48 protein-coding genes and 2 tRNA genes (2 of these 50 running past the window's edge) are annotated in these 57,671 nt (G+C 56.6%); 38 read left to right on the top strand and 12 right to left on the bottom strand.

Translation table 11 applies throughout. From position 1 onward, the window contains the following. The 5 genes from WA411_RS15935 to WA411_RS15915 all read left to right on the top strand — a co-directional run. A protein-coding gene (locus WA411_RS15935; protein ID WP_209398339.1) for a solute carrier family 23 protein crosses the window boundary here: on the top strand, positions 1–1,049 show its 3' portion. 328 nt of this gene lie to the left of the window's left edge; the window shows 1,049 of its 1,377 coding nt (coding positions 329–1,377); its start codon lies off the left edge, out of view; the stop codon is at positions 1,047–1,049. Between the two features lie 257 nt (positions 1,050–1,306). After that, positions 1,307–2,140: a metal-dependent hydrolase gene (locus WA411_RS15930; RefSeq protein WP_069183877.1), complete on the top strand. Its 834-nt coding sequence runs from the start codon at positions 1,307–1,309 to the stop codon at positions 2,138–2,140. Positions 2,141–2,250: 110 nt separating this feature from the next. Then, the gene (locus tag WA411_RS15925; protein WP_069183876.1) at positions 2,251–3,201 is read left to right on the top strand and encodes a DegV family protein; all 951 of its coding nucleotides are present in this window, start codon (positions 2,251–2,253) and stop codon (positions 3,199–3,201) included. A 139-nt stretch (positions 3,202–3,340) separates the two neighbouring features. After that, positions 3,341–4,375: a hypothetical protein gene (locus tag WA411_RS15920; protein ID WP_291908145.1), complete on the top strand. Its 1,035-nt coding sequence runs from the start codon at positions 3,341–3,343 to the stop codon at positions 4,373–4,375. A gap of 64 nt (positions 4,376–4,439) precedes the next feature. After that, the gene (locus WA411_RS15915; protein WP_174805050.1) at positions 4,440–5,069 is read left to right on the top strand and encodes a LysE family translocator; all 630 of its coding nucleotides are present in this window, start codon (positions 4,440–4,442) and stop codon (positions 5,067–5,069) included. A 74-nt stretch (positions 5,070–5,143) separates the two neighbouring features. Here WA411_RS15915 and fdxA read toward each other — a convergent pair whose 3' ends face one another. Together fdxA and mutS are read right to left on the bottom strand one after the other, a co-directional pair. Beyond that, positions 5,144–5,467 (bottom strand): ferredoxin FdxA, encoded by a 324-nt coding sequence (gene fdxA, locus WA411_RS15910; RefSeq protein WP_008170541.1) that lies wholly within the window; start codon positions 5,465–5,467, stop codon positions 5,144–5,146. A 150-nt stretch (positions 5,468–5,617) separates the two neighbouring features. Next, on the bottom strand, positions 5,618–8,248 hold the full coding sequence (gene mutS, locus WA411_RS15905) for a DNA mismatch repair protein MutS (protein WP_291908143.1): 2,631 nt from the start codon (positions 8,246–8,248) through the stop codon (positions 5,618–5,620). Between the two features lie 81 nt (positions 8,249–8,329). Here mutS and pncC point away from each other — a divergent pair, with 81 nt between their 5' ends. The 3 genes from pncC to WA411_RS15890 all read left to right on the top strand — a co-directional run bounded on the left by pncC (position 8,330) and on the right by WA411_RS15890 (position 11,001). Next, the gene (pncC, locus tag WA411_RS15900; RefSeq protein ID WP_069183872.1) at positions 8,330–8,830 is read left to right on the top strand and encodes a nicotinamide-nucleotide amidase; all 501 of its coding nucleotides are present in this window, start codon (positions 8,330–8,332) and stop codon (positions 8,828–8,830) included. A 166-nt stretch (positions 8,831–8,996) separates the two neighbouring features. After that, positions 8,997–10,043, top strand: a complete 1,047-nt coding sequence (gene recA / locus WA411_RS15895) for a recombinase RecA (protein ID WP_069183871.1) — start codon at positions 8,997–8,999, stop codon at positions 10,041–10,043. 487 nt (positions 10,044–10,530) lie between these two features. After that, complete coding sequence (locus tag WA411_RS15890; protein WP_136631663.1) at positions 10,531–11,001, top strand: flavodoxin family protein; 471 nt, start codon at positions 10,531–10,533, stop codon at positions 10,999–11,001. A gap of 13 nt (positions 11,002–11,014) precedes the next feature. Here the strand turns inward: WA411_RS15890 and WA411_RS15885 are convergent, their stop codons facing one another. Further along, positions 11,015–11,392 carry a PilZ domain-containing protein gene (locus tag WA411_RS15885; protein ID WP_069183868.1) on the bottom strand — a complete coding sequence of 126 codons (378 nt, stop codon included), beginning with the start codon at positions 11,390–11,392 and terminating at the stop codon, positions 11,015–11,017. A gap of 217 nt (positions 11,393–11,609) precedes the next feature. Between WA411_RS15885 and WA411_RS15880 the strand changes: the two genes are divergently transcribed. Genes WA411_RS15880 through WA411_RS15870 form a run of 3 tightly spaced genes read left to right on the top strand, consistent with a single transcriptional unit; the run spans position 11,610 to position 16,313 of the window. Further along, positions 11,610–14,018: an ATP-binding protein gene (locus WA411_RS15880; protein WP_291908138.1), complete on the top strand. Its 2,409-nt coding sequence runs from the start codon at positions 11,610–11,612 to the stop codon at positions 14,016–14,018. Positions 14,019–14,057: 39 nt separating this feature from the next. Then, a complete protein-coding gene (gene fixJ / locus WA411_RS15875; RefSeq protein WP_069183866.1) occupies positions 14,058–14,684 on the top strand; it encodes a response regulator FixJ in 627 nt (208 codons plus the stop codon). Between the two features lie 45 nt (positions 14,685–14,729). Beyond that, positions 14,730–16,313, top strand: a complete 1,584-nt coding sequence (locus tag WA411_RS15870; RefSeq protein WP_222466422.1) for an ATP-binding response regulator — start codon at positions 14,730–14,732, stop codon at positions 16,311–16,313. Here WA411_RS15870 and WA411_RS15865 read toward each other — a convergent pair. After that, positions 16,310–17,185 (bottom strand): MaoC family dehydratase, encoded by an 876-nt coding sequence (locus WA411_RS15865; protein WP_291908134.1) that lies wholly within the window; start codon positions 17,183–17,185, stop codon positions 16,310–16,312. The two genes, WA411_RS15870 and WA411_RS15865, sit on opposite strands and share 4 nt — an antisense overlap. Before the next feature lie 300 nt (positions 17,186–17,485). Here WA411_RS15865 and WA411_RS15860 point away from each other — a divergent pair, with 300 nt between their 5' ends. Continuing rightward, entirely contained in the window at positions 17,486–18,517 is a 1,032-nt protein-coding gene (locus WA411_RS15860; RefSeq protein ID WP_069183863.1) for an AraC family transcriptional regulator, read from the top strand. Positions 18,518–18,655: 138 nt separating this feature from the next. Further along, positions 18,656–18,732 (top strand) — tRNA-Asp (locus WA411_RS15855). A 228-nt stretch (positions 18,733–18,960) separates the two neighbouring features. On the opposite strand, the gene WA411_RS15850 is transcribed toward WA411_RS15855, so the two are convergent. Then, positions 18,961–20,010: an AraC family transcriptional regulator gene (locus tag WA411_RS15850; protein WP_291908132.1), complete on the bottom strand. Its 1,050-nt coding sequence runs from the start codon at positions 20,008–20,010 to the stop codon at positions 18,961–18,963. Positions 20,011–20,163: 153 nt separating this feature from the next. Here WA411_RS15850 and WA411_RS15845 point away from each other — a divergent pair, with 153 nt between their 5' ends. The 21 genes from WA411_RS15845 to WA411_RS15745 all read left to right on the top strand — a co-directional run bounded on the left by WA411_RS15845 (position 20,164) and on the right by WA411_RS15745 (position 47,272). Continuing rightward, entirely contained in the window at positions 20,164–22,233 is a 2,070-nt protein-coding gene (locus WA411_RS15845; protein WP_291908130.1) for an NADPH-dependent 2,4-dienoyl-CoA reductase, read from the top strand. Positions 22,234–22,438: 205 nt separating this feature from the next. Beyond that, positions 22,439–23,686: a DNA repair protein gene (locus WA411_RS15840; RefSeq protein ID WP_069183860.1), complete on the top strand. Its 1,248-nt coding sequence runs from the start codon at positions 22,439–22,441 to the stop codon at positions 23,684–23,686. Between the two features lie 111 nt (positions 23,687–23,797). Then, on the top strand, positions 23,798–24,682 hold the full coding sequence (locus WA411_RS15835) for an NAD(+) kinase (RefSeq protein WP_008170512.1): 885 nt from the start codon (positions 23,798–23,800) through the stop codon (positions 24,680–24,682). Between the two features lie 2 nt (positions 24,683–24,684). Beyond that, the gene (locus tag WA411_RS15830; protein WP_069183859.1) at positions 24,685–25,698 is read left to right on the top strand and encodes a metallophosphoesterase; all 1,014 of its coding nucleotides are present in this window, start codon (positions 24,685–24,687) and stop codon (positions 25,696–25,698) included. 43 nt (positions 25,699–25,741) lie between these two features. Continuing rightward, positions 25,742–26,605, top strand: coding sequence for a rhomboid family intramembrane serine protease (locus WA411_RS15825; RefSeq protein ID WP_291908125.1), 864 nt, complete (start codon positions 25,742–25,744; stop codon positions 26,603–26,605). Between the two features lie 165 nt (positions 26,606–26,770). After that, on the top strand, positions 26,771–27,061 hold the full coding sequence (locus WA411_RS15820; protein ID WP_069183857.1) for a YeaC family protein: 291 nt from the start codon (positions 26,771–26,773) through the stop codon (positions 27,059–27,061). Further along, the gene (locus tag WA411_RS15815; RefSeq protein WP_291908122.1) at positions 27,058–27,897 is read left to right on the top strand and encodes a DUF2797 domain-containing protein; all 840 of its coding nucleotides are present in this window, start codon (positions 27,058–27,060) and stop codon (positions 27,895–27,897) included. Before WA411_RS15820 ends, WA411_RS15815 begins: the two co-directional genes overlap by 4 nt. 81 nt (positions 27,898–27,978) lie before the next feature. Further along, on the top strand, positions 27,979–30,621 hold the full coding sequence (pepN, locus tag WA411_RS15810) for an aminopeptidase N (RefSeq protein ID WP_291908121.1): 2,643 nt from the start codon (positions 27,979–27,981) through the stop codon (positions 30,619–30,621). Positions 30,622–30,757: 136 nt separating this feature from the next. Beyond that, positions 30,758–32,146 (top strand): DUF1329 domain-containing protein, encoded by a 1,389-nt coding sequence (locus WA411_RS15805; RefSeq protein WP_153634473.1) that lies wholly within the window; start codon positions 30,758–30,760, stop codon positions 32,144–32,146. Between the two features lie 146 nt (positions 32,147–32,292). Beyond that, on the top strand, positions 32,293–33,441 hold the full coding sequence (locus tag WA411_RS15800; RefSeq protein ID WP_291908118.1) for a WD40/YVTN/BNR-like repeat-containing protein: 1,149 nt from the start codon (positions 32,293–32,295) through the stop codon (positions 33,439–33,441). A gap of 46 nt (positions 33,442–33,487) precedes the next feature. Then, positions 33,488–35,872, top strand: a complete 2,385-nt coding sequence (locus tag WA411_RS15795; RefSeq protein ID WP_136631671.1) for an efflux RND transporter permease subunit — start codon at positions 33,488–33,490, stop codon at positions 35,870–35,872. A 185-nt stretch (positions 35,873–36,057) separates the two neighbouring features. Continuing rightward, positions 36,058–37,041 (top strand): TAXI family TRAP transporter solute-binding subunit, encoded by a 984-nt coding sequence (locus WA411_RS15790; RefSeq protein ID WP_069183852.1) that lies wholly within the window; start codon positions 36,058–36,060, stop codon positions 37,039–37,041. Between the two features lie 82 nt (positions 37,042–37,123). Further along, the gene (locus tag WA411_RS15785) at positions 37,124–39,724 is read left to right on the top strand and encodes a TRAP transporter permease (protein ID WP_291908114.1); all 2,601 of its coding nucleotides are present in this window, start codon (positions 37,124–37,126) and stop codon (positions 39,722–39,724) included. Positions 39,725–39,876: 152 nt separating this feature from the next. Next, complete coding sequence (thrS, locus tag WA411_RS15780) at positions 39,877–41,802, top strand: threonine--tRNA ligase (protein WP_291908112.1); 1,926 nt, start codon at positions 39,877–39,879, stop codon at positions 41,800–41,802. Next, a complete protein-coding gene (gene infC / locus WA411_RS15775) occupies positions 41,799–42,344 on the top strand; it encodes a translation initiation factor IF-3 (RefSeq protein ID WP_083231826.1) in 546 nt (181 codons plus the stop codon). The genes thrS and infC overlap by 4 nt, the downstream gene beginning before the upstream one ends. A gap of 95 nt (positions 42,345–42,439) precedes the next feature. Then, positions 42,440–42,631, top strand: coding sequence for a 50S ribosomal protein L35 (rpmI, locus tag WA411_RS15770; RefSeq protein WP_007151842.1), 192 nt, complete (start codon positions 42,440–42,442; stop codon positions 42,629–42,631). A 50-nt stretch (positions 42,632–42,681) separates the two neighbouring features. Next, positions 42,682–43,035 (top strand): 50S ribosomal protein L20, encoded by a 354-nt coding sequence (gene rplT, locus WA411_RS15765; protein ID WP_008170485.1) that lies wholly within the window; start codon positions 42,682–42,684, stop codon positions 43,033–43,035. Positions 43,036–43,187: 152 nt separating this feature from the next. After that, positions 43,188–44,186, top strand: coding sequence for a phenylalanine--tRNA ligase subunit alpha (gene pheS / locus WA411_RS15760; RefSeq protein WP_069183848.1), 999 nt, complete (start codon positions 43,188–43,190; stop codon positions 44,184–44,186). A gap of 61 nt (positions 44,187–44,247) precedes the next feature. Next, on the top strand, positions 44,248–46,620 hold the full coding sequence (pheT, locus tag WA411_RS15755; RefSeq protein WP_291908109.1) for a phenylalanine--tRNA ligase subunit beta: 2,373 nt from the start codon (positions 44,248–44,250) through the stop codon (positions 46,618–46,620). 3 nt (positions 46,621–46,623) lie between these two features. Then, positions 46,624–46,926 (top strand): integration host factor subunit alpha, encoded by a 303-nt coding sequence (ihfA, locus tag WA411_RS15750; protein WP_007151838.1) that lies wholly within the window; start codon positions 46,624–46,626, stop codon positions 46,924–46,926. Then, the gene (locus tag WA411_RS15745; protein ID WP_008170477.1) at positions 46,907–47,272 is read left to right on the top strand and encodes a MerR family transcriptional regulator; all 366 of its coding nucleotides are present in this window, start codon (positions 46,907–46,909) and stop codon (positions 47,270–47,272) included. The genes ihfA and WA411_RS15745 overlap by 20 nt, the downstream gene beginning before the upstream one ends. Positions 47,273–47,338: 66 nt before the next feature. Here WA411_RS15745 and WA411_RS15740 read toward each other — a convergent pair whose 3' ends face one another. Beyond that, positions 47,339–47,527 (bottom strand): YgaP family membrane protein, encoded by a 189-nt coding sequence (locus WA411_RS15740; RefSeq protein WP_008170476.1) that lies wholly within the window; start codon positions 47,525–47,527, stop codon positions 47,339–47,341. A 129-nt stretch (positions 47,528–47,656) separates the two neighbouring features. Here WA411_RS15740 and WA411_RS15735 point away from each other — a divergent pair, with 129 nt between their 5' ends. After that, a complete protein-coding gene (locus WA411_RS15735) occupies positions 47,657–48,286 on the top strand; it encodes a Crp/Fnr family transcriptional regulator (RefSeq protein ID WP_291908101.1) in 630 nt (209 codons plus the stop codon). Positions 48,287–48,330: 44 nt separating this feature from the next. Here the strand turns inward: WA411_RS15735 and WA411_RS15730 are convergent. Then, positions 48,331–48,407 (bottom strand) — tRNA-Pro (locus WA411_RS15730). A 117-nt stretch (positions 48,408–48,524) separates the two neighbouring features. Beyond that, entirely contained in the window at positions 48,525–50,168 is a 1,644-nt protein-coding gene (locus WA411_RS15725) for an FMN-binding glutamate synthase family protein (RefSeq protein ID WP_291908099.1), read from the bottom strand. Positions 50,169–50,428: 260 nt separating this feature from the next. Between WA411_RS15725 and WA411_RS15720 the strand changes: the two genes are divergently transcribed. Beyond that, positions 50,429–52,021 (top strand): BCCT family transporter, encoded by a 1,593-nt coding sequence (locus WA411_RS15720; protein WP_291908097.1) that lies wholly within the window; start codon positions 50,429–50,431, stop codon positions 52,019–52,021. A gap of 60 nt (positions 52,022–52,081) precedes the next feature. On the opposite strand, the gene WA411_RS15715 is transcribed toward WA411_RS15720, so the two are convergent. The 4 genes from WA411_RS15715 to WA411_RS15700 all read right to left on the bottom strand — a co-directional run bounded on the left by WA411_RS15715 (position 52,082) and on the right by WA411_RS15700 (position 55,877). Next, on the bottom strand, positions 52,082–53,029 hold the full coding sequence (locus tag WA411_RS15715) for an alpha-L-glutamate ligase-like protein (RefSeq protein ID WP_039881821.1): 948 nt from the start codon (positions 53,027–53,029) through the stop codon (positions 52,082–52,084). 1 nt (position 53,030) lies between these two features. Continuing rightward, positions 53,031–54,548, bottom strand: coding sequence for an inactive transglutaminase family protein (locus WA411_RS15710; protein WP_136631730.1), 1,518 nt, complete (start codon positions 54,546–54,548; stop codon positions 53,031–53,033). Further along, complete coding sequence (locus tag WA411_RS15705) at positions 54,545–55,342, bottom strand: ATP-dependent zinc protease family protein (protein ID WP_069184932.1); 798 nt, start codon at positions 55,340–55,342, stop codon at positions 54,545–54,547. The genes WA411_RS15710 and WA411_RS15705 overlap by 4 nt, the downstream gene beginning before the upstream one ends. A 145-nt stretch (positions 55,343–55,487) precedes the next feature. After that, entirely contained in the window at positions 55,488–55,877 is a 390-nt protein-coding gene (locus tag WA411_RS15700) for a hypothetical protein (RefSeq protein ID WP_153634469.1), read from the bottom strand. A 287-nt stretch (positions 55,878–56,164) separates the two neighbouring features. On the opposite strand from WA411_RS15700, the gene rmuC reads away from it, so the two are divergent. Then, entirely contained in the window at positions 56,165–57,640 is a 1,476-nt protein-coding gene (gene rmuC, locus WA411_RS15695; protein WP_291908091.1) for a DNA recombination protein RmuC, read from the top strand. 5 nt (positions 57,641–57,645) lie between these two features. Next, positions 57,646–57,671, top strand: the 5' end (the start) of a protein-coding gene (locus WA411_RS15690) for a hypothetical protein (RefSeq protein WP_069184929.1). Its footprint extends 829 nt past the window's final position; the window shows 26 of its 855 coding nt (coding positions 1–26); the start codon lies at positions 57,646–57,648; its stop codon lies beyond the right edge, outside the window.

Below are 57,671 nucleotides of genomic sequence, written 5' to 3'. Positions count from 1 at the left end.
CCATCCAGGCTCTGTTCGCCCTGCAGTTCCTGGTGTTCATTATTTTCCTGGTTCTGGGTATTACCCGCCTGGGCAGCAAGCTGGTGGAGCTGATTCCCCGTTCCATGAAAGGCGGAATTATCATTGGCGCCGGCATCGCGGCCCTGATGGGGGAAATCGAAGCGGGCGGCCGCCTGGCCAATACGCCGATTTCCCTGATCATCGGTGGCCTGGTGTGCCTGTACCTGATGTTCTCCGTATCGTTCAAAGGCTTTGTGGAAAGCAGCTCCATCGCCCGCAAGATTGCCAACTACGGCATGGTGCCGGGTATGGTCGTCGCGATTCTGGTCGGCTTTGCCACTGGCGAATACGAAGTGCCCAATGTCGAGTGGGGCATTACCAAGCCAGCGTTCGACGAGCTCTGGAACTACCTGCCGTTCGCTGTCGGTTTCCCGGACGCTAACGTCTTCCTGTATGCCATTCCCACGGCGGTGATCGCCTACGTGATTGCCTTCGGCGACATCGTGGTGGGCCAGTCTCTGATGAACCGGGTTGACCACCTGCGTAAAGATGAAGACATCGACAACAGCATCGACCGGGTGCACCTGGTAACCGCGATCCGCAATGGTGGCCACGCTTTCTTTGCGCCATACCCGGGCCTGGCCGGGCCGATCTGGACGGCCGTCACAGCCACCATGGCCGAGCGTTACAAGTATGGCCGTAATGCCATGGACTCCATCTACAGTGGTGGCGGTACGTTCTGGATTACCGGCTTTATTGCCCTGTTCGTGCTGCCCCTGGTCAGTTTCTTCCAGCCAGTGCTGCCGATTGCCCTGTCACTGACCCTGCTTCTGACCGGCTATATCTGCCTGATGGTAGGGCTGGAGCAGCTGGAGAATAACACCGAGCGTGGCATCGCCGGCACCATGGGTGTGGTCCTGGCTGTCTACGGAGCGGGCTGGGGCCTGGCAACCGGCGCCATCCTCTATTTCCTGATTGAACGTACCAAATTGCTTGGCTTTACCGCCGACCCGGAAGCGCCGGGCGTGAGAGCCGCAGAAGAGCACTAAACCTGCGCTTTCCGGCTCTGCACCGGAAAGTGCTGACCCCCTGTGTGTCCTTGGGAGGCTTCGTGCCTCCCTTTTTTTGTGTCTGCCTTTTCTCTTGATACTCGATCGTTGACAGAATGTCATTTCGTGACAATTTGTCCAAATTTCCCTCTTGAAGTATTCCTTCCGTGTGGTTTTCGGGTTTAAACTGCTTTGACTGATGAATTTTTGTCCGCTGTTCATTACTGATAACAACACTACAAAAACAGGAGGCAGTCATGACCATCAGCTCCACGCCCGAGGGCGTGTCCGTTGAGCCGAGGCATCTACGGTTCGATGTCAGCGAAGACCTCAAAACGCTCTGGCACGGTAACGACGCTTTCCGGACGGCATTCTTTAACGCGCTTTCCCTGCAATTCCCTGATGGAGAACAGCAGTTCATAAATGCTGTTCGACTCTATCGGGACAAAATTGAGGATCCCAAGCTGAAAGCAGAGATTCGCGGCTTTATTGGTCAGGAAGCCCTGCACAGCCGTGAGCACAAGGACTACAACGAAGCCTTGAAGGCCAGGGGTTATGACATTGATGCCCTGGACCGGCGGTTCCAGAAACACATGGCATGGGTGGGCAAGTTACCGCCAAGCCGCCAACTGGCAGGCACCTGTGGCGCCGAGCATTACACCGCGGTTCTGGCCAATGCCATTTTGAGCCACCCGGAATGGATGGAGGGCGCTACGCCGGCCATGGCGAAACTCTGGCGCTGGCATGCAATCGAGGAAACCGAACACAAATCCGTGGCCTTTGATGTCTACCGGGAATGTGTCGGCAACGAGCGGCTCCGCCGGATTGTCTTCCTGTTCGTGACCTGGAATTTCTTCAAGTACACCTTTCTCAATACCTGCAGCCTGCTGAAGGCCGATGGCAAGCTCTGGAGCCTTCGTACCTGGCTTGGTGGCGTGAATTTCCTGTGGGGAAAGCCCGGCGTGCTTCGCAAGTGCCTGCCGGAATTCCTGGCCTATTTCCGCAAGGGATTTCATCCCTGGCAGCAGGATAACCGGGAACTGCTCGAACGGAATCTTCGGGAGCTGGACATGACATCCAGTGCGGGTTAGACCTGGGTTGCTGAAATTCTGATCGGGGTGTGTAAAACTGTGCGGCATAAAAAATAACGACAAAAAAGGGGGCTTCCGGTCAAGAAGCTTCCCGGAGCTGGAGGCTCACCATGCGAGTTGGTTTGATCGTCGATTCTGCGTGCGACTTACCTTATGAATTCAGCCGCAAGCACGACCTGTTCATCCTTCCGGTAACCGCTGTAATTGACGGCCAGACCTACATAGACGAGCACGATCCTGTGCGGACCCAGGAGTTCTATCAGAGTGGTCTGCTACAGAAGGGTCATCAGGCGGAAACCCGCGCCTTCACCGCCGAACAGATCCACGATCTGTTCATGGAAAAGATCGTTACCCAGTTTGATGTCGCTATCTGCGAGACGGTGACCAAAACCCGTAGCCTGATTTTCCAGAACGCCACCGAAGCCATGAACAGTGTTCTGGCCAATTATGAAGGGGCGCGGCAGGCAGCCGGTCGCGATGGCCGCTTCTTTATGCGGGTGATCGACAGCAAGCAGATCTTCGCCGGTCAGGGCCTGCTGGCGGCACATACCCTCAAGCTGATCGACCAGAAGGTTTCCAAGAATGCCCTGCGGCATGAGGTTGAATCCTTCAGCGACAAGATCTACACCTGTGTGATTCCCCGGGACCTGCATTACATCCGTGAGCGGGCAAGGCGTCGTGGTGACAAGAGTGTGTCGGCGTTGGTGGCCTTTCTTGGTAAGGCACTGAACATTACTCCGGTTATCTTCGGGCAGGGGGCCGAAGGCCAGCCGGTGGCCAAAACCCGCAGTTTCGATGTGGCGGTGGAGAAGGTGATGAACTATGCCGCAGCACGGGTGGAAGCCGGTCTCCTGACCCCGTACGTGAGTCTTTCCTGTGGCCTGACCTGGACTGAAATCGAGGATTTGCCCGGGCTGAACCGCCTGCGGGATGCCTGTGAGCGTAACGGTGTGGAACTTCTACTATCCCAGATGGGCATCACCAGCAGTATCTATGTCGGCCCCGGCAGTCTTTGCCTGGCTCTGGCGGCAGAGCCCCACACGTTCAACGATTTTCAGTGAATCGGCCACGCAGTCCGCGGGTGTGCGGGACTGGCCGGGCCGCACCCTCCCACCTGTAGTTTTGGCAAACCTGCCAACCTGAACTTCATGTTAGCCTCTGGTCAGTGTCTTTCATTTTAACGACAGGAAGAATTGCGCCATGACCAAAGGCAAAACGGATCTCGCCAACCAGTTGCTGGAACAGCACGTAAAGCATGAACTGGCCTCGCTCAAGGGCACGAAGCTGCGTAAATTTCTGAAGCAGGAGCTGGATGAGCTTTGGGGCTATGCCAATGAGATAACCCTGAACCGGATTACGTCGGAAGACCAGGTGATGGGCGTCATTCAGCGTATTGTTATGGATATGGAGCTGGATGCAGGTATCCCCGAGTTGGCCGCCGAAATGGCAACCGAAGTGCTCAATGCCGACGTGCAATCGCAAACCACATTGGGCGAGATCATCACCAGCGAACAGGCTACCGGTTTTCTTGAGGAGGCTCTGGAATTGCGGCAGCAGCGGGAGCGGGTGATCAGTGAAATCATGGCTCACCCGGTCTATCAAGAGTTGGTCTCCAACGTGGTTTACCACGGTCTGGTGAACTACCTCTACGAGGACAATCTGATCACCAAGTCCGTGCCGGGCGTCGGTTCAATGATGAAGTTTGGCAAGCGCATGGCCAACAGGGCGGTGCCTGGGCTGGATGAAACCTTTGAGCGGCGCCTCAAGGCCTGGCTGTCTGACAGCCTGCCCGGTCTGATTAGCCGGAGCGAGCAGTTTCTGCACAGGGCTCTGTCTGACGACGAACTGCGGGACAGCGTGATGGCGGCCTGGGTGTCACTGGAGGATCGCACCATTGCCGAGCTGCACGAGGGCTTGGGAGACGTCGAACTGCAAGAGTTTGTCGTGCTGGGCTATGAGTTCTGGCTGCAGTTTCGCAAGACCGGCTACTTTGAGAACTGTGCCCGTGCGGTGGTTTCTCACCTGTTCGTAAAATATGGCGAAAGACCGCTCACAGAACTGCTGGGCGATTTGGGTGTCAGCCGTGAGGTGGTCATGGCAGAGATCGATGCCTACGCAATTCCGGTTATAGACGTATTGCGTGAAGAGGGCTATGTTGAGGCCCTGGTTCGCCGGCGGCTTGCACCGTTTTATAAGTCCGCCACGGCGCGTAAGATTCTCCACCAGGAGGCCTGACTTACCGGTTGCGGGTCCGGCCCCTGAAGCGTTCTGTACAAGAGTTTGATAGGGGACGGTTTTGATATCGGATTTGTTCTGGGCCTATCTCGTTGCCATTACCCTGCTCACCATCACACCGGGTGTTGATACCCTGCTGGTGATGAGGAACACCGGCCGGGGTGGTTTGCGGGATGGCTGTGTCACCAGTGTTGGCATTTGCAGCGGACTGTTCATTCACGCCACGCTCTCGGCTTTGGGTATTTCACTTCTGTTGGTGGAAACCGCCTGGGCGTTTTCCGCCCTGAAGTGGGCGGGTGCCTGCTACCTGGTATGGCTGGGCATCGGTTCGTTGCGCCAGGCCCTTCGCCGGGGAGACGCGCCCGAGGTAAAAAAAGAAGAGGTCGTTCGCCGGAAGGTTGCCATGGTGGCCTCATTCCGCGAAGGACTCCTGTCTAATGTTCTGAATCCGAAAACCGCGCTCTTCTACATGGCCCTGCTGCCACAGTTTGTGGACCCCGCCGGTAACGCTTTCCAGCAGTCTCTGATGTTGGCGGGCGTGCATTTTCTGCTGGCCATGCTCTGGCAGTGTGGTCTGGCCTGGGTGGTGGTCACCTTCCGCAGCCTTGGCGTGAATGTGAAGATGAAACGGATGCTGAACGGTCTGACGGGCGGCTTTTTCGTGGCCATGGGCGCCAAGCTGGCCAGTACCTGAGGCCACCCGATTACCTTCAGACAAAGAAAAAGGGAAGCCGCGGCTTCCCTTTTTTGATCCCCAGCTCTGGAGGCTTACTTTTCCAGATACTGCAGCTTGTTCGGCTTGCCATCCCACTCTTCGGCGTCCGGCAGCGGATCTTTCTTTTCGGTGATGTTTGGCCATTTCGCGGCCAGGTCGGCGTTCAGCTCCACAAACTGGACCTGATCGGCCGGCAGTTCGTCTTCAGAAAAGATGGCTTCGGCCGGGCACTCGGGCTCGCACAGGGCGCAGTCGATACATTCGTCCGGGTCGATTACCAGGAAGTTCGGTCCCTCGTAGAAGCAGTCTACCGGGCAGACTTCCACGCAGTCTGTGTATTTGCACTTGATGCAGTTATCAGTAACGATAAACGCCATAGTCAGATCCCTGGTCCAGTGGTCGGTCAGTCTCATCAGGAGCGCCTTCGGGCGCCGCCGTTATATTTTAGTGCGCGATATTGTAGGGAGCGACCCGCACAGCCGCAAGCGTTCGACTGCTATAACCTTATTACACAGATCAATTTTCCGCTATTTCTTCATCAGCGCTTTCAGTTCATAAAGCTGATTCATGGCATCCCGTGGGGAGAGTCCATCCAGGTCCATCTCTTTAAGGGCCTCTTCCACCGCGCTGGGTTCCAGGCTCGCGAACATGTCACCCTGGTAGACGGATTCATTAACCTGGGGCGCAGGTTTGGTCCGGACCGTGTCTTCCTTCTGCTCACCAGCCGAAGCCGCCGGCGCGGCCGGTGAGGCACTGCCTTCCAGATGGGAAAGCTGGGTCTTGGCGTTGCGGATCACATCCTGGGGTACGCCTGCCAGCTTGGCCACCTGAAGCCCGTAGCTCTGGCTCGCCGGGCCATCGTGGACATTGTGCAGGAACACAATGCTGTCGTCGTGCTCGGTGGCGGTCAGATGCACGTTAACGGCATGCTGCAGCTCATCGGCCAGTTGGGTGAGCTCAAAATAGTGGGTGGCAAACAGGGTGTAGCAGCGGATCTCACGGGCCAGGTGCTCGGCGGTGGCCCAGGCCAGTGACAGGCCATCAAAGGTGCTGGTGCCGCGACCGACCTCATCCATCAATACCAGGCTGTGTTCGGTGGCGTTGTGCAGGATGTTGGCGGTTTCGGTCATTTCCACCATGAAGGTGGATCGGCCGCCGGCGATGTCGTCCGAGGAGCCCATGCGGGTGAAAATGCGGTCGACGGGGCCGATGACTGCCCGGTTGGCGGGCACAAAGCTGCCGGTGTAGGCCAGCAGGGCAATCAGCGCTGCCTGGCGCATGTAAGTGGATTTACCGCCCATGTTCGGGCCGGTGATCACCAGCATGCGGCGTTGGGTATCCATCAACAGATCATTGGGTACGAAAGGCTCATCCAGCAACTGTTCAACCACCGGATGGCGGCCTTCCTCAATGTCGAACCCGGGAGATTCGCTGAATTCCGGCGCGGAAAAGCGTAGAGAAGTGGCCCGCTCTGCAAAGTTGCTGAGCACGTCCAGCTCGGCCAGTGCCTGGGCGGCATCTTGCAGGGGCGCCAACTGTCCGGCCACGGTTTCCAGCACTTCGTCATACAGGCCTTTTTCCCGGGCCAGAGCCCGGCTCTTGGCACTGAGGGCCTTATCCTCGAATTCCTTGAGTTCTGGGGTGATAAAGCGCTCGGCGTTTTTCAGGGTCTGGCGGCGAATGTAGTCCACCGGCGCCTGGTCGGACTGGGCGCGGCTGATTTCTATGTAGTAACCGTGCACCCGGTTGTAGCCGACCTTGAGGGTGCTGATGCCGGTGCGGTCCCGTTCACGTGTTTCCACATCCAGCAGGTACTGGCCGGCGTTCTCGCTGATGTTGCGCAACTCGTCCAGCTCTTCGTCAAAGCCTTCCCGGATGACCCCACCATCGCGAATCACTACCGGAGGGTTGTCGATGATGGAGCGTTCCAGAAGGTCCGCCAGTTCCGGGTATTCACCAATGGTGGTCGCCAGCTTGACGACATGGTGGGAATTCACCGGTTTCAGTGTTTCCTGCAGGTCCGGCAGGGCCTGGAAGGCATCACGGAGTCGTGCGAGGTCCCGAGGTCGCGCTGAGCGCAGGGCAACTCGCGCCAATACCCGCTCAATGTCGCCCACCGCCTTCAGCAGGTCGTGTACCGGTTCGTAATGAAACCCGTCCAGCAGTGCCGAAACCGCCTGTTGGCGCTGACGGACAGTCTCCGCGTCCCGCAACGGGCGGTTCAGCCAGCGGCGAAGCTCCCGGCCACCCATGGCCGTGGCTGTGCGGTCCATCACCCAGGCCAGGGTGTATTGATGGCCGCCCATCAGGTTAGTGTCGATTTCCAGGTTGCGACGGCTGGCGGCATCCAGAATCACCGCTTCATCCCTGCGTTCGCGGGTCAGCTTGCGGATATGGGGCAGGGCGGTTCGCTGGGTCTCCCTGGCATACTGCAGAAGACAACCGGCGGCACAGACGGCCAGATTGAGTTCTTCACAGCCAAAACCGGTCAGATCTCTCACCTGCAGTTGCTGGGTAATCACCCGGCGGGCCGTGTCGGATTCGAACAGCCAGGGGCCCTGACGGCGGATACCGGTGAAGCCCTCCAGTATTTCCTCGTAGGGAAAATCCTCGCTGATCAGAATTTCCGCCGGACGCAGGCGCTGGAGTTCGCCCTGCAGGGCTTCCAGGTTCTCCAGCTCTGATACCGCAAAGCGGCCGCTGGAGATGTCGAGCGAGGCAAAACCGAACTGTTCCCGGTGGTTATATATGGCGACCAGAAGGTTGTCACGGCGATCCTCAAGATAGGCGTCGTCACTCAGGGTCCCCGGTGTGACGATCCGAACCACCTGGCGCTCAACCGGTCCCTTGCTGGTGGCAGGGTCACCGATCTGCTCGCAGATGGCGATGGATTGACCTGCCCGAACCAGGCGGGCAATGTAACCCTCAGAAGAGTGATAGGGGATGCCGGCCATGGGGATCGGGTTGCCCCCGGACTGGCCCCGGGCCGTGAGGGTGATGTCCATTAGCTCGGCCGCTTTCTTGGCGTCTTCGTAAAACAGCTCGTAGAAATCCCCCATGCGGTAGAACACCAGTTCATTGGGGTGTTGGCCCTTGATCTTCAGGTATTGCTGCATCATCGGGGTGTGCTTGGAAAGATCGGTCTGAGCTGCTGACATGAACGGGTCCGGTAGCCTTGCTTTGGATGAAGGCGTGAATTGTAAGAAAATAACCGCCGCGATGAAATGAAGGAGGTCATTATGCTGGCCAGCGATCAGGAATTGGAAGACGCAGGCAATCGCCTCGGTGAGCGGTTGCTGCGCACCGGCCGTACAGTGGCTACGGCAGAAAGTTGTACCGGCGGCTGGGTTGCCAAAGTGCTGACCGACCGGGCGGGGTCTTCGGCCTATGTGCTCGGCGGTCTGGTAACCTACAGCAATGAGGCCAAGCAGGGGCTCCTGGGCGTGACCCGGAAGTCGCTGGATGAGCATGGTGCGGTCAGCGAGCCGGTAGTGCGGGAAATGGTGGCCGGCGCCCTGGTGGCAACAGATGCCGACGTTGCCGTGGCCATCAGTGGCGTTGCCGGGCCTGGCGGTGGCAGCGAGGATAAGCCTGTCGGTACCGTCTGGTTCGCCTGGGGCAGCAGTCCGGCCACCACCGTGGCGCTGGTAAAGCACTTCGAGGGCGACCGTGATCAGGTCCGCCGCCAGGCCGTTCTGTTTGCTCTTCAAGGGGTTAGCGATTTTGTGGGCGAACTCTGACGGCTTTCACATCCGGAGGGGTTGGTCTCCTCTCCGGGTTATGTTTTAATACTGTTCAAATATACAGGGAATTGACTGGTCAAGCTGTAGAGATTCCCGATCCACTATTTCGCCGCCGGCCTTAACTATGGGACCCGGCGGCCCAGGCGACAGAGGGTTTGCACTGATGGAAGACAACCGCAAGAAAGCATTGAGCGCAGCACTTGGGCAGATCGAGCGCCAGTTCGGCAAGGGCGCCGTGATGAAAATGGGTGACCAGCCCCGCGAAGCCATTCCTGCGGTCTCCACCGGTTCTCTGGGCCTGGACGTTGCCCTGGGTATTGGTGGCCTTCCTTATGGTCGAATCTGTGAGATCTACGGTCCGGAGAGTTCCGGTAAAACCACGCTCACCCTGCAGGTGATTGCCGAGGCACAGAAGGCGGGTAAAACCTGTGCGTTTGTCGACGCCGAACACGCCCTCGACCCGGTCTACGCCGAGAAGCTGGGCGTGAATGTGGACGATCTTCTGGTGTCCCAGCCGGATACCGGTGAACAGGCCTTGGAAATCGCCGACATGCTGGTGCGTTCCAATGCGGTTGACGTGATCATCGTTGACTCCGTGGCGGCCCTGACACCGAAAGCGGAAATTGAGGGTGAAATGGGCGACAGCCACGTTGGCCTGCAGGCGCGACTGATGTCCCAGGCGCTGCGGAAACTGACGGGTAACGTCAAGCATGCCAACTGCCTGATGATCTTCATCAACCAGATCCGTATGAAAATCGGCGTCATGTTCGGCAGCCCGGAAACCACCACCGGTGGTAACGCCCTGAAATTCTATTCCTCTGTGCGCCTGGATATCCGCCGTATCGGTTCCGTTAAAGACGGCGACGAGGTGGTGGGTAACGAGACCCGCGTGAAAGTGGTCAAGAACAAGGTGTCCCCGCCGTTCAAACAGGCCGAGTTCCAGATCATGTACGGCAAGGGCATTTACCACATGGCGGAAGTCCTGGATATGGGGGTCAAGGAAGGCTTTGTGGATAAATCCGGCGCCTGGTACGCCTACAACGGCGACAAGATCGGCCAGGGCAAGGCGAATGCCTGCAAGTTCCTGGAGGAAAACATGGACATTGCTAACGAGATTGAAGCCAAGGTTCGTGACAAGCTGATGCCCAAGCCGGTCTCGAAGAAAGACGCTGAAGAGGCGCCCGCAGAAGCGAACGGCGAGCTTCTCTAAACCTTCCTCAGCGATGTCAGGGGCGGCAGGTGTAGATCCAGACCTGCCGCACCACCGTTACCTTCGGCTTTCCTTTCAGGTATCAGTCTTCTTTCCAGCTCTCTCCTGAAGTGACCCGGTTCAGCACCGATGTCGACTTCCAGGCGCCTGAGGTAATCTGCCCCTCCAGCCTGTTGCAGCTGGATTCTGATCCACCTTCTGTATTTCATTTGACGATAGAGAGTCTGCAGTTTTTTGCTGTTGGGAAAATGCATTGATTTTTCCTCCTTTGACTGTTCAGTCCATAGTAAGCAGGAGTCTTTGCAGGGTATCCGTTCAGATGGTTTAAATGTTCTCGTAACAGATCTCTTAATTTCGTCTCTGTGCTGCTCAAATAATGATCATCTGTGCTTGCTGTCCGTTCCTCTGGTTTGAGCTGGTATCACAATGAATTCATACTCGGTGAGTATTGGGTTTCTTTGCTCTTCAGATACAGATCAGAGTCGGTATGGAAGCAAAAAAGAGATTATTGATCATCGCTCATGCGCCTTCCCCGAATACTCTCAAGCTCAGGGAGGCGGCTGAGCAGGGCGCACGCCATGAAGACATCGAAAGCGTCGAAGTCAAGGTAATGGCACCTCTGGATGCGGGGCCTGAAGACATTCTGGCCTGCGACGCTATCATTCTGGGCACCACTGAGAATCTGGGGTATATGAGTGGGGCCCTGAAGGACTTCTTCGACCGCAGCTACTATCCCTGCCTCGAGAAAACCCAGGGGTTGCCCTTTGCCTATTACATTCGGGCCGGCCATGACGGAACGGGCACCAATCGGGCAATCGAAAGCATTACGACGGGTCTGCGCTGGAAGCTGATACAGGAGCCTCTGATCTGCAGGGGTGAGTACCGCGATGGGTTTGAAGATCAGTGTCGCGAGTTAGGGATGTACGTCGCTGCCAGCCTTGACGCGGGGCTGGTGTGAGCCCGGAACCGGATCAGCTGGCAAACCGGTTGTAGAAGCCTTCGATGCGGGAGAGAGCATTGTCGACGGTGCGCGAATAGCCTTTTTTGTCCAGGCAATAGCTGAACTGGACGCTGACGCGATAACCCGCCTGGTAAGGTTGACACTCCACCACCCGGGCGCAAACCCGCGATTCGCTGATGTATTTGCCGTCGAAATCCATGAACAGGCGGGCCCCGGGTTCCACCGGCCTGGGGCAGAGAACGGCCATACCGTAGCGGTTCAGGTCCAGGCAGGTAACCGGCGTTGGTTGCTTGCCCCGACCAAAGAAGCCACGCTCCCGGAGCTGAACCTTCAGGCAGGAGGCGGGGTAACGATCCTTGATTCTGCGTTCGGCGGAATCACTGGTCATACGCTGGCGTCCGTTGCGTGCATTGTATTTATGGTTGGGAGATGAAGTGTAGTTCCGGAACGGCTGGTTGAAAAATGAACGGCTACGGATTTGTGAACTGCCTAACAAATTCCTGCGCGCTGTGCGCAACTCCAGAAATCTTCGTGCCGAACGCGACAGAGCCGACCGCAGAATCTACAATGACCGGCCAATGTGTTAACCGTTACAGGACCAAACCTTGAAGTCACTGTCTCTGCACCAGCTTTACAAAGCCTGTGTTCTGAAAGATCTGCCGTTCAAAACCACCAAGCAACTTGAGCCTCTGGCTGAAATCGTCGGCCAGAACCGCGCCCAGGAAGCTGTGCGTTTTGCCCTGGCGATGCCTCATGGCGGCTACAACGTCTATGCCGTTGGCCGAAATGGCCTGGGTAAGCGCACCATGATGTTGCGTTACCTTGAGCACCATGTGGATACGGATCAGCAGAGCCATGACTGGTGCTATGTGGCCAACTTCGAGGAGCCGCGTATTCCGAAGCTGTTGCAGTTACCTGCAGGAAAAGGCACCCAGCTCAAGCAGGACATGGAAAAGCTGATGAGTCGCCTGGTGAAGGTGATTCCCCAGACGTTTGACAGTGACAGTTTTCTGGAACGCTCGGAGCAGCTAAAGAACGAATACGGCAAAAAGCAGGAAGACGAGCTGGAGAAAGTGGCGGCCCAGGCGCGACGCAAAAAGGTCAGCCTGACGGTCACCACGCCAGGTGGTTACCGGCTGGTGGCCATGAACGGTGACGAACCCCATACCGCAGAATCGTTCCAGGCTCTTACCGAGGAGCAACGGGACAAGTTTGAAGATGCCATTAACAAGCTTGAGAAAAAGCTTCGCCAGGCCCTGCGCAAACTGGCGGACTGGGAGCAGGAGTACGCCGATAAGCAACAGGCGCTGAACCAGGAAACTCTGGAAAGTATCTCGGGCCACCAGATTGATGAGTTGATCGAAAAGTACAAGGATCTGCCGGATGTGGTCGCCTACTTTGAGGCGGTTCGCGCCGACCTGGTGGAGAACCTGGAGATATTCCTCGACGACAATGAAGAACAGGCTGCCATTGCTTACGCCTCACTCGACAAGAAAATGCCGCGCCGTTATCTGGTTAACGTACTGGTGCACCAGAAGACGAACGAGGTGCCCGTGGTGGTGGAAGATAACCCCACCTACCACAACCTGTTCGGCTACGTCGAAAATGTTACCTACAAGGGCACGGTGTTCACGGATTTCTCCCTGATTCGCCCCGGCAGCCTGCACCGGGCCAACGGCGGCTATTTGCTGATGGATGCCATCAAGGTTCTGGAACAGTCCTTCGTGTGGGACGGCCTCAAGCGCGCCCTGCGTTCGAAGTCCATACAGATAAATTCCCTGGAGCGGGAACTGACTTTATCCGGAACCATCTCTATTGAACCGGAATCGGTCCCCCTGGACGTGAAGATCGTTCTGTTTGGTGATCGTGAAACCTGGATGTTGCTGCAGGAATACGATTCCGAGTTTGCCGAACTGTTCAGGGTCACGGCGGATTTCGAGAACGAGATGTACCGCACCGATGACAGCCAGTTGCTCTATGCCAAGTTCATCGCCAGTCTGGTGAGTGAGAAAAAGCTTCTGCATTGTTCTAACAAGGCCGTTGCGCGGGTAATCGAGCATAGTGCCCGGATGGCAGAACATCAGGATCGACTCTCCCTGCACGCCGCGGATATTGCCAACCTGCTGCGGGAATCGGATTTCTGGGCCAGGCAGGCCGGTGCGAAGCTGATCCAGGATCTTCATGTTGAGCGCGCGCTGGAAAGTGCGAAATATCGCAGCAGCCGTATCCGGGATCAGTTCTACGATTCCATCCGTGATGGCACGACGCTCGTAACTACCAGTGGCAAGTGTGTTGGCCAGGTCAATGCGCTGTCGGTGCTGTCCACGGGCGGATTTGAATTCGGCCTTTCCAACCGTGTCACGGCTACCTGCTATTATGGAGATGGCGCGGTGATGGATATAGAGCGTGATGTAAAGCTCGGTGGCAATCTTCATTCCAAGGGCGTGATGATCCTGAGTTCCTGGCTTGCCTCCCATTTTGCGGTCAACGACCCGATGCACCTTTCGGCAAGTCTGACCTTTGAGCAGAATTACGGTGAAGTGGATGGTGACAGTGCATCGTTGGCGGAGCTGTGCGCGCTGATCTCCTCCCTCTCCGGTATTCCGGTGCGACAGGATCTGGCAATCACCGGGTCGGTCAACCAGTTTGGCGAGGTACAGCCAATCGGTGGCGTAAATGAGAAAGTTGAAGGCTTTTTCACAACCTGCCAGCTTAAGGGCGGGCTGTCTGGCACCCAGGGTGTCATTGTACCAACCACCAATGTGCAGAATCTGATGCTGGACAGCGAGGTGGTAAAGGCAGTGCGCGGAGGCCAGTTTGCTGTATACGCGGTTGCCCGTGTCGAGGAAGCGATAACCCTGCTGCTCGGCAAGCCTGCCGGCAAGGCCGATGAAAAAGGCAGGTACCCGAAGCAGAGCGTTTTTGGCATTATCCAGCAACGACTTGAGAAAATGCGGGAACACGAGCGCCAGGAACATGCTCGTGACGACCATAAAGACCCGTCAATTCACTGACCGGCGATGATAAGAAAACGGACAGGAGAGAACACACCCATGACTGATATCCAGCAAACCGTGTACGTTGTAGAGGACGATGAAGCAGTCCGCGATTCCCTGGAGCTGCTGCTGAAATCCGACGGCAAGCCGGTCAAGACCTATGAGAGTGCAACCGCTTTCCTGAAGGACTATTCCGACAAGATGGCAGGTTGCATCGTGCTGGATATTCGCATGCCCGGCATGGACGGTATGGAACTCCAGAAAAAACTGAATGAAAAACACTCCATCCTGCCGATCATTTTTGTAACCGGGCACGGTGACGTGCCCATGGCCGTGGACGCCATGAAAGAGGGCGCTGTTGACTTTATCCAGAAGCCATACCGTGAGGAGGCGCTGCTGGAGAAAATCGAAGCGGCACTCAAGCAGGATCTGGAGCAGCGCAAGTCTCTGGATGAGAAGCAGGAGATCATCCGTCGTGTTAAAAGCCTGACCCCCCGCGAACACGAAATCATGGACCGGATGATTGCCGGGCAGGCCAACAAGGTCATCGCCATTGAACTGGAGATAAGCCAGCGCACGGTTGAGATTCACCGTTCTCGCGTCATGCACAAGATGGGTACCCACTCCCTCGCACATCTCGTTCGTATGGTCCTGTCCGTAAAGGACCTTATCGACGCAGGGTGATCCCGGCGGCATCATACGGTTACTATTTTAACCGGTCCGACATTTATGACTGAAGCTGTCAGCGAGAACTCGGAGGTGACGGTTCTGCTTGTGGACGATAACCCGCAGAACCTCAAAGTCCTCTATGAGACCCTGAAAGACAAAGGTTACCGGCTGCTCATTGCCAACGAAGGCGAAAAGGCCCTCGACCTTGCCCACCGCCATCAGCCCGAAGTGATTCTCCTTGATATCATGATGCCGGAGATGGACGGCTATGAAGTCTGCGAGCGCCTCAAGGCGGATCCCCAGACGGCGGACTGCGCCGTTGTTTTCCTGTCCGCGCTGGATGATCTTCAGGCGAAGGTGAAAGGCTTCTCCCTGGGAGGCGCCGACTACATCTCCAAGCCCTTCCAGTCCCAGGAAGTGATCGCCCGGGTGAAAACCCACGCCAGCGTGATTCGCCTCGAGAGAGAACTGCAGGCCCGCAATCGCGAGCTACAGAGTGATCAGGCCCGGATTCTCAATTCCATCAGCGAAGGCATCTATGGACTTGATGAGAACGGTATTATCGAATTTGCCAATCCTGCGGCGGCGTCCATTGTCGGCTGTCCGGTGGAGGAGCTGATAGGCCGTAATTTTTTTGAAACCCACTTTGCAACAGCCGGCGACAACCCGGACAGTCTCCCGGTAAAGGCCACCTGTCAGCAGGGCGTCGCCGAGAGCCAGAGGGATATCCGGATGCTGCGGGCCGATGGAACCGGCTTTCCGGCAGAATACCGTTCGACCCCCAAGCTGGACTCTGACGAGCTCCATGGCGCCGTTGTGGTGTTCCGGGATATCAGCGCCGAGCTGGACAACGAAAAGGCGCTGGAAGAGGCCCGGCAACTGGTCCAGGAACAGCGTGATCAACTGGCCCATACCTCGCGTTTGACCACCATGGGTGAAATGGCTGCCGGCGTGGCCCATGAGGTAAACCAGCCGCTGACCGCCATTACCAACTATGCACGCGTCGCCAAACGGATGATGGCAAAGGACAATGCAGACATGAGTCTGCTTCAGGAGACCCTGGACAAGATCGAGGCACAATCCCACCGGGCCAGTGAAATCATTCGTCGCATCCGTCGATTCATGAAAAAGCCGGCCACGGGCAAGGAAGTGCTGTCCGTGCCTGCGTTGCTGGAAGATACCCGGCAGTTTGCCGAAGTGGATATGCGCAACAACAAGGGCGCTATTGAGCTTTCGGTGCCTGAGGACATGCCAGATGTCCTGGCCGACCCGGTCCAGGTGCAGCAGGTGGCGCTCAACCTGATCCGCAATGCCCTGGAGGCCACCAGCAGTATTGACTCCAGCGCGCCGGTCGAGGTGAGCGCGAGTGTGAAGGGTGATACCTGTGTGCGGATCCAGGTGCGCGACCATGGTATTGGTCTTTCGGAAGATGCGGAAGAGAAGTTGTTCCTGCCGTTCTTTACCACCAAGGACGAGGGGATGGGGATTGGCCTGTCAACGTGCCGCTCCCTCATACAGGCCCAGGGTGGCGACATCGGTTTTGAGCGACCAGAAGATGGCGGCGCCTGCTTCTACTTTACACTGCCCGTTGCCGGCGCCCAGGGTTCTCCCTGCGCACCGGAAACTGATTCCTCCCACGCCTAGAGCCAGTCGATGCGCCCGGTCAAATGGGGCGCATCGCCTTTGGCGTTCAATACTTGATAGTCCCAGCCTTTTTCTCCCGTTTGCCAGTTCAGTTGGGCCGTGCCTGGCAGAAGCAGGGGTTTCTTGAACTGACAACTGACGCTCAGAGCGCCACCTTTCCAGCCTTCCTGTCGTTCCAGTAGTGCCAGTGCGTGGGCCTTGGTCCACATCCCATGGGCGATTGCCCTCGGAAAACCGAATGCCCTGGCACTCAGGGCGTGCATATGGATCGGATTGGTGTCACCGGATACACGGGCGTATTGCCGGCCAATGGACTCCGGGGCCTTCAGGTTCTCTGTGTTCGGATAATGCTCGAGTTGCGGCGGCGCCTTTTTCCCGGAAGGTTTACTATCACTATCCGGTTGCCGGAATAGCGTCGTACTAACTTCCTCCCACACCAGTCTGCCCGCCGAGCGTGCCTCGGTAATCAGATCGAACTCCACTCCCCGGTTACTTTTTACGGTATTGCCGAGGCTCACCTTGAGATCCAGGTTTTCTCCGGTGCCGATCGGTCGGTGCTGGGTGATGGTATTGCGCAGGTGTACCAGGCCAAGCAGCGGGAGGGGAAAGTTTTTCTCTGTCAGCAACTTCAGGTGCAGGGGAAAAGCCAGCACGTGCGGCCAGGTAACCGGCAAGTGACTGCGAGCCTCGAAACCGCACACCCGCTGGTAGCGCTTCAGGTTGTTTCCGGCGGTACTGATACCCAGGAGGCTTGCCGAGAGATCCGGGATACTTATTTCCCCATCCGTTTGCTTCTGCCGTGGGAGCAGTGTTCGGCCATACATCGGTAACAAGGCGGGCGCTTTGTTGTGATAAACGAGGGTCTCTGGCATTGGTATTCTCCTTTACAGTCAGGACCGTGGATCCCGGTATTGCCTGATCAGAACGCTTTGTCGCAAAGGGTATGCTTTTTTTTACATTTTGGTACAACTCGGCGTCTGTGGCCTGATATGCTCTAATATAAGACGATTGTCTAACAGGGAGCGGTTCATAGGCCCCTTGAGTCTGACAAACCTCTGGAGTCTGACAAACCTCTGGAGTCTGGCAAACCTCGCCAGATCAGGCATTGACCCGGCGTGCCCCGGCGTCTGTCGGGAGGGTCACAGTAGTAAACCAATAAAAAGCGGAATCTTATGCAGGAACTTCGTGACGCGGGAGTGATGTTGCGCCTGATTTATGAGGCGATGAAAAAGAAAGGAATCGATACCGATGCCATCTTCACTCGCCTGGGTGTGGATGAGAATTACGTTTATACCGAGCAGCTTCGAACCCCCCACAGCGCCCAGATGTACTTCTGGCAGGCTGTTGAGGACGTTTCCGGCGATCCTGATGTTGGCCTGCACCTTGGGCAACTGCTGCCAGCATACAAGGGGCAGGTGCTGGAGTATCTTTTTCTGAGCAGCCCAACCTTTGGCGAGGGCCTGCGTCGAGCCCAGAACTATCAGCGTCTGCTGAGTGACGCCGCCAACACCGATTTCTTCATTGAGGGTGATGATGCCTGCATGGTGCTGGATGCGGCGTCTGATGACGTTCGCCGCTTGCGACATTTCAATGAATGTTTCGTGCTGGGGTTGATTACCTTTTTCCGTTCGATCACCGATGGCAACTTTTACCCTTCGCGCATTGAGTTCGAGCATGAACGGGCCGAGGGTCAGGACCATGTGCGCGAGGTGCTTGGATGTGACGTCACCTTTGGTGCGCCGCAGAACCGGCTGTACTTTCCTGCAAAACTGCTGTCCCATGCCTCACCTCATGCTGAGCCGGAGTTGCTGGATCTGCACGAGCGGTTTGCCAGCGAACAGGTGGCCCGGCTTGAGAAAAAGGATATCGTTGGCCAGGTGGAGAGGATCGTGGCCGAGCTTCTGGATAGTGGAGAAGTCACCCTGGACGCCGTGGCAGAACGTCTTGGCATCAAGCCGAGAACCCTGCGCACGCGCCTGACAGAGGCTGAGACCAGCTTCAATCAGGTACTCGCGGATTTCCGCTATCGTCTGGCCCGTCAGCTTCTGGCAACGACCGATGAATCCATTGATGAGATTGTTTACCTCACCGGCTTTTCCGAGCCCAGCACCTTCTATCGGGCCTTCAAACGTTGGTCGGGCATGACGCCGATTGAATACCGCAAAACCGCCCAGGGCAAGGACGCCATGGTCGACGCAATGTAACGGAACGCTTTTTCTGAATATTTTTCAGAAAAAGCGTTGACATAACAGGGCGCCTCTTTATAATGCGCCCTCGTTGTCACAGAGCATTCACACCAGTGATTGCAGGGCCTCCAAGAGGTCAGTCGTGACAAACCGCACGGAGCGGTAGTTCAGTTGGTTAGAATACCGGCCTGTCACGCCGGGGGTCGCGGGTTCGAGTCCCGTCCGCTCCGCCATTTTTACCCTTCTTTTGCATTTCCCTGCGCTCTCACGCTTCCCGAGTCACTCTCTGTTTTCCAAAACACGTCTGTGTCATCCTGCTGTCATTCAGGCAATCTATCCTGTCCTTGAAAGTTCAAGAACAGGTCGACCGCTATGCTGGATTACGAAGAAGAATTGATTGAAAGCCAGTTTGAGGAATATGAGGACGATGACGGCTGGGATGACGCCATGGAGCTCTGATTTCAGGAATGCCGGATTCGCTTTCGGTGTTCTCCCGGGCTCAGGTTGAACCATCGCCGATAAGCCTTGTGAAAGGCTGCAGGATTGGCAAAACCAAGAAGCCAGGCAATTTCCGCCAGTGATGTCTCTGTTTCCCGAATATAGTCCCGCGCCAGCTGTTTCCGCGTTTCATCCATAAGTTCCCGGAAGCCGGTTCCCTCGGCAGCCAGTTGTCTCTGAAGTGTCCAGGGTGCCACCCCAAGTTTCATGGCGATGGTTTCCAGGCTGGGCGTCTCGCCCCGGAACAGCGGTGTGAGAAGGTTTTTCACCCGGTCTCCCGTCGTCCACCCCCGTTGGATCTGCTGCAGTTCCCGTGCGCACAGCTCTGTGAGCTTTTCATGCATGGCCGGTTGAGCCTGTTGGCTCGCGCTTTCCCAGATGTCCTGCCGCACGGTGAGGCTGTTCTTTGTTGCTCCGAATTGCACCGGGCAGCGGAACCAGCCTTCGAACAGGTCATCCTGCCCGATGGACCGGTATTCGATGGTAACTCTCTCCAGAACATCGTAGCGGCCGGTCACGGTTCGCAGGAACTGGGTCCAGGCGGCGAGAACGGAATCCACTACGAAATAGTTAAAGCCATTGTACGGGCGAATCGAATAAAACTGCGCCTGCCGAAGGTCTGGTCGAACCGTTGGCACGCCGCGGCTGTTGCGGCTGGTCAGCAGGGCGTAGCGAATCAACGTGCTGATCGCTGCCCCGGCAGTGCTGGCGGTTTCTCCGGCGAGCCCGGCAATGCCGGCGTCGACGGGGCGGGATAATGCACCCATTCTCAACCCCAGGGCCGGGTTGCCAGTCTCATGGATGGCAGCGTGCCCCAGGCGCATGAATCTTGGAATGCTGATCCGTGCTTCAGGCGATGTCAGTGTCTGTTGGTCAAGCTGGAAACGGGATGCCAGTTCGGTACTGTTGGCGCCTTCTGCCTCGGCTGCCCTCATCAGCGCAGATACATAGAGGACACTGATGTCTCCCAGTGAGTTACGGCGTTTGGGTGGGGCGTGCGTGGAGTTGCTCATTAAAGTCTTTGTCAGACATGTTATGCAAGGATAATAAAATGTTATCCTGGGATATTGTCGATGGCAAGGAGCGCGAGTAGTTTAAGGCTCAACAATGAACGGGGCCCTGGCTTTGGGGGAGCCCCGACAAAGATCACGATGAGGAGACCGACTATGACCGCGACCACGACGCCAGGCGTTGCCAAATACCCGAACCTGCTCGAGCCGCTGGATCTTGGTTTTACCAAGCTGCGCAATCGCACCCTGATGGGATCCATGCATACGGGGCTGGAGGAGGCCAAAAATGGCTTCGAACGTCTTGCTGCATTCTATGCCGAGCGTGCCCGCGGTGGCGCTGGTCTGATCGTGACTGGCGGTATTGCCCCGAATGTGGAAGGAGGGGTGTTCCAGCACGCCGCCAAGATGACCACCGAAGAGGAGTCCGACAAGCACCGGATTATCACCGACGCCGTCCATGCAGCCGATGGCAAGATCTGCATGCAGATTCTCCATGCTGGCCGTTATGCCTACTCTCCGGAGCTGGTAGCGCCTTCCGCCATCCAGGCACCGATCAACCCATTCAAGCCCAGGGAGCTGGATGAAGCAGGTATTGAAAAGCAGATCCAGGACTACGCGGATTGCGCCGCACTGGCGCAGCGAGCCGGTTATGATGGCGTTGAGGTCATGGGTTCGGAAGGCTATTTCATCAACCAGTTCATTGTTTCCCACACCAACCACCGCACCGACCGTTGGGGTGGCAGCTACGAAAACCGGATTCGCCTGCCGATCGAAATCGTCCGTCGGGTTCGTGAAAGGGTGGGAGAGAACTTCATCCTGATCTACCGTCTGTCCATGCTGGATCTGATTGAGGACGGCAGCACCTGGGAAGAGGTTGTGCACCTGGCCAAGGAAATCGAGAAGGCGGGTGCGACCATTATCAACACCGGCATCGGCTGGCACGAGGCCCGGGTGCCCACCATTGCCACGTCGGTTCCCCGCGGGGCCTTTACCAAGGTGACGGCGCGCCTGAAAGGGGAGGTGAGCATTCCATTGGTCACCACCAACCGGATCAACATGCCGGACGTGGCCGAAAAGATTCTGGCCGAGGGTGATGCCGATATGGTGTCCATGGCCCGGCCGTTCCTCGCAGATGCCGACCTGGTACTGAAGGCAGCCGAGGACCGCGCTGATGAGATCAACACCTGTATCGGCTGCAACCAGGCCTGTCTTGATCACACCTTCAGCGGCAAGCTGACATCGTGTCTGGTCAATCCCCGCGCCTGTCACGAAACCGAACTGACCTATGTGAAGACCGCTGCGCCCAAGTCTATCGCGGTCGTGGGTGCCGGCCCTGCCGGGTTGGCGTTTGCCACGGTGGCTGCAGAACGCGGCCATAAGGTGACACTGTTCGATGCCGGCAGTGAGATTGGCGGCCAGTTCAATGTTGCCAAGCTGATACCCGGCAAAGAAGAGTTTTACGAGACCTTGCGTTATTTCCGGGTGATGCTCGACAAGCACCAGGTGGATGTCCGGCTGAACACCCGTGTCAGCGCCGAGGATCTCAAGGCCGGCGGCTTTGATGAGGTGATCCTGGCGACCGGCGTCAAGCCGCGTACTCCTGAAATTGAAGGCATCGATCATCCGAAAGTGATCGGTTATCTGGATGCGCTGCTGGAGCGCAAGCCGGTTGGGCAGAAAGTGGCGGTGATTGGTGCCGGTGGTATCGGCTTCGACGTCTCCGAGTTTATCGTCCACAAGGGTACATCGGCCGCTGTCGACACTGATCACTTCATGCGTGAGTGGGGCGTGGATCTGAGTGTGGAGCACCGGGGCGGTATTCAGGGTGTTGAGCCCGAGGTGCCGGAGCCTGCCCGTGAGGTCTACCTGCTGCAGCGTAAAGCATCGAAGGTGGGCAAGAATCTGGGCAAGACCACCGGATGGATTCACCGTACCTCCCTGAAAAACCGCCAGGTACAGATGGTGCCGGGTGTGACCTACCGCAAGATAGACGATGAGGGATTGCACATAACGGTCACGCCGAAAGGCGCAGAGCAGGGCGAAGACCGTGTGCTGCCTGTGGACACCATCATCGTGTGCGCGGGTCAGGAGCCGCTGCGTGAGCTGCAGAGCGATCTGGAGGCTGCTGGCGTGCCGGTACACCTGATTGGTGGTTCGGATGTGGCTGCAGAACTGGATGCCAAGCGGGCGATCAATCAGGGTAGTCGTCTGGCTGCAGAGCTCTGAGCGTAAACACGATCACAAATCGTTGCAGTTTTTCCCTGTGCAGACACGATTGTCTGGCTAGACTAATAGCTTTGGGTCTGACTGCTTGTCCCTTCTATGCTGCCTCAGGATTGTCGGCATAGCAGGGGCGGCATCACGATCAGATGGAACACCTTTCGGGGTTCTGTCGTGTGGTGTCGAATCGACGATTTGTGGAGAGCGTGCAATGGTGTCTGCCGACCAGGCAACCGATGGGTATTCGGCGGTATTTTTTGTGGAAGGGAACCAGGTGGCCCGCGAGATGCGGGCTACCGAATTCGGGGCCTTCCTGGATGGCTATGTAGGGCTGTCCGATCTCGCCGAAACCGAGGTCAGGGCTGTATTGGTTGAGCTGAGTCCTGACCTCAAGGTGCAGGCCCTGGTTTTCTTCAAAATCTGGTTTGATGAGGAAGGTCGGGCAGACAGCCATTGGAACCTACCTATTGAAGAGTTAGCCAGAACAGGCGCCAAAGGGCCTGACATGGGTGGTGGTGCGATCCGGCTGGTTTGCCGGAGTCAATGCCCTGACCCCAAGTTCAAGGAGGATCTCTGGGACCCGGACATGACGCCCGGGAACAACCATTTCCAGGCGATCCGCAAAGCGGTTGAAGCCAACAGCCTGAAATTCCGGAAAGTGGAGCCTGTTCAGGAAGAGAATATTCCGGTTCTGAGCGAACAGGCGGAAGATTCCTCCGAGCGGGAGGAGTCGGCTGCGGCGGCGGATCGCTCCCGTCTGGCGCAACTCATCCGGGAACAGCGCCTTCGGATCAAGACCCTGCAGAGTGTTCACCGCGATGCCCTCTCGGACATCCAGCGCGAACATCGGCTGGAAATCCAGGGTTTACGCAGTGATATTGCCGATCTCGAGCAGAAGTACGAGCGTCAGCGCCTGAGCAATGAGCAGCTCAAAAAGCGCTTGTCGGAGCGAAACGAACAGTACCTCGCCATGCAGGAGCAGATGGCTGCCGTTGGTGAGGAAAAACAGCGCGAGGATTCAAACGCGAGCGCAGAACTCCTGCTGCTCCGGGAACAGCTGGAGCGGCGCCAGCGGGAGCTGGAACTGAGGGACGAGAAAATCGTTGCCCTCGAGGAGGAGAACCACGAGCTGCGCAATCGGGAGCCGCCGGAAGACTCCATCATGGACCACCTCAAACGCCAGTCCGTGTTTCTGGTGGCCTACCAGCCCGGCGTCGGCCATGTGACGCTGCCTTTCAAAGATATTGATACATACTTTAGCAATCCTACCGCCTACGCAGCGGAACGCTGCGGTATGAACGAACCTGCCTATCGGGAGTGGCTCGAGCATTACGAGAACCCCGTCTGTGGCCATGAAAACGAGGACGGCAAGCCGTGTGGCGAGCCCATTCTTCGAATCAGCCAGCCGTCGGAGTTCCGTCCGGGTATTGATGACCGGTGCGAGAAACACCAGGCCTGAGGCCGGAACTTTTTCAGTATCGGGGTGACTTTCGTTAAACTGTACGCCAGATTGTCCCCGGGGTAACGGTTTCGTTCGTCCCCACCGCATTCCGACACCACAGGAAACTTCATGGATCAGTTCAGGAACATTGGTGTGATTGGTCGTATGGGCAGCGTGAAAGTGGTCGAGTCACTGCGCCAGCTCAAACAGTACCTGATCACCAACAACTACCACGTCATTCTTGAGGAAGACACCGCCAGCATGTTGCCCGGGCATGGCCTGCAGGTGGCGAGCAAAAAACTGCTGGGCGAGATCTGTGATCTGGTGATCGTGGTCGGCGGTGATGGCAGTCTTCTGGGCGCCGCCCGTGAGCTGGCCAAGTCCAAGATTCCCCTGCTTGGGGTCAATCGTGGCCGCCTGGGCTTTCTGACCGACATATCGCCCTCCGATCTTGAGGAGCGCCTCGGTAAAGTTCTGGAAGGCGAGTACATGGAGGAGACCCGGTTCCTGCTGGATGGTAACGTGGAGCGTAATGGCCAGCCTCTGGGGTTCGGTACCGCCCTGAATGATGTGGTGCTGCATCCGGGTAAATCCACCCGGATGATTGGTTTCGATCTGTTTATTGACGGTCATTTTGTTTACAGCCAGCGTTCGGATGGCCTGATCGTCTCCACGCCGACCGGGTCTACCGCCTACTCGCTCTCCGCTGGCGGCCCTATCATGCATCCCAAGCTCGATGCCATTGTCCTGGTGCCCATGTTTCCCCACACTCTCAGTAGCCGGCCGATCGTTGTCGATGGCAAGAGTGAGATCAAGCTGGTGATCGGGGAGACCAATGAAACCTATCCGCAAATCAGCTTTGACGGCCAGATGAACATTGCCTGCGCGCCGGGCGATATCATTCGCATCACCAAAAAGCCGTTCAAGATCCGGTTGATTCACCCCACTGACCACAATTTCTACGCCACCTGCCGTGACAAGCTTGGCTGGGCTAGTGAGATTTCAGCGAGTTGATCATGGCTGCAACAAAATCGACCGCAAGTCGCGGTTACGACATCATTGGTGATATTCACGGCTGCGCCCATACCCTGGCCAGATTGCTGGACCAGATGGGCTACCGCAAAGTTAACGGGGTTTATCAGCACCCGCGTCGTCAGGCCATCTTTATCGGCGACATCATTGACCGTGGCCCGCGGATTCGCGAGGCGCTGCACCTTGTGCGGGACATGGTGGAGCATGGTTCGGCGCGCATTGTCATGGGCAATCATGAGTACAATGCCCTGGGCTACTGCACGCGGGCGCGGCCGGGCAGCGGCAAAACCTTCCTGCGTGAGCACAACGCCCGACATAACCGTCTGATCCGGGAAACTCTGGAACAGTTCGAGGCCCATCCATACGAGTGGAATGAGTTTCTCGAGTGGTTCTACACCATACCACTGTTCATCGACGATGAGGATTTCCGTGTTGTACACGCCTGCTGGGACGGCGATCTGATCGAAAAATTCAAACAGGTGCAGGGTGGTGCCTGCATTGATGAGGATTTCCTGCACGCTTCTGCTGCTATTGAGTCCTTTGCCGGGCAGGTTATGGATACCCTTCTGCGCGGAACGGATCTCAGGCTCCCCGAGGGTATGGCCATCACCGGTCGGGACGGCTATGTGCGTGAGTTTTTCCGAACCAAGTTCTGGGCTGACGATCCACACACCTATTCCGATGTTGTCTTTCAGCCAGACCCGCTGCCTCCGGAAGTGGCAAGCCGGGTATTGACCGATGCGGAGCGTAGGCAGCTGATCAGTTATCCCCTGGATGCGCCGCCGGTGTTTGTTGGTCACTACTGGATGGAAGGTGAGCCGGCGCCGCTCAAGCCCAACGTTGCCTGCATTGACTACAGTGCCGTGAAGTATGGCCGGCTGGTGGCCTACCGGATGGATGGCGAGCGGGCACTTTCCCGTGACAAGTTTGTCTGGGTAGATGTGGAAAGGCCGGAACAACCGGACTATCCCACCAGCGAAGACAGTGTCGCGCGCTAAACCATGCGTTTCGGCTGAACCAATCCCGGAGGCGGAGTAAGCGGTGTACCGAGTCAAGCAGTTGGATACCACGGTGAACCTGGCTGGCTTCAGTCGTTGGCTGAGCGGCCAGGGTGTGGCGCACCGGATCACGGAAGAGGGAGGATTCCAGGTGCTCTGGCTGGAAGACCCTGCCCATGCTGAACCCGTGCTTTCCGCCCTGGACCGCTTCATGGCGGAGCCCGAAATCAGGCAAGCTGTGGACCGCCAGAATCGGTCGCCGGTGTTTGTTGGCGGGCGCTGGCAGCCTTCACCGAGGCACGCGCCGCTGGTCCTCGGGATCATTGTCTTTGCCGTGGCCATGGTCTGGCTCACGGCCATGGGTCAGAATGAACTGGCGGCCAGCCTGATGATGATTGACCCCCGGGATTATGATTGGAGTACGTTGGCCGGTCGCATCGACGCGTTAACCGCGACCCTGGCCAGTGGCCAGATCTGGCGACTGCTCACGCCGGATTTTCTGCACTTTAGTTGGACCCATATCATTTTCAACTCCGTGATGCTCTGGTTTCTTGGCAGCCAGATCGAATGGTTCGACGGTCGGGCCAGATTGATCACCCTGTTTGTGATCACGAGCCTGATCTCCAACGGCTTGCAGTATTTCGTGTCCGGACCTCTTTTCGGTGGGCTATCGGGGGTTGTTTATGGGATTCTGGGCTATTGCTGGTTGAGCCAGCGAACGGCACCGCGGTTCCAGTTTCCGCCGGCGCTGGTTACCTTTGCGGTTGCATGGATGGTGATCGGGTTTACGTCGCTCCCGGAAATCATCGGGCTCGGGCGTATGGCAAATGAAGCGCACCTGGGGGGATTTATTGCCGGACTGGCCCTTGCGGTGGTTTTGCCCGTAACACGCAGAAGGGGCGCATAAAAAAGCCCCGCCAGAGGCGGGGCGTTAAAAGAGCTTTTAGCTCCTGATGAGAGAGACCAAATGATACGACCGTCGTCATTTGGTGGGGCAATGATAATCATTATCGTTTGATTCTGTCAAACGATTCCGCCACATTTTTGATGAACGTTTTTTCAGGAGAGCGGGATGACTTACGAAGAACTTATCGAGCGACTGGATCCGAATGTTTACCGGAGTCTCCGGCAGTCCATTGAGCTCGGAAAATGGCCCGATGGCCGCAAGCTGACACCCGAGCAGCGTGAAATCAGCCTGGAAGCAGTGATCTACTACGAAAATCTGCACAACATTCCGGAAGAGGAACGCACCGGCTATCTCGACCGGGGCAGCAAGGCGGGAACTGCCTGTGATCCATCGGTTCGGCGCACCCAGGGCAACGGCGATGTTGATCCCGACCAGTTTGTTGAGGTCAAGTCTTGAGTGAGCTGATTGATGTTGCGGGCCGGCTGCGCAAAATGCCGGTGGAGGCGGGGGAACCTGTGGCGTACTCCATTTCCGTGGGCGACACCCGCATTCCCCTGAATGATCTGATCGGGCGGCCGTTGCGCCTGGATTTCGATGGCGTGATCCGGTGCATTCACTGCGACCGGAAGACCAACAAAAGCTTCAATCAGGGCTTTTGTTACCCCTGCTTCCGCAAACTGGCGGCTTGTGACAGTTGCATCATGAGTCCGGAGAAGTGCCACTATCACCTTGGCACCTGCCGAGAGCCGGAGTGGGGCGAAACCCACTGCATGGTGGAGCATGTGGTGTATCTGGCCAATTCGTCGGGCCTGAAGGTAGGCATTACCCGGGCTTCCCAGGTGCCAACCCGCTGGATAGACCAGGGTGCGGTGGACGCCATCCCGATGGTGCGAGTTGCGACGCGGTACATTGCCGGTCTGGTCGAGGTTGCCTGCAAAACACACGTGGCCGACCGGACGAACTGGCGGGCCATGCTCAAGGGCGACGTTCCCGAGCTGGATCTGGCGAAGGAGCGCCAACGAATGCTTGGACTGATCGCCGCCGATCTTGATGCGCTCCGGAAGACCCACGGTGAGGATTCTATCCGGGCAGTAGACGAAGAGGGCCTTGGTCTGAGCTATCCCGTCCAGATCTGGCCAGAAAAGATCAAAACCCATAACCTCGACAAAACGCCGGAGGTAGAGGGCGTTCTTGAGGGCATCAAAGGGCAGTACCTTATTCTGGATACCGGTGTGATTAACATTCGAAAATTCACCGGCTATGAAGTCCGGTTCCGGGTTTTGGAAGGCTGACAGCGCCTCGCCCGGCCAATTTTTTCACGTCTGTGGGCTATGAATGCTGCGTCCGCAGGCCGCGAACTCTGGAGAAATGCAATGCGTACCAGCCAGCCACAGACCATTTATTTGAGCGATTACAAGGTACCTGCGTATCTGGTCGACACTGTCGACCTGAGGTTCGAGCTGTTTGAGGACGGGGCGCGAGTGCACAGTACGCTTGAGCTTCGCCGCAACCCTGATTCTGATGAGGTGTCGGCACCCCTGGAGCTTGATGGCGACAGCCTGACGCTGGAATCCCTCGCCCTGGATGGTGCCCAGCTCGCCGCGGGTGATTATGAAGACCGCGGAGATCAGCTTGTGGTTCGCTCGGTACCAGAACAGTTCACGCTGACTGTGGTGACCTGGATAGAGCCCCAGAACAACACTCGTCTTGAAGGCCTGTATAAATCATCGGGCATGTTCTGCACCCAGTGCGAGGCTGAAGGATTTCGCTGCATTACGTTCTTCCCGGACCGTCCGGACGTGATGGCACGTTTCCGTACCCGCATCGAAGCCAACAAGGACGCCTACCCGGTGCTTCTCTCCAATGGCAACGATGTGGAAAGAGGCGAGCTGGAAAACGGCCGGCATTTTGTCACCTGGGAAGACCCGTTCCCCAAACCTTGCTATCTCTTTGCCCTGGTGGCCGGAGACCTAGTCGAGAAGCGGGATACCTTCACAACGTGTTCAGGTCGTGGCATTGACCTGCGCATGTACGTGGAGCCTCGCAACGCCGAGAAGTGCGATCACGCCATGGATTCCCTGAAGCGTTCCATGCGCTGGGATGAAGAAGTCTATGGCCGCGAGTACGACCTCGATATCTTCATGATCGTGGCGGTGGACGACTTCAACATGGGCGCCATGGAGAACAAGGGGCTCAACATCTTCAACTCCTCCTGCGTGCTGGCCAGTCAGGAAACCGCCACGGACCTGGCGTTCCAGCGTATTGAGGCGATCGTTGCCCACGAGTATTTCCACAACTGGTCGGGGAACCGCGTTACCTGCCGCGATTGGTTCCAGCTCAGCCTGAAAGAAGGTTTCACGGTATTCCGGGACTCCCAGTTCTCGGCGGATATGGGTTCCCCAACCGTGAAGCGGATTGAAGATGTGACCCTGCTGCGTACGGCCCAGTTTGCGGAAGACGGTGGCCCCATGGCGCACCCGGTGCGGCCTGCGTCTTATATGGAAATCTCCAACTTCTACACCCTGACCATTTATGAGAAAGGTGCAGAAGTGGTGCGCATGATTCACGCCCTTCTGGGGCCGGACCTGTTCCGCAAGGGCAGCGATCTGTATTTTGAGCGCCATGACGGCCAGGCGGTCACTACCGATGATTTTGTCAAAGCGATGGAGGACGCCTCGGGTCGTGATCTGCGCCAGTTCCGGCTCTGGTACGAGCAGGCCGGCACGCCGGTTCTGAATGTCTCGGACGACTATGACGCCGATAAAGGGGTGTATCGCCTTAACATCGAACAGAGCATTCCGGATACTCCGGGACAGACCAACAAGAAGCCGCAACACATACCGTTTGCGTTGGGCCTGCTGGGGCAGGACGGCCAGCCGCTGCCGTTACAGCTTGGGGCGGGTGAGGCAGATGCCCCGACGGAGCGGGTCCTGGAGTTGACCGAAGCGACCCATTTGTTTGAATTTCATGGCATCGAATCCAGGCCGGTCCCGTCACTGTTGCGGCATTTCTCCGCACCGGTTCGGGTTCGCTACGCCTGGAGTCGCGAACAGTTGCTCTTCCTGATGAGCCACGATCCGGATGGATTCAATCGCTGGGATGCGGGCCAGAGACTGGCTGTGGATGTCATCCAGTCGCTGGTTGGCGCGCCTGACGATGCGGAAATTGAACCCAGACTGGTCGAAGCCTATCGCAAGCTGATTTCCGACACTGAGTTGGATCAGGCCCTGGTGGCCAAGATGCTGCAACTTCCCTCCGAGGCCTACCTGATTGAACTGGCCGATAACGCCGACGTACCAGCCATTCACCGCGCCCGCGACGCGGTACTTCGCCATCTGGCGGGCGCCCTGAAAGCCGAACTCATCGCGTGCTACCAGCGCCATCAGGACGGCGGTCCTTACGAGGTGACACCGGAAGCCATTGCCCGTCGTAGCCTGCGCAACACTGCGCTGGCCTGGTTGCTGATGATTGACGACCAGGAGGGCCGGGAGCTGGCGGTGAGTCAGTTGAGCGCCGCCGACAATATGACCGATCGGATGGGCGCTTTGCGGGCGCTTGTGAATTCAGGCTTCGAGTCTGACCGCCAGCAGGCGCTGGATGAATTCTACGATCGCTTCAAGGATGATCCCCAGGTTGTTGAACAGTGGTTCTCTGTGCAGGCGGCCAGCGACCAGGCCGGTCAGCTTCCGGACATCCAGAGACTTCTGGAGCACCCGGCCTTCGACTGGAAAAATCCCAACAAGATTCGCTCTGTGGTGGGCGCGTTTGCCGGTCAGAACCTGGCTGCTTTCCACAATCCTGACGGTTCTGGTTACGAGTTCCTGGTGGATCAGGTCTGTCGCCTGGACGACAGTAACCCCCAGATTGCCGCGCGTCTGGTGACGCCGCTGACCCGGTGGAGAAAGTTTGCGCCGTCGTACAGTGCCCGGATGAAGTCCGCCCTTGAGCGGATTCGTGACAAGTCGGGATTGTCCAGGGATGTCTATGAGGTGGTGCACAAGAGCCTTGCCGATTGAAGTCAGATACAAAATCGCACTTTCGGTCGATAGACTTTAGTCTGGGATCGGGTAATCTGGAGTAAGGTCTGTAATTCCATCAGACGACAATAAAAAAGCCTCCGCAGAGGCTTCCAGACGCACTTAAGGTTTCACAATGATGTATAACAAAAATGCGATTCTCGGCAGCCTGCTGGCTCTCTCCGTGGCATCAGCGCCTGCGTGGGCGGCGGTTTCCGCCAGTGAAGCGGCCCGTCTGGGCCAGGAGTTGACACCCTTTGGCTCACCCAAGGCCGGCAACAGTGCCGGTACTATCCCGGCCTGGACCGGTGGGCTGACAGAACCGCCTCCCGGCTATGAGGGCAGCGGACAGCACCACATCAATCCGTTCCCGGATGATGAAGTCCTGTTTACCATCACGCCCGCCAACATGGATCAGTATGAGGAATACCTTACTGACGGTGTGAAGGCGATGCTGGAAACCTACCCCACCACATTCCGGGTACCCGTTTATCAGACTCGTCGTACCCATGCCGTTCCCGACTGGGTGGCTGAGAATACCCGTGAAAACGCGGTAAACGCAGAGATTGTGGGTCAGGGCGAAGGCCTGGATGGCGCATTTGGGGGCTACCCTTTCCCAATCCTGCACGGAAATGACGAGCAGAAGGCCTGGCAGGCGGTCTGGAACCATCTGACCCGCTGGCGCGGGGTTAATGTAACCCGTCGTTCCAGTGAGGTGGCGGTTCAGACCAACGGCGACTACTCGCTGGTGACCTCTCAGCAGGAAGCCTTCTTCAACTACTATAATCCGGAAGGCGGTGAAGAAGATCTGGACAACGTGATCTTCTACTACCTGTCGTTTACCCAGTCACCACCCAGACTGGCCGGTGGTGCGATTCTGATTCACGAGACCCTGAACCAGATTATCAATCCCCGGAACGGCTGGGGTTACAACGCCGGCCAGCGTCGAGTGCGCAGGGCACCGAACCTGGGTTACGATTCCCCGATTGCAGCGGCCGATAACCTGCGTACGGCAGACGACACCGATATCTTTAACGGGGCTCTGGACCGCTACAACTGGAATTACGAAGGCAAGCGGGAAATCTACATCCCCTACAACAATTACCGCATCGGTGAAAAAGGTCTTCCGTACGAGGAAATTCTGGGAATCTCCCACTTGAATCCGGACCTCACCCGCTGGGAACTCCATCGCGTTCACGTGGTTGAAGCCACGCTGAAAGATGGTGAACGCCATATTTACGGCAAGCGCCGGTTCTACATTGACGAGGACAGCTGGAATACGGTTCTGCTTGACCAGTACGACGGCCGTGGCGAACTCTGGCGTGTAACCATGGGGCTGCCTAAAAATTATTATGAACTTCCGGGTGTGTGGACGGTTCTTGACGTCTATCATGACCTTCAGGCCCGTCGTTATCATGTGCTCGGTCTGGACACAGAAGAGGCTAACACCCGCGTGTTCACCGACGAGGTCCCCAATACGCGCTACTTCTCGCCGGCGTCACTGCGCCGCAGGAGTGTTCGCTAGCGCACTGTTGGTCGAGGGATGCGTCCCCGCCCACAGGAAGTGGCGACCCGACATACCGGCAACCGCAGGGTTGCCGGTATGTTTACAGTTATTCCCGGCTTTGCCGGTCAGAGACACAGTTCAATACAACATAATAGGCAATCTGAATGGCTAAAAGGTTGATGTGCAAGACTCTGGGCGCTGCCTGCCTTGGACTTTCCATGGTCTGGTCTGCCCCTGCAGCGTTTGCGCTTGCAGATATCATCGAAACCCCGGCCCGGCTAACGGATCTGGCCCCGGAGAATCTTCTAACCGATGCGACCCGGGTTGGTGATCGTATTGTGGCCGTCGGAGAACGCGGGCATATCATCTACTCGGATGACGAGGGGAAAACCTGGGTTCAGGGTGAAGTTCCTGTTTCTGTGACCCTTACAGCGATTGATTTCGGTACCGACACCCATGGCTGGGCAGTGGGGCACAGTGGCGTGGTTCTCAAAACCACTGACGCCGGAGCCACCTGGAGCCTTCAGATCGACGGGATCCGGGCCATGGAGCTGGCCATCGAGAGCCGCGAAGAACAGATTGTTGCCATGCAGGAGCGCATCGAAGAAGCGCCTGAGGAAGAAAAAGAAGACCTCGAGTGGGCACTGGACGATCTTTACTTTGCCCTTGAGAACATTCAGGCGGACATGGATATCGGTCCGGTCAACCCGCTGCTGGACGTCTGGTTCGAAAACGAGAACCGCGGTTTTGTGGTGGGAGCCTACGGCATGTTCCTGCGTACGATGGACGGCGGTGAAACCTGGAAAGACTGGGCGCCAAGAATTGATAACCGGCAGAACTTCCACCTGAATGGCATTACCCGGATTACGGGTGGAGCCCTTGTGGTTGTGGGTGAGGCCGGTCAGATACACGTCTCTGTGGACGGTGGTGAGACCTTTGAGCGCCGCGAGGCACCCTATGAAGGCTCCCTGTTCGGTGTTATTGGCACAGGTCAGGTGAACGAGATTCTCGCGTTTGGCCTCCGGGGCAACATGCTGTTCTCTTCCGATCTGGGCAAGAGCTGGCGGATGGTCCCGAATTCTGCCGGGGCGACCCTCAACAGCGGCGTCGTTGCTGAAGATGGCCGCATTACCCTCGTGGGTAACGGTGGCGCGGTGCTGGTGAGTACCAATGGCGCAGAAACCTTTCGAGAGCATTTCCGCAGTGATCGGGAGGGCGTCATGAGTGCCGTGCCTATTTCAGGAACAGACCTGCTGATTGTCGGCGAAGGTGGCGCGAAAATTACAGACGCCCGTGGAAGAAACCTTCAATAACGCCCTGATGTGGCAACAACCGAACGAACAATAGAGGGGCTTTTGAATGTCCAACCCTAAGCATGACAAGGGCGAGCACTACCTGACCACGCCCAAGGCGGAACCCTTTCTCGAAAGGCTGCTCTTCAATAACCGGCCGATCATTCTTATCTTTTTTGCCGTATTGACGCTGTTTCTTGGTTACAACGCCGTCAAGATCCAGCCTGATGCCAGTTTCGAGAGGATGATTCCTCTTGAGCATCCCTATATCGTGAACATGCTCGAGCACCGGGATGACCTGGAAAACCTGGGTAACTTTGTCCGTATCGCCGTCGAGGCAAAAGAGGGCGATATTTTCACCCAGGAGTACATGGAGACCCTGAAGCAGATTACTGACGAGGTCTTCTACCTCAATGGTGTGGATCGTTCCGGTCTCAAATCCCTGTGGACGTCGAACGTGCGCTGGGTGGAGGTTACTGAACAGGGTTTCCAGGGCGGTACGGTTATACCGGACGGTTACGACGGCTCCCGGGACAGCCTTGAGCAGCTCCGTCAGAATGTTCTGCGTTCAAACGAAGTTGGTCGCCTGATTTCCGACAACTTCAAGTCAACGATCGTTTACGCGCCACTGTACGAGAAAAATCCGGAAACCGGTGAGGCCCTGGATTACGGCGAATTTTCCCGTCAGCTCGAGGAAAAAATCCGGGAAAAGTACGAAGAGCAGAACCCGAACATCCAGATTCATATTGTCGGTTTCGCCAAGAAGGTTGGTGATCTGATTGAAGGTATCGGATCCATTGCATGGTTTGCCGGGATTACCATCCTGCTGACCACGCTTTTGTTGTTCTGGTACTCCCGGGCCATTGCCGGGACCCTGGTTCCGGTCTTCACCTCGATTATTGCCGTTTTCCTGCAGTTGGGGACCCTTCGGTTGCTGGGGTACGGTCTTGACCCTTACTCCGTACTGGTGCCCTTCCTGGTGTTCGCGATCGGTATCAGTCACGGTGTTCAGATTGTCAACGCCATGGCCGTTGAAGCTGCCAAGGGCTTCGACGCGGTGACTGCCGCGCGTCTGGCTTTCCGGGCCCTTTACATACCTGGCATGTTGGCACTGATCTCGGACGCCTTTGGCTTCCTGACCCTGTTCTTTATCGAGATCGACGTTATCCGGGACCTTGCGATTGCCGCGGGTATTGGTGTGGCGTATGTCATCCTCACCAACCTGGTTCTGCATGTGTTGATCATGTCCTACGTTGGTATCTCCAAGGGCGGTATCCGCCACGTACAGAACCACGGTGAAAAGCAGGATCGAAAGTGGCGCGCGATGTCCTACTTCTCGCATCCGGGCGTGGCGCCCATCTCCCTGCTGATTGCTGTCATTGGTCTTGGCCTGGGTCTCTACTACAAGCAGGATCTCAAAATCGGTGACCTTGACCAGGGCGCGCCGGAGCTCCGTGCGGATTCCCGGTACAACAAGGATAACGCCTACATCATCGATAACTATTCCACCAGTGCGGATGTCTTGGTGGTGATGGTTAAAACGCCGGAAGAGCAGTGCACCCAGTACAATGTGCTGCGGGCCATGGACACCCTGCAATGGGAGCTTCAGAACACGCCGGGCGTACAGTCCTCGGCATCCCTCGCAGATGTTTCCAAGATGGTCACCAAGGCTCTGAACGAAGGCAACTGGAAGTGGTACGAGATCTCCCGCAACCAGACCATCATCAATGCTTCCATTCGCGAAGCGCCTGCCGGTCTGATCAATACCGACTGTAGTCTGACCCCGGTGCTGGTGTTCCTTGAGGATCACAAGGCAGAGACCCTGGAAACCGTCGTTGAGCGCGTGGAACAGTTTGCCGAGAAGAACAGCAACGAGGAACACAGGTTCTTGCTGGCGGCTGGTAATGCCGGTGTCGAGGCTGCGACCAATGAGGTTATCTCCGGCGCCAAGGACAAGATGCTGATTCTCGTCTACAGTGTGGTGAGTTTGCTGTGCTTCGTGACCTTCCGTTCGGTCCGCGCGGTACTGTGTATCGTGATACCTCTGGGACTGACGTCGATCCTCTGCGAGGCGATCATGGCGGTGTCCGGCATTGGTATCAAAGTGGCAACCCTGCCGGTTATTGCCCTGGGTGTTGGTATAGGTGTCGATTACGGCATCTATATCTACAGCAAGCTGGAGAAATACCTGCTTGAGGGCAAAACACTCCAGGAGGCCTACTACGAGACGCTGCGCTCCACGGGTAAGGCGGTTATGTTTACAGGTGTGACGCTGGGCCTGGGTGTCGTCACCTGGATCTTCTCGCCGATCAAGTTCCAGGCCGACATGGGCTTCCTGCTGTTCTTCATGTTCCTGTGGAATATGGTGGGAGCCATCTGGCTGTTGCCGGCTCTGGCCCGGTTCCTGCTGCGGCCGGACCAGATGCTCGCCAAGGCCCGAGCTGCGAAATAACACTCGCAATTATCTGCAAAAAAGCCCGCATCGCGGGCTTTTTTGTTGTCTGCTCAACCGTTTAGCGAGCTAATCCATACTTTATTTATGGTGTGAAGTGGTCTATGTTTTACGGTGTTCGTACCATTTGCCCGCCCACGAGGCGGGCGCTTCATTACAATGAACAGAAAAAAGGAAGAACTCACATGACACTGAAACTGAAAGCCTCCGCATTTGCTGTCGCTGCCGCAGTCAGCCTGGGTGCTGCTTCCACCTCCGTTTCCGCGCAGGAGCAGCGCTTTGTGACTATCGGCACCGGTGGTGTAACCGGTGTTTATTATCCGGCCGGCGGTGCGATCTGTCGTCTGGTGAACATGGACCGTAAAGAACATGGTATCCGCTGCTCCGTTGAGAGCACCGGTGGCTCCGTCTACAACCTGAACGCTATCCGCCAGGGCGAGCTTGATCTGGCCGTGGCCCAGTCCGACTGGCAATATCATGCCTACAACGGCACCAGCCAATTCAAGGACGATGGCGCCAACAAGGACCTTCGCGCGGTATTTTCCCTGCATCCAGAGCCGTTCACCGTTGTTGCTAGCAAGGGTTCAGGCATCAAGACCTTTGAAGACCTGGAAGGCAAGCGGGTTTCCGTTGGTAACCCGGGTTCTGGCCAGCGGGCCACTGCCGAGGTTCTGATGGAAGAAATGGGTTGGGGCATGGACAAGTTTGCCCTCGCCGCTGAGATCAAGGCCGCCGAGCAGTCACAGGCCCTGTGCGACGGCAACATCGACGCTTTCTTCTACACCGTCGGGCACCCCTCAGGCGCCATCAAGGAAGCCACTACTTCCTGTGACAGCGTGATTGTCAACGTTGATAACGAGGCGACCCAGACACTGATCGAAGAGAATCCGTATTACCGCAAAGCGGTCATCCCGGGTGGGATGTACCGTGGCTCTGACGAAGACACCACTACCTTCGGTGTAGCGGCAACCTTTGTTTCTTCCACCGATGTACCGGAAGATGTGGTTTACGCCGTGGTCAAGGCGGTGTTCGAAAACTTCGACAGCTTCAAGCGTCTGCACCCTGCCTTCGCCAATCTGAACAAGGAAGAGATGGTCTCTGATGCCCTGAGTGCGCCGCTGCACCCGGGTGCTGCCAAGTACTACAAGGAAGCCGGTCTGATCGACTGATCTGACCTGAAACCGGACCGGCGGGCCCAGGCCCGCCGGGTTTCCCTCCAGAGAACAACCTTTCACGCTACAGGAAGAACTTATGGCAACGAGCGATCCGTCGAACGGAGGTAGCGCTGGCGGCGGCAATGTAGAAGAAATCCTGCAGACCGAAACCGGGGGCAGGGCGGCGACCGGTTACGCGGCCGTTATTCTGTTCATCGTTCCCCTTGTGTGGTCGCTGTTCCAGCTCTGGATTGCGTCACCGCTCCCGTTTATTCTGGATTTCGGCATTTTCAATTCGACGGAAGCCCGTTCGATTCACCTGGCGTTCGCCGTTTTCCTGGCCTTCGCGTCTTTTCCGATGATCCGTGGTCGTCATGTTAACGCGGTCCCAATTTACGACTGGATCCTCGCCGTTGTGGCGGCGTTTTGTGCCTCTTATCTATACGTTTTTTATGAAGAGCTTTCGACGCGTCCCGGTGCGCCGATCACCCAGGATCTTTGGGTTGCGCTGATCGGTCTGGTGCTGCTGCTGGAAGCTACCCGGCGTTCACTTGGTCTGCCATTGACCATCGTGGCCGCGGTATTCATAACCTACTCTATTGCCGGCCCCTACATGCCGGATGTGATTGCCCACAAGGGCGTCAGTCTTAGCAAGCTGGCTTCCCATCAATGGCTGGGTACGGAAGGCGTGTTTGGTGTGGCGCTCGGGGTGTCCACCAGTTTTGTCTTTCTGTTTGTTCTGTTCGGCGCACTGCTGGAGAGGGCCGGTGCCGGCAACTATTTCATCAAGGTGGCCTACGCCATGCTTGGTCACATGCGGGGCGGCCCGGCCAAGGCTGCGGTTGTGTCCAGTGGCCTGAGTGGTGTGATCTCTGGTTCCTCCATCGCCAATGTGGTGACTACCGGGACCTTCACCATTCCGTTGATGAAGCGGGTGGGTTTTCCAGCCACCAAGGCTGGCGCCGTCGAAGTGGCTGCTTCAACGAACGGTCAGCTGACGCCGCCCATCATGGGCGCAGCCGCGTTCCTGATGGTTGAGTATGTGGGTATCTCTTACCTTGAGGTCATCAAGCACGCGATCCTGCCGGCGATGATTTCCTACGTCGCCCTCGTCTACATCGTGCACCTCGAAGCTTGCAAGCTGAACATGCAGGGCATCGAGCGGTTGAACAAGCCCACCATGGCGCAGCGGATGCTGAACTGGGTGGTGATGCTGCTGGGCCTGATCATACTCACTCTGGTTGTGTACTACGGCATAGGCTGGATGAAGACATTGCTCGGCGAGGCAGCCATCTGGGTGCTGGCGCCGCTGCTGGTAGCCGTCTATGTCGCCCTGGTAGGTTACGCGACGCGTTTCCCTGAGCTGGAAGAGGACGACCCGAACAAGGACATGGGCGAGCTGCCTCCGGTCGGGCCAACCGTGAAAACCGGCCTGTATTTCCTGCTGCCGGTGGTGGTCCTGGTGTGGTGCCTGACTGTTGAGCGCTTTTCACCCCAGCTTTCCGCGTTCTGGGCTACCGTGTTCATGATCTTCATTGTGATCACCCAGCGGCCGCTGAAAGCCTTTTTCCGCAAGCGTGGCGACTTCGCCCGCCTGACCAAAGACGGCTTTTTCGATCTGGCCCATTCGCTGGCCACCGGCGCTCGCAACATGGTGGGTATTGGCGTGGCGACCGCCACCGCAGGGATTGTGGTGGGCACCGTCACCCTGACGGGTATTGGCCTCGTAATGACGGCCTTCGTGGAGTTCCTGTCTGGCGGCAATCTGCTGCTCATGCTCATTTTCACCGCCATTATCAGTCTGATTCTCGGTATGGGGCTGCCAACTACCGCGAACTACATTGTTGTCTCCACTCTGATGGCGCCGGTGATTGTCACCCTTGGTGCCCAGAACGGACTGATCGTACCGCTGATTGCGGTGCACCTGTTTGTGTTCTACTTCGGCATCCTCGCGGATGATACGCCACCGGTGGGTCTTGCCGCCTACGCGGCGGCGGCCATTTCGGGTGCCGACCCGATACGGACCGGTGTGCAGGGTTTTACCTACGATATTCGAACCGCAATCCTGCCGTTCATGTTTATCTTCAACACCCAGTTGTTGCTGATCGGCCTGACGGGGTGGTTTGACCTGCTGGTGACCATCTTCAGTGCGGTCACGGCCATGCTGGTATTCTCGGCCGCTACCCAGGGCTACTGGTTTACCAAGAGCTATAAATGGGAAACAGTGTTGCTGCTGCTCATCACCTTCACCATGTTCCGTCCAGGTTTCTGGTGGGACATGGTTTACCCGCCGACTGAAGACCAGCCGGGTGCACAGGTCATGGAGTATGTCGAAGAGGTTCCGGCGGGCCAGCCGATCATCCTCAAGGCATCTGGCATGAATATCGATGGCGATGAGGTGAGCACCTATGTGCGGCTGCCGATTCCCGCAGGCGAGACACCTGAGCAGAGACTGATGGAGGCAGGCCTGGAGCTGAGCCCTGACGGCGACAAAATGGCGGTGGACTTTGTCGGGTTTGGCAGCCCGGCGGAAGAGGTCGGTATCCAGTTTGGCTGGACCATCGATGCCGTGCAGGTTCAGCTTTCGCGACCGCCAAAGGAGCTGATGTTCATTCCGGCCCTGGCGCTTCTGGGTCTTCTGGCCTATGGCCAGCTCCGGCGAAGGGCCCGCGAAGAGGCAGCCGGCCAGGCGGCCTGATAGAGCCCTGGATGCGAGAAACCCGGCATTAACCTGCCGGGTTTTTTTCTGTTAGACTTCGCCTCGAATCGGCCCGCGGTTTGTATCGCGTCGCGCCGTCACCATGTGGTCTCTGGTATAGATCACCGCTGAGTAACCAACAGGAGCTTTTCATGCCCGTCGTAACCCTGCCCGATGGCAGCCATCGCAGTTTTGCCGAACCCGTAACCGTTCATGACGTTGCCGCCGATATTGGCGCTGGCCTTGCCAAAGCCGCCCTTGCCGGAAAGGTGGATGGTCAGCTCGTGGACACCAGCTATCGCATCGAGAATGATGCCGACCTCGCCATTGTCACAGAACGTGACGAGGAGGGCGTTGATATCATTCGCCATTCCACGGCGCACTTGATGGCCATGGCTGTTCAGGAGCTGTTCCCAGGGGCCCAGGTTACCATCGGCCCGGTGATCGACAACGGCTTCTACTACGACTTCAAGTACGACCGCCCGTTCACCAATGAGGACCTGGCGCGGATCGAGAAGCGTATGGAAGAGCTCGCCAAGCAGGACCTTCCGGTTTCGCGCTCCATCATGTCCCGTGATGAGGCGATCAAGCTCTTTGAAGAGATGGGCGAAGAGTACAAGGTCCGTATCATCCAGGACATTCCGGGCGACGAAGACCTTTCGTTCTACAGCCAGGGCGACTTCATCGACCTGTGCCGCGGTCCCCACGTGCCAAGCACCGGCAAACTGAAAGCCTTCAAGCTGACCAAGGTGGCCGGCGCCTACTGGCGGGGCGACACCAGTAATGAGCAGCTTCAGCGCGTTTACGGAACTGCCTGGGGCAACAAGAAAGATCTGAAGGCCTACCTGCACCGTCTGGAAGAAGCAGAGAAGCGGGATCACCGCAAGGTTGGCAAGAAGCTTGGCCTGTTCCATATGCAGGAAGAAGCGCCGGGCATGGTGTTCTGGCATCCCGATGGCTGGTCGCTCTACCAGGAAGTCGAGCAATACATGCGCCGCAAGCAGCAGGAGCATGGCTACAAGGAAATCAAGACGCCACAGGTGGTGTCGCGAACCCTGTGGGAGAAGTCAGGGCACTGGGACAAGTTCAAGGACGACATGTTCACCACCGAGTCGGAAAAACACGACTACGCCATCAAGCCCATGAACTGTCCGTGCCACGTGCAGGTCTTCAACCAGGGGCTGAAAAGCTACAAGGACCTTCCGCTGAGGCTGGCAGAATTCGGTTCCTGCCATCGGAACGAGGCTTCCGGAGCGTTGCATGGACTCATGCGGGTTCGGGGCTTTACCCAGGACGACGCCCATATCTTCTGTGAAGAAGACGCTATCCAGCAGGAAGTGTCGGCATTTATTGAAATGCTGCACGAAATCTACACGGATTTCGGGTTCACTGAAATCCTTTACAAGCTCTCAACCCGTCCGGAAAAGCGGGTTGGCTCCGATGAAGTCTGGGACAAGGCGGAAGCCGCCCTGGAAGAGGCGCTGAATCGTGAGGGCGTAGACTGGGAACTGCTGCCGGGCGAAGGGGCCTTTTACGGGCCCAAGATCGAGTTCTCCCTGAAAGACTGTATCGGACGGGTGTGGCAGTGTGGCACCATCCAGGTAGACTTCTCGATGCCGGGTCGTCTGGGAGCGCAGTATGTTGCCGACAATTCGGAGCGGAAAACTCCGGTAATGCTGCACCGGGCGGTGTTGGGTTCCTTCGAGCGTTTCATCGGGATCCTGATCGAGGAATACGAAGGAGCATTCCCGACCTGGCTCGCGCCGACACAGGTGGCAATCCTCAATATTACCGATAATCAGCGTGATTATTGTCAGAATCTGGCGAAAAAGTGGGATTCTTTGGGGTATAGGGTTAATGCTGACTTGAGAAACGAGAAGATCGGCTTTAAAATCCGCGAGCATACTCTTAACAAGGTTCCCTATCTTGTCGTCGTAGGTGACAAGGAAATCGAGAATAACGCGGTTGCCGTACGTACCCGCAAGGGCGAAGATCTGGGAACTTTATCGCTTGAAGCGTTCGAACAGCTGTTGGCTGATGAAATTCAACGCAAAGGCAGAACCAAGACGGAGATCTGATTATTAAACAGCGAACGAATCGGGGTGGGCGTACTCCGAAAGCGCCTATCAATGAGAATATTGACGCAACTGAAGTCCGCCTGATCGATGCCGAAGGCAACCAGGTCGGAATTGTGCCAATTGAGGAAGCTCTAAAGCAGGCCGAAGAGGCTACCCTTGATCTGGTGCAGGTTACGGATTCCGATCCGATCGTCTGTAAGATAATGGACTACGGCAAGAAGATCTTCGAAGAGAAGAAAGCCAAGGCGGCTGCCAAGAAGAAACAGAAGCAGACGCAGGTTAAAGAGCTTAAGTTCCGTCCCGGAACTGAAGAAGGGGATTATCAGGTCAAACTACGCAACCTGATACGTTTCCTTGAAAACGGGGACCGCGGCAAAATCACGATCCGTTTCCGAGGCCGTGAGATGGCACACCAGGAAATTGGTATGCAGCTCATGCAGCGCATCGAATCCGACGTGGAAGAGCTTGCCCAGGTAGAGATGCGGCCGAAAATGGAAGGCCGGCAGATGACCATGGTAGTGGCGCCCCGCAAGAAGAAGTGAACCTGATCGGGTGCTTGTCCCCCGCGCATGCGGGGGATTTGTCGTTCAGGGGCACATCATTGTTTATTTAAAAATAGAATGCGGAGTTTTAAAAAATGCCCAAGATGAAAACTAAAAGCGGAGCCACCAAGCGGTTCAAGAAAACCGCCACCGGCTTCAAGCACAAGCAGTCCTTCACCAGCCACATCCTGACCAAGAAGAGCCCGAAGCGTAAGCGTCAGCTGCGCGGCACCAAGCTCATCGCCAAGTCGGATGTTGCATCTATCAAGCGTATGACCGCGTGCTGATCCAGCCGCGAGAATCATTCCTTAGAAAGTACAGGTAGAAGGATTAAAGTATGGCTCGTGTAAAACGTGGTGTGGTCGCACGCCGTCGTCACAAAAAGATTCTCAATCAGGCCAAAGGTTACTACGGCGCTCGTAGCCGGGTATTCCGTGTAGCCAAGCAGGCGGTTATCAAGGCCGGTCAGTACGCGTACCGTGACCGTCGTAACCGCAAGCGTGCTTTCCGCGCTCTGTGGATTGCCCGTATCAATGCTGGTGCCCGCGCTAACGGTCTGTCTTACAGCCGTCTGATCGCTGGCCTGAAAAAGGCTAACGTTGAAATCGATCGTAAGGTTCTGGCCGATCTGGCCATGAACGAGCAGCAGGCGTTTGCCGCTGTTGTTGAGAAGGCCAAAGCGTCCCTGTGATCGCTTAGCTCTTTCATCGATTGCTGATCGATATGGGCGCCCCATGATTTCATGACGGCGCCTCCTGATAGGGGAAGGGCACGCTCTTCCCCTATTTTTGTTTTTGAAGTTACGTTTTTAAGCACTTCCATTTCTGGTTTGGAGCAGGGTCAATGGAAAACCTGGAGCAACTGGTTCAGGACGGTCTGGCAGCAGTTGATAGCGCCGACAGCCTGCAGGCACTTGATCAAATTCGTGTTGAGTATCTTGGCAAGAAGGGCGTGATTACCCAGCAGGCGAAAACTCTTGGCAAGCTCTCGGCCGAGGAGCGCCCTGCCGCCGGCCAGAAAATCAATGAAGCCAAGGGGCAGGTTGAAGAGGCCATCAATGCCCGGCGAACAGACCTTGAGCGTGCTGCCATTGAGCAGAAGCTCGCCAGCGAATCCATCGATGTGACTTTGCCCGGCCGTGGCCAGGACCTGGGCGGCTTGCACCCGGTTACCCGCACCCTGCAAAGGATTGAGCATTTCTTCGCCCGCGCCGGCTATACCGTCGAGCAGGGGCCCGAGATTGAAGACGATTACCACAACTTCGAAGCGCTCAATATTCCGGGGCATCATCCGGCCCGTGCCATGCACGATACGTTCTATTTCAACCCGGGTACGCTGCTGAGAACCCACACCTCGCCGGTACAGATTCGTACCATGGAAGCGGGCAAGCCGCCGTTTCGGATGATATGCCCCGGGCGGGTTTACCGTTGTGATTCGGATATGACGCACACCCCCATGTTTCACCAGGTGGAGGGTTTGCTGGTCGAGAAAAACGTCAGCTTTGCGGATCTTAAAAGTACAGTCGAAGAGTTCCTGCGAGTGTTCTTTGAGCGGGACCTTCAGGTCCGCTTCCGTCCCTCGTATTTCCCCTTTACGGAGCCTTCTGCAGAAGTGGACATCGAGTGGGGGCGGGAAGCCGACGGCAGCATCAAGTGGCTTGAAGTCATGGGTTGCGGAATGGTGCACCCCAAGGTGTTTGAGTATTGCGGAATCGATGCCGAGGAGTACCGTGGCTTCGCATTTGGCCTGGGCGTAGAGCGCCTGGCCATGCTTCGTTACGGCGTCAACGATCTGCGCATGTTTTTCGAGAACGATCTGCGCTTCCTGCGCCAGTTCCGTTAACAGGCAAGATTACGGGCATCCAACCAAACAGGCATAACCGCATCAGGACAAGGCAATAACCATGAAATTCAGTGAACAGTGGCTGCGCGAGTGGGTAAATCCGCAAATCGATACCCAGGAATTAATGGACCAGATCACCATGGCAGGTCTGGAAGTGGACGGTTTCGAGCCGGTGGCCGGTCAATTCAACGGCGTAGTCGTTGGAGAGGTCAAATCGGTAGGTCCACATCCTGACGCAGATAAACTGCGGGTCTGCCAGGTCAGTGACGGCACTTCTGAAATGCAGGTGGTTTGTGGCGCTCCCAATGTCCGTGAAGGAATGAAGGTGCCTTTTGCAGTGGTTGGTGCGGTCCTGCCCGGTGATTTCAAAATCAAGAAGGCCAAGCTTCGCGGCCAGCCCTCCGAGGGCATGCTCTGTTCCGAGTCGGAGCTGGGGCTGTCCGACAATCACGATGGTCTGATGGAGCTCCCCGCGGACGCTCCGGTCGGCCAGGACGTAGCGGACTACCTGAAGCTGAACGATGTCACCATTGACGTGGACCTGACGCCCAACCGCGCCGACTGCCTGTCTATCAAGGGCATCGCCCGGGAAGTGGGTGTTCTGAACAGCATGTTGGTCGACAGCCCCGAAATCGAGCCGGTGGAATCGGTGCACTCTGAAGTGCCTGATATCCGCGTGGAAGCGCCAGCAGGTTGTCCACGGTATCTGGGTCGGATTCTTCGTAACGTGAACCTGCAGGCGGAATCGCCCCTGTGGATGCAGGAAAAGCTGCGCCGTTCCGGGATTCGCTCAATTGACGCCGCCGTGGATGTCACCAATTACGTGATGCTGGAACTTGGTCAGCCCATGCACGCCTTTGACCGTGATGAAATCGAGGGCGGGATCGTTGTCCGGATGGCGCGAATTGGTGAAAAGCTGGTTCTGCTGGATGGCCAGGAAGTCGAACTGACCCAGGGCACCCTGGTAATTGCAGATCACGAAAAACCGATCGCCATTGCCGGTGTCATGGGTGGAGAACATTCCGGTGTCAGTTCCAAAACCCGGGATCTGGTGCTGGAGGCCGCCTATTTCGATCCGATTACGCTGGCAGGCAAGGCTCGTCACTATGGCCTGCACACAGACGCATCGCACCGGTTCGAGCGGGGCGTCGATTACAAGTTGGCGCGGGAGGCCATGGAACGGGCAACCCGTTTGCTGATGGATATCGTGGGCGGTGAGCCTGGAGAAATTGTTGAAGTTGCCAGCGATGAGGATATCCCCGGGGATCGGCATGTCGACTTGCGTGCTCGCCGGCTTAACGACGTTCTGGGTATGGAAATCGACCGTACTACCGTTGAGGAAATTCTCACCCGGCTGGGCCTTCGGGTGGAAAAGCTCCTGAAAGACGGCTGGCGGGTGAGTGTGCCCAGCTTCCGCCCGGATATCTCCATTGAGGAAGATCTGATTGAAGAAGTGGGGCGGATCTATGGCTATAACAATCTGCCCGTAACCGAGCCAACTGGCTCGCTCGGTCTGCGTCCGGAGCAGGAAGCTGTTCGACCGGTATCTGCTATCCGCAACTTCTTTGTGGATCATGGGTATCAGGAGGCAGTGACCTACAGCTTTGTCGATCCGAAAGTTCAGCAGCTGGTGGATCCTGATCGTCAGGGCATTGCGCTGGCCAATCCGATTTCCTCGGATCTGTCGGTGATGCGAACCACCCTATGGAGTGGTCTGCTGAAAACCGTCGCCCACAATCAGAATCGTCAGCAGCCGCGCATCCGGCTATTCGAAACCGGTCTGCGCTTTCTGCGGGAGGGCGAGCGGATTGATCAGCAGCCGATGCTGGCCGGTGTCGTGGTTGGTAGCCAGTATCCTGAAAACTGGGCAAACGGTCGCAGAACAGCGGATTTCTTTGATGTAAAAGGGGATCTGGAGAGTCTGTTCAGGTTGCTGGGTATAGAGATTCAGTTTATCGGCAGCAAACACCCTGCGTTGCATCCGGGACAGACCGCCGAACTGATGCGCGACGGCGAGCACGTGGGCTGGCTGGGTACTCTGCATCCACAAGTTCAGAAAAATCTTGAACTTAATGGCACGATCCTGATGTTTGAGCTATTCTTGAATTCAATCGTTACCGGATATGTGCCTAATTTCAAAGAAATTTCAAAATTCCCGGAAGTTCGTCGGGATTTGGCTATTATTATCGGGAGCGAGGTAGCGTTCGCCGATGTAGAGCGTGTGGCCAGAAAGCATGCCGGTGAGCAGCTGACAGCGTTGCGTGCGTTTGATGTCTATGAGGGCGAGAGCCTGGGTGAAGGTAACCGGAGCCTGGCCCTGAGCCTGTTCTGGCAGCATCCCGAACGTACATTGAACGAGGATGAAGTGCATTCGCTCTTCAACGGTGTGATCGACGCATTGAAAGAAGAGCTGGGGGCAACACTGAGGAGTTGAGAAATGGCGGCTTTGACGAAAGCGGAAATGGCAGAGCGGTTGTACGAGGAATTGGGCCTGAACAAGCGCGAAGCCAAGGAAATGGTAGAAGCTTTTTTCGATGAGATCAGAGGCGCTCTCAGCCATAACGAACAGGTGAAGCTGTCGGGTTTCGGTAACTTCGACCTTCGGGACAAGAAGCAGCGGCCGGGACGGAACCCGAAAACCGGTGAAGAGATTCCCATCAGTGCACGGCGTGTCGTTACGTTTCGCCCGGGACAAAAACTAAAGCAAAAAGTAGAAGCGTATGCTGGAACCCAGTCATAACAACGAACTTCCCACGATTCCGGGGAAGCGCTATTTCACCATCGGTGAGGTGGCGGAGCTGTGCGCGGTAAAAGCGCACGTACTTCGCTATTGGGAACAGGAGTTTCCCCAGCTGTCGCCGGTAAAGCGCCGGGGCAACCGCCGGTATTATCAGCGGGCGGATGTTATTACCATTCGCCAGATTCGGAGCCTGCTCTACGACCAGGGCTACACCATCGGTGGCGCCAAGCAGAAACTCAGTAGCCACGAGGTAAAGGACGACACGTCCCAGTACAAGCAACTGATCCGGCAAATGATTACCGAGCTGGAGGAAGTACTCGAGGTGCTGAACGCGCCCGTCAAATAGAGTTCGCCAGACTCTGAAGAAAAACCGGGACAGCATGACTGCCCCGGTTTTTTTATGCCCGCATGGTTACTGCTTCCTGCAGGTTTTGATGCCCAGCAACGAATAGGCAGGGCAGTTGCCCACTAAAGCGGTTGCCAGGGGCACAATGCCAATCCAGCCCCAGGGTGTTTGCGGGCCCACAAATACGAGAGCCAGCAGTACAATGCCGACGATGGCGCGAATGATACGGTCCGCAGATCCCATATTGATGCTCATGATCCTTTCTCCTTGCTTGATATGCGATGACAGAACGGACTTTAGCGCCTGCTCGCTGGCGGTTCAGTGATAAAGTCACACAAGGCCGGCCGCTGAGCTGAGCTAATCTGATGATCTATGGAAAAGTCGATGGTGCAACACAGCATTCTTGAAACCTTGTCCGGGCCCCTTCGCAAAGAAGTCCTTGGCAGCCTGCAGCCTCTTCATTTTGAGCATGGAAGGATTCTGTTCCGGGCTGGGGATCCCTGTCAGGGGCTTCCTCTGGTGCTGAATGGAACTGTGAAGGTTCAGATGACCGGCCTGTCCGGTCACAGCATCGTGCTTTATCGGATGGGGGCTGATGACATTTGCACACTGTCTATCGGTTGTCTGATGACAGGCGATGGCTTTCGTGCAGAGGCAGTGGTTGAAGAGGATGCCGAAGTGTTTATGGTGCCCAGGGGGCTGTTTGACCGGCTGATGGACCAGTCTGCCGGTTTCAGGCTTGGCATTATGGAATCCTACGGACGCCGTTTGAATGACCTGATGTTACTGGTGGAAGAGGTCGCTTTCAGGCGTATGGATGAGCGTCTGTTTCAGTGGCTTGAGGCCAGGGTCGGACAGGGAATGATGACTATCACCCATCAGGAACTTGCCGTGGAGTTGGGAACCGCCAGGGAAGTGGTTAGCCGACTGCTGAAAGAGTTTGAACGCAAGGGCATGCTGCGGCTTGCCCGAGGAAAGATCGAGTTCACCAATTCGTTTCCCGGTAAGCCCTGAAGCAAAAAGCCCAGACCTTTCGGCCCGGGCTTTTTGTCGGAATCTGGTCGGGACGGTAGGATTTGAACCTACGACCCCTTGCACCCCATGCAAGTGCGCTACCAAGCTGCGCTACGCCCCGATTCGCTCTTTGCCCACTGGAAAAACTTGAGAGTATTCTCAGTGGCTTAGCGGGAGCGAAGTCTACACGAGCCCATGGAAAAAATAAACATCCGATGGCGATTTTGATGCCCGTTTTTTAGCGCAGCTTGGTTTCCCGGAGTTTCAGGATAAATTCGGGTGGTTCAAAGGTGTCTGGCCGGGCAAATTCCCAGTATTTGTCGAACACCGTCAGCCCGGTTTTTCCCTCCAGCAGGGCCCCGGGTTCCAGGAATGGAAACAGATCCATATAAGAGTGCACCTCTGTTTTGGATACCCGCCGAACGATGTGCTCCGGGCCGAGTTCGGAAGGGTGCCTGAGCCCCGAGGCTTCCAGCAGGTTCTGCAGCGCGTCGAGCGTATTCTTGTGGTAGTTGTATACCCTCTGGCTCTTGTGCTCTACGTCGAGCTTGTTACCGCGTCGGGGGTCCTGGGTGGCTACGCCGCTCGGGCAGCGCCCGGTGTGGCAATTGAGCGCCTGTATGCAGCCCAGCGCAAACATATAGCCCCTGGCCGCGTTGCACCAGTCAGCCCCCAGCGCCAGGGTTCGCGCAATGTTGAAGGCCGAGGTGATCTTGCCGGCGGCGCCAATGGCAATGTCCTCCCGAAGATTGGTACCCACCAGAGTGTTGTGAACCAGCAGGAGCGCTTCGGTCATTGGCATTCCCAACCGATTAATAAACTCGAGGGGAGCCGCACCGGTGCCGCCTTCGCCGCCGTCGACCACGATAAAATCCGGTTTTCGCCCGGTCTCCAGCATGGCTTTAACGATGGCAAACCATTCCCATGGGTGGCCGATAGCGAGCTTGAAGCCAACGGGCTTGCCTCCGGACAGCTCCCGCAGCCGGTCAATGAATTCCAGCATTTCTGTTGGTGTTGAGAACGCCGAATGGCTGGCAGGGGAGACGCAGTCCTCGCCAACAGAAACGCCCCGGGCTTCGGCGATCTCGGGCGTTACCTTGGCGCCGGGCAAAATTCCACCATGACCGGGCTTTGCGCCCTGGGATAGTTTGAGCTCTATCATTTTTACCTGATCAATTGAGGCGTTCTCGCGAAACATGTTCTCGTTGAACGAGCCATCTTTATGGCGGCACCCGAAGTAGCCCGAACCGATCTCCCAGACCAGGTCGCCGCCAGGCTGTCTATGGTAGCGGGAAATGGAGCCCTCTCCGGTGTCGTGGTAGAAGCCGCCCATCCTGGCGCCGGTATTGAGACTGAGGATGGCGTTGGCTGACAGCGAGCCAAAGCTCATGGCAGAGATGTTGAACACGCTTGCGTTATAGGGCTTGTCGCAATTTTTTCCGATCAGGATCCGGAAATCGCTACTACTGAGGCGGGTGGGGGCAAGTGAATGATTCATCCACTCGAAACCTTCATCGTACATTCCAAGTTGTGAGCCGAAAGGGCGTTTGTCCAGAACATTCTTCGCGCGCTGATAGACGATGGTGCGCTGTTCCCGTGAAAAGGGACGCTCTTCCGTGTCTGACTGGATGAAATACTGCCGGATTTCAGGGCCCACGGATTCAAGCAGGTAACGAAAATTGGCCATGATGGGATAGTTCCGGCTGACCGTGTGTTTTCGTTGTAGCAGGTCGTAGGTACCCAGGGCCGCGAACGCGCCAAATATTACAGGAAATACATGACCTTCCCTCAGGATCAGGACGAGCACAAGCGAGACAAGAAATCCGGCAATGCTGAGTGCATAGGCGGTATAGCGAAGCGGAAAGGTCTTTGTTTTTTCCATGAGGTCCTCTGATTGTCTCGGAAAAGCCGGCTCGCACAGAGCGGCAGCTGATGAAGAGTTTAGTCGTACGATGCGGGATCCTGTCGCGATTGGTCCCGAATCTGGCTGGTCCGTTTTCGATCATGGTCTATGATTAATATCAAGGCGGCAAAATAATCGTGGTTTTGATGTTTTGAACTCAAAACATTATGATAACGCGCTTGTAATGTCTGAATACCGATTCTGAATAAACGATTTACCAACTCAGGAGGCTCCATAACGTGGGCGAGGTAGTTAAAGACGAATATTCCACGGACTACGTGGCTGGCCAGGACAATATCACTCCGTTCGGGCTGGATCTCCATGCACCGGTATTTCCGATTACGGCGATACTGGTTGTTGCGTTTGTGATAGGCACCCTGATGTTCCCCGGGCCAGCCAAAGAGCTGCTCGACGGGGCAAAATGGGACATTATCGCGACGTTTGACTGGTTTTTCCTGATCAGTGCCAACATCTTCGTGGTGGTGTGCCTGGCTCTGATCTTCCTGCCGATGGGTAAAATCCGCATCGGGGGGCAGGACTGCAAACCTGAATTCTCAACGCTTTCCTGGTTCTGCATGCTTTTCGCCGCCGGTATGGGCATTGGTCTTATGTTCTGGGCCGTGGCCGAGCCGGTGGCTTACTACACGGGATGGTACGAGACGCCGTTCAATGTAGAGGCAAACACAGATGACGCCCGTAATCTTGCGATGGGCGCGACCATGTACCATTGGGGTCTGCATCCCTGGGGCATCTATGCAGTCGTTGCTCTTTCCCTGGCGTTTTTCGCCTTTAACAAAAACATGCCTTTGACCATTCGCTCGGCCTTTTTCCCGCTGCTGAAAGACAAGGTGTGGGGCTGGCCTGGACACATTATCGATGTGCTGGCTGTTGTCGCGACGATCTTTGGTCTGGCAACGTCACTCGGTTTCGGTGCCCAGCAGGCGGCTTCTGGTCTGAACTACCTGTTTGGTACAGGTGCAGATACGAATATCCAGATGGCGATCATTGTCGGCGTCACAGCCCTCGCATTGATCTCGGTGCTCAGGGGGCTCGACGGTGGCGTAAAGATTTTGAGTAATATCAACATGGCCGTTGCGGGCATTCTGCTGTTGTTCGTTATATTTGCCGGTCCGACGATGACAATTCTGGAAACTCTCTGGGTGACTTCCTCCAATTACGTGGGCAACGCATTGCAACTGAGTAATCCGTTTGGCCGCGAGGACGAAGCCTGGTTCCAGGGCTGGACTGTATTCTACTGGGCCTGGTGGATTTCCTGGTCACCGTTCGTAGGTATGTTTATCGCGCGCGTGTCCAAGGGCCGTACCGTTCGTGAATTTGTCACTGCCGTGTTGATCGTCCCGACTGTTATCACTGTTGTATGGATGAGCGCCTTCGGTGGTGCCGCCATTGAACAGATTCAGCAGGGCATTGGTGAACTGGCTGAGAACGGCCTGACCGAGGTTTCGTTGGCTACGTTCCAGATGTTCGCGAACCTCCCGCTGACTGGAATCCTGTCATTTGTCGGTATCGTTCTGGTTCTGGTGTTCTTCGTAACATCTTCCGACTCTGGTTCGCTGGTCATCGACAGTATTACGGCTGGTGGCAAGACTGATGCACCGACCGCCCAGCGTGTGTTCTGGGTAGTTGCCGAGGGTGCGATTGCTGCAGCTCTGATCTTTGGCGGCGGTGAAGATGCACTGGGCGCGATCCAGGCAACCGCTATCAGTGCGGGGCTGCCATTTACGGTGGTTCTCCTGATCATGACCTGGGGGCTTCTGAAGGGCCTCAGTCACGAGCGGCAACTGTTGATCGCCCGGGGCGAACTGTCCTGAGGGGTCGTGGAAATAAAAAACCGGGGCTTTGGCCCCGGTTTTTTTATGTTTGCTATTAACTCAGTTACTGGCAAACGTTTCCATGGCGAAACGTGAACGCTCCAGAGGCGTGAAGTGTGGACGTTTGAGCGCTTCAATCGCGCGGAGTCGGGGAAGCAGTCCGCGGCCATTTGCCATCTGGATTGCCAGTCCGGGCCGGGCGTTCAATTCCAGTAGCAGTGGCCCCTCGTTCGCATCTACCACCAGATCAACCCCCATGTAGCCCAGCCCGGTTGCTTCGTAGCAGCGGGAGGCCATTTCCAGCATCTCATCCCAGGCTTCTATCTGGATATTCTCCAGTGCCAGACCGGTGTCCGGATGTAGGGTTATGGGGCGGTTGAACTGAACGGCATTTAGTCCCTGGCCAGAGCCGATATCCAGGCCAACCCCAACGGCGCCCTGATGCAGGTTTGCCTTACCGTCAGACGCGGTTGTGGCCAGCCTCAGCATCGCCATTACCGGGTAACCCTGGAAGACGATAATCCGGATGTCGGGCACACCCTGGTGAGAGTATTTCGCCAATGAGGGGGCGGACTCCACCAGGTTTTCGACGATCGCCACATCTGGGGTACCCGCGAGCGAGTAGAGCCCGGCCAGAATGTTGGTCAAATGACGTTCCAGGAACGGAGAATCTACCCGCGACCCGGATGCCTTGATGTACTCATCGCCATCCCGACCGGTTATGACGGTAATCCCCTTGCCGCCAGACCCTTTTGCCGGTTTTATCGCAAATCCGGCCAGATCCTCTGCCATTTCCCGGAAGTGTGATATCTCATGCTGTTGGCGGACAACCTGAAGCAGTTTCGGGGTTTTTACGCCGTATTCGGCAACCACCAGTTTTGTTTTCAGTTTGTTGTCTACCAACGGATAGGATGACCGCTCATTGTACCGGGCAATGTAATCCACATTGCGCCGGTTCATGTTCAGCATTCCCAACCTCTTGAGCGATCTCGGCGATATCCAGTCCATGTCAGTCGTACGCCTTCATTGGCGTAAAGCGCCTCAGCTCGCTGAGCTTGTAGCCGGTGTACTGACCCATCAACAGGATCAGACCGAGAATAACAAGGTGCAGCTCCGGGAAGTTGAAGGTGAGGTGGCCGGCCAAGGGTGCGCTCATCAGCAAATAGGCGCAGATGGCCACAAACAGACTGCCTGCACCCTGAACCATGACCTCATGCGCCCCTTCTTCCTCCCAGAGGATGGACATCCGCTCGATGGTCCAGGCGATGATCACCATTGGGAAGAAGGTGACCGTCATGCCGGTATTGAATCCCATCTGATAGCCGATGATGCTCAGGCCTGCGGTAATAAAGATAACCAGGATGATCAGGGCGGATATGCGGGATACCAGCAGCAGGTTAAGGCTGGACAGGTAGCCGCGCATCAGCAAGCCAATGGATACCACCGACAGGAAAGCAATCAAGCCCGGCACCAGAGTTGTCTGGACGAAGGCCACTGCGATCAACACGGGCATGAAGGTGCCAGAGGTGCGAATGCCGATAACAATCCGCATGAAAGCGACCATCAGTGCCCCCAGTGGCAGCAACAGCAGCATTCGGAACATGCTTTGCTCTTCAATGGGCAGCTCGTAAAAGCTCAGGAAGCCGAGACCATTGGCTGCGGATTCCATGGTTGCAAGTTGAAGGGCAGGAACCGTTTGCCTGAGCATCGAGAAGCTTACTTCCGAGTTCTCGCCACCTACCACATCAAGCAATGAGGCTGCCCCCTGGCGCCAAAGCAGGAGGTCTTCAGGCACGCCCTGTTCGGCAGTCTTGGGGTTGAAGGTGAGCCAACGCTTGCCGTTGTAGATTTGCAGGTAGGGCATCAGCTGTTGCCGCCGCCGGGCATCTTCGAGTCTCAGTCCGTCCGCTGTTCTGGCGGCAATACCACTGTGGTTGAGCATGTCGACCAGAAGATCCAGGTAATTCTCTTCTGAAACCAGCAGGGTTGTGTTCTGTGTCCGGCTATCCGGCTGCATCAGCCGGATAAGCTCGCGGGTCATGCTTTCCGGTGTGCTTGAGCGGGCTTCTGCCTGGCTAAGAATTTCCTGTACCGCTGTTGCCTCGGGCTCTTCCCAGAAGGTCCTCGGTGTTTTCGGTTCGCGCGCCGGGATTTCCGGTCCGGCGTCTGGGGCCGGAATGAACTGGGCTTTGAAATATAAAGTCTGCGGCCCGGACACTTCCCGCTTGCTCCATTCCGCCCGGCGGCTGCCCGAGGTGTCGATGATGGAAAAGCCATAGCCGGGCGAAGCCGCCTGTTCGGTCAGGATGCGAAAGCCCGGTGGCTGCTCGGGGATATTGAGGCTGGCAAGAACCGAACCGTCCACTGCGTCAAAATCAATGCGGGCCTCGACCATCCAAACTGGTCGTTGTTCGCCCGTGAGCCAGGGTATGCCAAGCTCAACGTGCCTCCAGACGGCAAGCGAAATGCCCGCAGAGATGAGCAGGAAAACGGCGATGTAAAAAGGCAGGCGCGAGCGGGTGGTCACGATTCGTTCCCATTGCTGTTGCGGATGGATTCAGGCAGCTCGGTTGCATATTCCTTGCCGACATCGATCAGCATGACGTCACGCAGAATATTGCGGCCGATCAGAACCTCGTAGGTGAGGTTGGTTCTGTCGGCAAGTGTAAACTCCGCAACTTGTTGGTGATCGCCAATAAAAAACTGAAGCTCGACGACGACCCGACGCTCCGCTTCATCGGCGCTGGCCTGGATTACGCGAACCCGGCGAGAGATCTCTTTTTCCAGGGTTACAAACTTGTCTGCACCGGGAACAGGTACATCAAAGCGCACCCAATTGTTGCCGTCCCGCTCGAACCGAGTGATGTTGCGTGCGTCTATCGAGGAAGTTTCGGCACCGCTGTCAATGCGAGCCTTGTAGATCAGGCCGGGGCCCGCAAGGTAGAAGTTTTCAACCTCGCCGACAATCACCTTGCCCTTCAGGCGGTCTGCACGCCCTTTCGAATTATCTGTTGCGGGGCATTGTGTCTGGGCCCGCACTGGCGGACATTCAGGTTTTTCCACCTGGGTGGCAATTGCGTCGAGTATGGTCTGAGTCGAAGAGCGGGTTTGGGCAATGGCTTGCTCGTGCCTGACCGCTGAGTTTTCTTCCATGGTAACGAGAGTTGCCCGCTGACTCTTGATGGATCCCTGGAGTTCATTCATATCCGTTTTGGGAACCATGAAATAGCGGTCTGCCGAGCATCCCGTCAGTAGAAGAATGCCTGCAAGTGTGGTGACGGAAAGCTTAGGCAGTCCAGCCCGATACCATTTGAAACCCATTAAGAACCCCTGAGCTGGCAGTCTGTCACGCTCGATACCGAGCTATTGTGACGGTCTATGCGTGTGAAACCGGATAAATAGGAAGGGAAGTATACAACATCCAATCTGTGTGGTTGATTTACAGATGGTTAAGGGGCAGTAGTGTTTACCGTGACAGGAAATTCCCCTCTCCGAGAACAGTCTCAGCGCGCAGGTATTCCTGGATTACCGGGGAGCAGTTAAGGTAGAAAAGCAATAGTTCGCGCTGCACATCCTGATCCTGGATTCTGGCTGCGAAGCTGATCAGCTCCCGGATTTCCTGGTCACTCTCAGACTTGCTGGAGGGCATGCCGAAACTCTTGCCATACCGCGCCTTCAGCAGGTTGGTAAGACGCTCGAGATGAAACTCGCCCGTGTGGGTAATGTGCGGAAGGATTCTGAAGCCGTCCTTGTTGCCGTTCGGACGGGTGCCGAATAAGCCTGCCTGGCTGTCCTGGCCGGAGCAGTCATTGTGCAGAAACTCCGCCTCCAGTTTTCGCCACAGTTCTTTCAGCATGATCTGTTATCCGTTTCTGATCTGGTTCGGGCCCGCCGTGCGGTTAAAAAAGGGTAATAACCACTTGGCGAGTGAACATTTTACCCTTTTAGACGATATTACGTTGGCCGTCCAGAGGCAGATGCCCGAGCTTTAAAATAATGCCAAACAGTCGTGGTCCTTAGTGCCTCGCCATTCTGATTGACGGCGTGCCGGGCAAAAGGTTCCCTTCGTGGGGTAGACTGTTGTGGGGCCGGGAAACACCGGTTCCTCAATCAAACACAGAACCGTAACAGGAGTAGTACCAGGTGTCTGAAGCCCTCACGGAACTGATCTTGTCCCGGCCCGATCTGATGGCGGGATTGATGGTTGTGTTAATCCTTTTGATCGTTCTGAAAGGGCTCTGGGGCAGGAATGGTCGACTTGGGCAGGACGTTGAACAGTGGCGACAGCATGCAACCGCCCTCGAAAATCGGGTGGCCGGTCTGGAGTCGGATCTGGAAAATGGCAAGCAGCGCGTGGCACAGCTGGAGAGCGAGCGTCAGAGCCTGCAGGCGAAGTCGGACGAGCTTTCCCGCGAGCTGGGCGAGGCCCGCGTCGCGCTCCGCGAGAAGGAAGTGACGATTGAGAAGGAACGCCGATCCGCCCATGAAAAACTGGAGTTGCTTGAGCGTAACCGTGATGCCTTGAAGACGGAGTTCGAGAATCTGGCCAACAAGATTTTTGAGCAGAAGAGCGAGCGTTTCAGCCAGCAGACCCGCACCAGCCTTGATACTCTGCTGAACCCCTTCAGGGACCAGTTGCAGGACTTCCGCAAGCGGGTTGAAGACGTGTATACCACCGAAACCCGTGATCGTCAGGCCCTCCGTAGTGAGATCAAGTCACTGCAGGAACTGAATCGCCAGATAACCGAGGAAGCATCCAATCTGACCCGCGCCCTCAAAGGCGACAAGAAGATTCAGGGTAACTGGGGTGAGCTGATCCTTGAACGGGTACTGGAGAAATCCGGTCTGCGCAAGGGCGTGGAGTATGATACCCAGGGAAGCTATCGCGACGGCGACAATCAGCTCTACCGGCCGGACGTCATTGTCCATCTGCCGGATAGCCGCAACCTGATTATCGATTCCAAGGTCTCACTGGTGGCCTACCAGCAGTGGGTGACGGAAGACGAGGATTCCGGGGTCAAGGAGGAGGCGCTCAAGCAACACGTTGAGGCCGTGAGGAATCACATTCGTACCCTTAGCGAAAAAGACTACAGCCAGCTCCACGGCCTCCATTCCCCGGACTTTGTGTTGCTGTTCATGCCGATAGAGCCCGCTTTTGTGGCAGCATTTCAGCAGGACGAGAACCTTTTCGCAGAAGCCTTTGAGCGAAAGATTATTGTGGTAACGCCAACCACGCTGCTGGCAACACTGCGAACTATTGAGAACATCTGGCGGTACGAACGCCAGAGCCAGAATGCCCGGCAAATCGCTGAGCGGGCTGGCGCTGTTTATGACAAACTCAGGGTGTTTGTTGAGGCGATGGAGCGCCTGGGCACACAGTTGCATACTGCCCAGGGAACCTATGATTCGGCCATGAACACCCTGACCCGTGGGCGCGGCAACCTGATCTCCCAGGCGAATCGATTTGTAGAGCTGGGTGTTCGGGTGAAAAAGGAATTGCCGAAGGGGATAATGGACCAGGCCGAAGTGGACGAGGGTGAAGAATTCCGTCATTCAGGGGACAACGACCTGCCTGATTCAGAGAAGCAGGCGATTGGTGCAGATAACGAGCAGGAGTAGATGCCATGGCAGTATTATTTGGAACAGGTCG

Origin of the sequence: Marinobacter sp. CH_CUG1437-1, assembly GCF_037029655.1 — a bacterium.
Lineage (GTDB): Bacteria > Pseudomonadota > Gammaproteobacteria > Pseudomonadales > Oleiphilaceae > Marinobacter > Marinobacter salsuginis.
This window is presented reverse-complemented; position numbering and strand designations above follow the sequence as displayed.

What these genes read in the sequence shown, in the direction of transcription:
- WA411_RS15870 (WP_222466422.1), top strand. Translation starts at nt 14,730, where the DNA reads ATGACTGAAGCTGTCAGCGAGAACTCGGAGGTGACGGTTCTGCTTGTG.
- WA411_RS15835 (WP_008170512.1), top strand. Translation starts at nt 23,798, where the DNA reads ATGGATCAGTTCAGGAACATTGGTGTGATTGGTCGTATGGGCAGCGTG.
- WA411_RS15845 (WP_291908130.1), top strand. Translation starts at nt 20,164, where the DNA reads ATGACCGCGACCACGACGCCAGGCGTTGCCAAATACCCGAACCTGCTC.
- pepN (WP_291908121.1), top strand. Translation starts at nt 27,979, where the DNA reads ATGCGTACCAGCCAGCCACAGACCATTTATTTGAGCGATTACAAGGTA.
- WA411_RS15930 (WP_069183877.1), top strand. Translation starts at nt 1,307, where the DNA reads ATGACCATCAGCTCCACGCCCGAGGGCGTGTCCGTTGAGCCGAGGCAT.
- thrS (WP_291908112.1), top strand. Translation starts at nt 39,877, where the DNA reads ATGCCCGTCGTAACCCTGCCCGATGGCAGCCATCGCAGTTTTGCCGAA.
- WA411_RS15795 (WP_136631671.1), top strand. Translation starts at nt 33,488, where the DNA reads ATGTCCAACCCTAAGCATGACAAGGGCGAGCACTACCTGACCACGCCC.
- WA411_RS15725 (WP_291908099.1), bottom strand. Translation starts at nt 50,168, where the DNA reads ATGGAAAAAACAAAGACCTTTCCGCTTCGCTATACCGCCTATGCACTC.
- recA (WP_069183871.1), top strand. Translation starts at nt 8,997, where the DNA reads ATGGAAGACAACCGCAAGAAAGCATTGAGCGCAGCACTTGGGCAGATC.
- pheS (WP_069183848.1), top strand. Translation starts at nt 43,188, where the DNA reads ATGGAAAACCTGGAGCAACTGGTTCAGGACGGTCTGGCAGCAGTTGAT.
- WA411_RS15885 (WP_069183868.1), bottom strand. Translation starts at nt 11,392, where the DNA reads ATGACCAGTGATTCCGCCGAACGCAGAATCAAGGATCGTTACCCCGCC.
- WA411_RS15790 (WP_069183852.1), top strand. Translation starts at nt 36,058, where the DNA reads ATGACACTGAAACTGAAAGCCTCCGCATTTGCTGTCGCTGCCGCAGTC.
- rpmI (WP_007151842.1), top strand. Translation starts at nt 42,440, where the DNA reads ATGCCCAAGATGAAAACTAAAAGCGGAGCCACCAAGCGGTTCAAGAAA.
- WA411_RS15705 (WP_069184932.1), bottom strand. Translation starts at nt 55,342, where the DNA reads ATGGGTTTCAAATGGTATCGGGCTGGACTGCCTAAGCTTTCCGTCACC.
- ihfA (WP_007151838.1), top strand. Translation starts at nt 46,624, where the DNA reads ATGGCGGCTTTGACGAAAGCGGAAATGGCAGAGCGGTTGTACGAGGAA.
- WA411_RS15840 (WP_069183860.1), top strand. Translation starts at nt 22,439, where the DNA reads ATGGTGTCTGCCGACCAGGCAACCGATGGGTATTCGGCGGTATTTTTT.
- WA411_RS15865 (WP_291908134.1), bottom strand. Translation starts at nt 17,185, where the DNA reads ATGCCAGAGACCCTCGTTTATCACAACAAAGCGCCCGCCTTGTTACCG.
- WA411_RS15920 (WP_291908145.1), top strand. Translation starts at nt 3,341, where the DNA reads ATGACCAAAGGCAAAACGGATCTCGCCAACCAGTTGCTGGAACAGCAC.
- mutS (WP_291908143.1), bottom strand. Translation starts at nt 8,248, where the DNA reads ATGTCAGCAGCTCAGACCGATCTTTCCAAGCACACCCCGATGATGCAG.
- WA411_RS15785 (WP_291908114.1), top strand. Translation starts at nt 37,124, where the DNA reads ATGGCAACGAGCGATCCGTCGAACGGAGGTAGCGCTGGCGGCGGCAAT.
- WA411_RS15830 (WP_069183859.1), top strand. Translation starts at nt 24,685, where the DNA reads ATGGCTGCAACAAAATCGACCGCAAGTCGCGGTTACGACATCATTGGT.
- WA411_RS15890 (WP_136631663.1), top strand. Translation starts at nt 10,531, where the DNA reads ATGGAAGCAAAAAAGAGATTATTGATCATCGCTCATGCGCCTTCCCCG.
- WA411_RS15805 (WP_153634473.1), top strand. Translation starts at nt 30,758, where the DNA reads ATGATGTATAACAAAAATGCGATTCTCGGCAGCCTGCTGGCTCTCTCC.
- fdxA (WP_008170541.1), bottom strand. Translation starts at nt 5,467, where the DNA reads ATGGCGTTTATCGTTACTGATAACTGCATCAAGTGCAAATACACAGAC.
- rplT (WP_008170485.1), top strand. Translation starts at nt 42,682, where the DNA reads ATGGCTCGTGTAAAACGTGGTGTGGTCGCACGCCGTCGTCACAAAAAG.
- WA411_RS15860 (WP_069183863.1), top strand. Translation starts at nt 17,486, where the DNA reads ATGCAGGAACTTCGTGACGCGGGAGTGATGTTGCGCCTGATTTATGAG.
- WA411_RS15715 (WP_039881821.1), bottom strand. Translation starts at nt 53,029, where the DNA reads ATGGACTGGATATCGCCGAGATCGCTCAAGAGGTTGGGAATGCTGAAC.
- fixJ (WP_069183866.1), top strand. Translation starts at nt 14,058, where the DNA reads ATGACTGATATCCAGCAAACCGTGTACGTTGTAGAGGACGATGAAGCA.
- WA411_RS15800 (WP_291908118.1), top strand. Translation starts at nt 32,293, where the DNA reads ATGGCTAAAAGGTTGATGTGCAAGACTCTGGGCGCTGCCTGCCTTGGA.
- WA411_RS15735 (WP_291908101.1), top strand. Translation starts at nt 47,657, where the DNA reads ATGGTGCAACACAGCATTCTTGAAACCTTGTCCGGGCCCCTTCGCAAA.
- WA411_RS15740 (WP_008170476.1), bottom strand. Translation starts at nt 47,527, where the DNA reads ATGAGCATCAATATGGGATCTGCGGACCGTATCATTCGCGCCATCGTC.
- WA411_RS15850 (WP_291908132.1), bottom strand. Translation starts at nt 20,010, where the DNA reads ATGAGCAACTCCACGCACGCCCCACCCAAACGCCGTAACTCACTGGGA.
- WA411_RS15700 (WP_153634469.1), bottom strand. Translation starts at nt 55,877, where the DNA reads ATGCTGAAAGAACTGTGGCGAAAACTGGAGGCGGAGTTTCTGCACAAT.
- WA411_RS15820 (WP_069183857.1), top strand. Translation starts at nt 26,771, where the DNA reads ATGACTTACGAAGAACTTATCGAGCGACTGGATCCGAATGTTTACCGG.
- pncC (WP_069183872.1), top strand. Translation starts at nt 8,330, where the DNA reads ATGCTGGCCAGCGATCAGGAATTGGAAGACGCAGGCAATCGCCTCGGT.
- WA411_RS15745 (WP_008170477.1), top strand. Translation starts at nt 46,907, where the DNA reads ATGCTGGAACCCAGTCATAACAACGAACTTCCCACGATTCCGGGGAAG.
- WA411_RS15925 (WP_069183876.1), top strand. Translation starts at nt 2,251, where the DNA reads ATGCGAGTTGGTTTGATCGTCGATTCTGCGTGCGACTTACCTTATGAA.
- pheT (WP_291908109.1), top strand. Translation starts at nt 44,248, where the DNA reads ATGAAATTCAGTGAACAGTGGCTGCGCGAGTGGGTAAATCCGCAAATC.